Raw genomic sequence first — 57,671 nt, 5'->3', positions numbered from 1 at the left:
CACCGGCACAGACCTCGTCGTAGACGGCGGCTACACCGTCTGGTGACCGGCCAGGATGAGATCTCACGATCTCAACCCACGGGAATCCGATCATGCTCTACAGTGCCCCTTGCTCCGAGCGGTAATCAAGCGAGCACACTGCGCGATGGCACTGGGGGAATTCTGTGGGAGACAACCGGTCTGCGAACATCGTCCGGTTCTGGCGAAGCGTCGAGATGCTCAGTCCGCAGGACGTGCCGAAGACCAAGCCCTACCGACGACGGTCCCCCGAGCAGGTCTTCGATCTGGACGCGGGGAAACTCGCCCCGTGGGAGATGGGACATCCGCTCCTCTCCGAGCCGCTCCCCGACAAGCGCACGTGGCAGTTCACCGTCTACGGCGGTCTGTACTCGCGGTCGGCGGTGAGCGACGCCCTGGTGAGGGCGTTCGGCCAGGACACGAGGGAAGAACGCCCGAGCGACGGGCACACCGCCCTGTTCGCCCTCACGATCGACGCCGACGGGTGCCTGGTCGAGAACGGCGCGACCTTGTCGGCCTGCGCTTGGACCTTGGGGAAGCTGACCTCCTCCAGGCTGGATCCCGACGACCTCGACGGTTTCGCCGACGAGGAGCGGGCGTTCGCCGAGGCGATGGACCGGCTTGTGCCCCCGGATCGGAGGACCTTCACCGACGAGGAGCACGACGACAGGAAGACGTCCGGCCCGTTCGATCGGGTCGTGCGCGCCTTCGGTGGTCGCCTGAAGTCCGCGGGTATCGACGCGTGGAGCGCCGGAGCCGAAGCCGCTGGCACAGCGGTCAAAACAGCGACTGAAACCGCGGTCCCCGTTCTCGGCGGCATCGCCGGGGCTGCCGCCGGCGCGTTCACCGAGAGCGTGTTCGGCCCGGATGATGCGGACGCTGACGGTGACGAACCCGAGAGCACCGCCGAACAACCCAGCGAACCTCGTCTTCTCGTCACCGCTGCCGCACTGCACGAGCTCGTCGCCGAGATGGCCGCGGCGCTGGGCGTTCACGATTCCCTCGACGTCGCCGGGGTTCGCGTCCGGTGCAGTCAGATCCGCGTGCGCGACGACTCAGCCGACCAGGACTTCCTCAACAGCCACATCGCCGGAGACCTCAACCACGTCGCGGACGCGGTGGCCAAGGACGACGTGGGAACCGCGCTGCGGAACTACTTGACCGACGAGCAGGAGCTCGACACCCGGCGCAGGATCGACGTGCGAACGCACCCGGACGCGGTGATCGCCGGAGTCGAACCGCGGCACATCCCGGCCGCGCGGTGGCCGGGTGACCCCGCCAAGCCGCTCGTCCTGAGCCAGCAGTTCGCGGTCAACCGCATCGTCGCCGAGCTCCGCGACAACGCGGGCCTGTTCTCGGTCAACGGTCCGCCAGGCACCGGCAAGACGACGTTGCTGCGCGACGTTCTCGCCGCGATCGTCCTGGAGCGCGCGAACCGCCTCGCGGAGCTCGGATCCCCGGCCGAGGGCTTCACCGAGCTGGTCGAACTCGTTCCAGTGGGACCGAAGAAGATCCGGACGCGGGTGCACGGGGTCTCCAGCGCGGTGAGCGGTTTCGAGATCGTCCTGGCGACCGCGACCAACGACGCGGCGCAGAACGTCTCCGCCGAGGTTCCCGGGCTCGAGGCCGTGCGCGGATACGCCGACGAGGCAGTCGGCGCCGACTACTTCACCGATCTGGCCTCGCACGTCCTCGACGACGAGGCGTGGGGGTTGGTTTCGGCGACCCTCGGCAGCATGAAGTACCGCAACACCTTCGCCAAGCGCTTCTGGTGGGCCGACTACGGGAACTCCCAGAACCAGGAGGCCTCCGAGGATGACGTCACCGGCATGTACCAGCTACTCAAGGAGGCCGGCGACGATCCCGACGCACTGGACGACTGGGACACCGCGGTCGCCGACTTCCGACGAGCCCGCGAGGAGGTCGAACGCCTCGCCGAGACGCGGCAGCGCGCCGCCGACGCGATCACCGCGGAGGCGCATTGCCATCAGCGCTGGGAGGAGGCCAAGGCGGCGTTCGCCGACGCCGACGCCCTGTGCGGTCTGGTGAGGAAGGATCTCGCGACCACCGACGCCGAGGTGAAGCAAGCGGACCGGGTGTTCCGCGACGCCGACGACGATTACGAGAGCCACCTCCGGCACCGGCCCGGATTATGGGTCACTCTGGCCACGTGGTTCCGGGCACCGCGGGAGTGGCAGGCCAAGCACGAACACCTCGAAGAGGCCCGGGATCAGGCCAAGAAAGCGCTCCGCGGCATCGAAGAGACGCGAGACCAGCTCCAGCAACGACTGAGCGCGAAGCTGACCCAGCGGCAGAAGGCGGAGGAGGCACGCGCCGCGGCCTCCTACGAGCTCGACCTGGCTCAGGACGAGGTGACTCGGGCACGCGACAGTTGGCCCGGCCGCGTCCCGCTTCCCGGTGACTTCGCCGCCGACGACGAGTTCCAGAAGTGCGCGCCGTGGGCAGACGAGGAGTACGTCACGGCCCGAAACCGGTTGTTCCTGCGGGCGTTGCGACTGCACCGCGCCTTCATCCTGCGCTCCGGGGACCGGCTCCGGAACAACCTCAGGGTCATGACCGAACTGCTGCAGGGAAACGTCAAGCCGTCTCCTGCAGCGACGTTGGCGGCATGGCAGTCGTTGTTCCTGGTCGTGCCGATGATCTCGACGACGTTCGCCTCGCTGCCCCGGCTCTTCACCGGCCTTGGCCGCGAAAACCTGGGCTGGCTGCTCGTCGACGAGGCGGGGCAAGCCACCCCGCAGCAGGTGGTCGGTGGGTTGTGGCGCTGTCAGCGGGCGGTCGTCGTGGGAGACCCGCAGCAGCTGGAACCTATCGTGTCGCTGCCGGCCCCGGCCCAGGACGCGCTGCGTCGCCACCACCAGGTCGACGAGCAGTGGAGCCCGGAAACGACGTCGGCTCAGGGCGTGGCAGACAGACTCACCCGCCACGGGACCGCGCTGCCCGTCCTGGACAGCGACGAGCAGGTCTGGGTGGGCGCTCCGCTGCGCGTGCACCGGCGGTGTGACCGCCCGATGTTCGAGGTCTCCAACGACATCGCCTACGGCGGAACGCTCATGGTCTACGGGACCCGGCACGACGGTGAGTTCCCGGGCGAGAACTGCTGGATCGACGTGCAGAGCTCGGTCTCCGCAGGTCACTGGATTGACGACGAGGGCGATGCGCTCACCGATCTGTTCGACCAGCTGGCGGCTCAGCGGGTCGACCTCGCTGATGTCCGGGTGATCAGCCCGTTCCGCGACGTCGTGAGAGAAGCTAAGAGTCGGCTCGGTACGCACGTCAGCCCGGAGTTCGCGAATCGCAATGTCGGAACCGTGCACACCGTGCAGGGCAAGGAATCCGACGTCATCGTCCTCGTGCTGGGCAGCAACCCGAAGCGTCCCGGCGCGCGGCAGTGGGCGGCCGAGCGCCCGAACCTGCTCAACGTGGCGGTGTCCCGGGCCAAACGACGCTTCTACGTCATCGGCAACCGGGAGCTTTGGAAGGACCTCCGCTACTTCGACCGGCTCGCCGGGTCGTTCACCGTTCACGAGTGGCAATGACAACCGGTCCGTCCCACCAGGGAGCGGTTGGGCCGATCACGGCGGTAGTGGTGTTTGTCCGGAACTGCGGGGGGGTGTCTGACGCGAGCAACTCGGCAGGGGACAGTTTTAGCCATAATTACCCATGATCAATGCCCGAAATGTCGGGACAATTATGGCTAAAACTATCTCCCTCGTGATCACGAAGGGGACGGAGTTCTAGGCGCTGCGCGGGTTTTGGGCCAGCGGGCGGGTCGGGCGGACCAGGTCGGCGGTGGCCGGGTGCTGCGGTGATTCGAGGACGTCGGTGGTGGGGCCGTGCTCGACGGCGCGGCCTTCGTGCACGACCAGGGTCCGGTGGGTGAGGGCCGCCACCGCGCGGATGTCATGGGTGATCATCAGCAGCGCGCAGCCGGTGTTCGCCTGCAGCTCGGTGAGCACGCGCAGCAGGTCTTCGCGGTGGCGGGCGTCGAGCCCGGAGGTGATCTCGTCGCAGATCAGCACGTCCGGTTCGGCCATCGTCGCGCGCACCAGGGCGGCGCGCTGCAGCTCACCGCCCGACAGGCCCGAGGGCAGGCGTCGGGCGGTTGATTCGGGCAGGCCGAGCGCGGCGAGTTCGGCGGTCGCGCGGGCTCGGGCCCCGCCGCGGTCGGTGCCGCGGAGGCGTTCGGCGGTGCGGGCGACCTGGTGCAGGACCGGGGTGAACTCGTCGAACGAGGCGCGGGCGTCCTGGAAGACGTACTGGACGCGGGCCAGCTGCTCCCGGGTCCGGCGGCGCAGCACGGGTGGGAGCGGCTGGTCGTCGAGCAGGACCTCGCCGCGGAATCGGTGGAGCCCCGCGAGGCAGCGGGCCAGGGTCGTCTTGCCGCTGCCGGAGCGGCCCAGCACCGCCACCCGCTCCCCCGCCGCGACGTCCAGGTCGATGCCGTGCAGGACGTCGGCGCGTCCGTGCGCGGCGCGCAGGCCGCGCACCCGCAGGATCGGCTCGTTCGAGTTCTCCTGCGGTGTCGGCGACCCCTGCGGCAGGAGGTCCACTTCGGACTCGGTCAGGTGGCCGTCGGCGAGGGTCAGGATGCGGTCGGCGATCTCGCGCACCAGCTCCAGGTCGTGGGTGAGCAGCAGGATCGCGATGCCCTGCTCGGCCGTCGCGCGCAGCTCGGCCGCCAGCTGGGCGCGGATCACCGGGTCCTGGCCGGTCGTGGGCTCGTCGGCGATGAGCACCCGGGGCCGTCCGATGAGCGCCTGGGCCAGCACCACGCGCTGCTGCTGGCCGCCGGAGAGCTGGTGCGGGTAGCGGCGCAGGTACCGGTGCCCGTCGGGCATCTGCGCCTGCCGCAACGCCTCCAGAACCCGCTCGCGGACCTGCGGTTTCGGCACGTGCAGGCGGGCGATCTCGGCGAGCACCGAACCCACCCGGCGCACCGGGTTGAGGGCGGCGGAGGGCTGCTGCGGGATGTGGCCGACGGCGCCCGGCTCGGACGGGATGCCCTCGACCTCACCGGACACCCCGACGCCCGCCGGGGTGTCGCCGAGCAGGACGCGGGCCAGGGTCGTCTTCCCGCTGCCGGATTCGCCGACCAGCGCGGTGATCCGCCCGGCGGGCAGGGTGAACGACGCGCCCGCGAGCAACGTCCGCTCCCCTGCCGAGATCGTGATGTCGTGTGCGGCGACAGCGGTCACCGTGCCTCCAAGAAGTTCACGTCGCGGTGGCGGAGCCAGCGGTCGAACAGCAGGTTCACCCCGACCGACAGCGCCACGATCAGCAGCGCGGGCACGACCACCGCCCACGGTTGCAAGAACAGGCCGACGCGGTTCCGGTCGACCATCGCCGCCCAGTCGCTCACACCGGGGGCCACGCCGACGCCGAGGAAGCTCGCCGAGGCCGCCAAGTAGACCGCGCCGGTCAGCCGGGTGCCCAGGTCGGCGGCCAGGGTGCGACGCATCTCCCGGGCCACGTAGCGGATCGCGATGCGGGCGCGGTGCTCGCCCTGCAGGCGCATCGCCTCCACGGCGGGCCGGGTCGACAGCGACAGGGCGGCGGCGCGGCTGATGCGCACCACGTCGGGCAGGTTGATCAGCACCACGACGCCGACCAGCACCCACGTGTTGCCCGGGGCCAGCGCGGCCAGGAGCAGCAGCATCAGCATCGACGGCAGCGCCAGCAGCACGTCCAGCGGCCGCATGAGGATCTCGTCGAGGACGCGGCTGCGGGTCATGCCCGCGATCAGGCCCACCGGCACGGCCAGCAGGTAGGTGCAGGCCGTGGCGGTCAGTGCCGTGACGACCAGGGTGCGGCCGCCGCGCAGCACCTCGTCGGTGACGTCGCGGCCGAGGAAGTCGGTGCCCAGCAGGTGCCCGCCGCCGAGCAGGAACGCCACGTCCTTGGTGGTGTCCTCGGAGGCGAACAGCGGTCCGAGCAGCGCCAGCAGCACCGGCACCGCCACCAGCACGCCCGGGAGCAGGTACTTGGTCATCGGCCCACCTCCGAGGTCGGTGACAGGGCGCGGGCGGTGATGTCCGCGCCGAGGTTGACCAGCACCGTCGTGCAGGAGAACACCAGCGCCAGTCCCTGCACGACCGGCAGGTCGCGGGCCGAGACGGCGTCGAGCAGCGCGGTTCCCAGGCCGGGCACCACGAAGATCGCCTCGACCACGATCACCCCGCCCAGCAGCCAGTCGGCGGTGCGGGCCAGCTGCTGCACCGCGGGGGCGGCCGCGTTGGGCAGCACGTGGAACACGCGGATCCGCGTCGGCGAGAGACCGAGGCGCCGGACGTGCTCCACGTGGGGGGCGCGCTGGGCGTCGATCGCGCCCGCCCGGACGAGCCTGCTCAGCGAGCAGATCGGGCGCAGCAGCAGGACCAGCACCGGCAGCACCAGCAGCGCCGGGTTCGCGGTGAGCGAGCCGCCGACGGCCGTGGGCGGGAACCAGCCCAGCTGGACGGCGAACACGGTGACCAGCAGGACCGCCATCGCGAACTCCGGTGCGGCGTAGAGGCCGAGGGTGGTGCTGGTGATCACCCGGTCCAGGCGCCCGCCCTCGCGGCGCGCGGCCAGCATCCCGAGACCGGTGGCCAGCGGGATCAGCAGCGCCAGGGCCAGGACCGCCAGCAGCAGGCTCGGGCCGAAGGCCGAACCGATGACCTCCGACACCGGGCGCGGCCCCACCAGGGACGTGCCGAGGTCGCCGTGGGCGGCGGCCGCCAGCCACTCCGCGAAGCGCTCCCCGACCGGCCGGTTCAGGCCGAGCTGCTCGCGCAGCTCGGCGATGACGGCCGGGTCGGGGTTGTCACCCGCGATGGTGACCGCCGCGTCCCCCGGCAGCGCCTCGGTCAGCGCGAACACCCCGGCCGCGACCAGCAGGACCTGCACCACGCCGAGCAGCAGCCGGCGGGCGATGTAACCGATCACGCCAGCCACACCTTGTCGAACCGCGCCCAGTGCAGCGTGTTCGCCGGTGAGCGCTCGTCGATGCCGCCCACGTTGGGCGCCGAGCCGACGATCCAGTCGGAAACACCCCACCAGAGGAAGCCGCCCTCGTCGAACAGCTGTCGCTGCATCCGGGTGTAGAGCTCGGCGCGCCGGGCTTCGTCCGCTGTGGACTGGGCGGTGTCGTACAGCTCGTCGAACTCCGGCCGCCGCCACGCGGTGTTGTTGGTGGTGGAGCCGCTGAGCAGGCGCTGCGAGAAGTGCGAGTCCAGCGGCATCCCACCGGACCGGTAGCTGGCCAGCACGCCGCTCTTGTTGATGTCGGACCAGTAGGTGTCCTTGTTGCCCAGCTTGACGTTCAGGTTCAGGCCGATCTCGCGGGCCTGGTCGCTGATGGCCAGCGCCGCCTCCTTCAACCCGGTGGAGGCGTCGGAGGTGTCGAAGTCGATGGTCATGCCCTCGGCGCCTGCCCGGCGCACCAGGTCGCGGGCGCGGTCGAGATCCTGCCTGCGCTGCGGGAACTCGGCGTAGTAGCGGTATCCCTGGCCGTAGACGTCGTTGCTCACCTGGCCGGAGCCCTGCAGCACCGACCGCACCAGCTCCTCGCGGTCGACGAGGTGGAACATCGCCTGCCGCAGCTCCGGCCGGTCGAACGGCGGTCGGTCGACCTTCATCGCCAGGCCCTGGAAGTTGCTCAGCGGCAGCCGCAGCACCCGGATCTGACCGCCGGCCTCGTAGGTGCGGGCGCTGGTGAGGGTGAGGTCGTTGGCGTAGTCGACCTGCTTGCCCAGCAGCGCGTTGACGCGGGCGGCTTCGTCGTTGGTGACCACGATCTGCAGCTCGTCGAGCAGCGGCGCGCCGTCGAAGTAGTCCGGGTTGCGCGCGCCCAGGAACGACCGGCCGGGCTCGAAGGAGGTGAAGCGGAACGGTCCCGACCCGATCGGGCGGGAGAAGTCCGTGGTGCCCTCGGGGATGATGTAGGCGCCGAGGGTGGCCAGCGCGTTCGGGAACTCCGCGTAGGGGCGCTTGAGGCGGAACTCGACGGTGCGGTCGTCGATCGCGCGGCTGTTGGGCAGGTCGATCACCGACAGGCTCGACTTGGCGCGCCTGCTGCTGCCGGGTTCGGTGATGCGCGTGTAGCTGGCGAGCACGTCGGCCGCACGCACCGGCCGACCGTCGTGGAAGGTGGCCTGGCGCAACGTGATCCGCCAGGTCTGCAGGTCGGCGGAGGGCTCCCAGCGCTCCGCCAGGCGCGGTTGCGGTGACATGTCGTTGCCGTAGTCGGCGAGCTTGTCGTACAGGGCCTTCGCGCGGGCGATCTCGACGTAGAGGTCGCTGTCGTGCGGGTCGAGGACCTCGGCGGAACCGCCACCGGCGAAGGCCGCGCGTAACCGGCCGCCGGGCCGGGGCGCGCCCGCCCGGGGACCTCCGCTCGGGCCGCAGCCCGCGAGCAGGGCGCCGGTGGTGGCGGCTCCGGCCAGGCCGAGGAAGCGTCGTCGGTCGAAGGTGAACATCACAGGTCTCCTGCTTCGTCGGGGGTGTGCGTCAGATGCGGCGGGCGACCAGGTGCAGCCGGTCGCCGGACATGCGCTCGGACAGCTCGGCGTCGGCCGTCCACGGGGTGTCGGTGCGCGGGCCGGGTTCGTCGAACAGCGCGAGTACCTCGAAACCGGTGCGGGCGGCGAAGTAGCGCAGCTCCTGCGGGAACAGCAGCCGCCAGGCCGAGCGCTGTTCGAACTCGTCGCCGTCGGGCAACCGCCAATGGCGTTCGCGGCGCAGCAGCTGCGCGGCGTGGTCGATCCACAGCCGCGTGCGGGAGCTGTAGGACCGCCCGTCGTGGTGCAGGGTTCGTTCGGCGACGCCGTCGAGGAGTTCGGTGCTGCCGAGGAAGAACGCGCCGTTGCGGGCTTCGGCGACGAGCAGCCCGCCGGGTCGCAGGTGGTCGTGGCAGCGCCGGAGGAACTCCTCCAGCTCGGCGTTGGCGTGGCAGTACAGCAGCGCGCTGTCCAGGCAGGTGATCACGTCGAACTCGCCGGGCAGCGAGAACTCGCGCATGTCGGCGACGACGAACTCCGCGTCAGGGCAGTGCCGCGCGGCGTGGGCGATCATCTCCGGCGAGTTGTCAAGCCCGGTCACCCGGTAGCCCCGGCGGATCCAGAACCGGGCGTCGCGGCCGGTTCCGCAGCCCACGTCGAGCAGGTCGGTGCCGCCGCCGAAGCGGCGCGCGACGTCGTCGGCGAAGCGCGCCGCGACGTGCTCAGGATCGGGGAACCATGCCTCGTAGACGGCCGGGTTGTCGGTCAGGAAGTTCGGCACGAGGTCTCCTCGTTCGTGGTGGGGCGCGGGCCGATGCCGCTGCGCCGGTGCAGCGCCAGCACGGCCGCGGCCGAGGCGAGGCCGATGGCCAGGCACAGCGCCGAGGGCAGCCACGGCACCTCGGCCCCGGCCAGGTCGGTGGCCCAGCCGATGAGGGCGTTGCCGCCCGCGGCGGTCAGCCCGGAGGCCAGGTAGAACACGCCGAAGTAGGTGCCGGAGAGCTCGTCGCGGCCGTAGGCGGGGATGAGCTCGTAGGCGAAGGGCTGCGCGAGCATCACCCCGACCGACAGCGCGAACGCGGTGACCAGCACCGGGCTCAACCGCAGCACCAGCTCTCCCGTCGAGCTCGCCGGCTGCGCCGGGATGGCGGTCGCGGCGATCGCGGTGACCGCGAAACCGCCGCCCATCACGGCCAACCCGGTGGCGATCGCCCTCCCCCGGCTCCAGCGGCCGTCGCACCAGCGGGTGATGCGCACCTGCAGCGCGAGACCGGCGACGGTGGTCACCAGGAAGATCACCGACACCGACACGGCCGTGCCGGTGAAGCGCGAAGCGAGCATCGGCAGCACCAGGTACAGCTGGTTCTGCAGCGCGAACAGCCCGGTCATCGCGCAGGTGAACAGCACGAACCGCCGGTCGGTGAGCACCTCGCGCCAGTCCGCCAGCAGCGTCGTGCGCGGCGTGGGCACCTCGCGGGCCGGCAGCACCAGGACCTGGGCGACGGTGAGGACCGCGAAGATCAGCGCGGCGCAGATCGCCGAGACCTGGAAGTCCACCAGCAGCAGGGCGCTGCCCAGCAGCGGGCCGATCAGCATGCCGGTGTTGGCGAAGACGTTGAACATCGAGAACATCTCCGCGCGCCGCTCACCGGCCTCGTGGCTGAGGTAGGAGCGCACGGCCGGGTTGAACAGCGCGCCCGCCAGCCCGGACAGCACCGAGGCCGCCAGCAGCACCGGCAGCGACGTGCCGAACGCGAACAGCCCGAACCCCACCGCCCGCAGGGCGCACCCGGCGATGATGACGCCGCGCGCCCCGAGCCGGTCGGACGCCGACCCGCCGAGCAGGAACAGGCCCTGCTGGCTGAGGTTGCGCACCCCCAGGATCACGCCGATGACCGCGGCCGATAACCCCAGGTCGTGCCCGAGATACCCGGCCAGGTAGGGAATCAGCAGGTAGAAGGCGGTGTTCACGCCGAGCTGGTTGATCAGCAGCACCTGGACGGCCAGCGGGTAGCCGCGGAACAGTCGCAGCGCGCTCACGCCGGACGCACCCCGAGACCGACGAGTCCGGCGATGCGCAACGTCCCGCTCTCCCCGCCGAGCCCGGTCCACGGGTCGCGGGCCAGCAGCAGGTGCCCGTCGAGGTCGACCCAGCGGGCCGCGCCCGCCAGGTGCACGGCGGGCGCGATCCCCAGCGAACTGGCGACCTGGCAACCCAGCATCACGTCGAGACCCAAACCCCTTGCGGTATCGATGATTTCGAGCGCCGCGCGCGGGCCACCGCACTCCGGGAGCTTGATGTTGACGCCGTGCACCCGCGAACCCAGGCGCCGGACATCTCCGGGGGTGCGGGCGTCCTCGTCGGCGATCACCGGGACCGGCGAGTCCGCGGCGACCTCGGCGAGCAGGTCCGGGGTGCCCGAGGCGATGGGCTGCTCCACCGCCTCCACCTCGAACTCCGTTGCGGCGCGCAGCATCCGACGGGCCTCGTCGGGCTGCCACGCCCCGTTGGGGTCGAGCAGCAGGCGGGCGTTCGGGGCGGCGTCGCGGATCGCCGCCACCCGGGCGAGCTCGTCGGCACCGGTGCCGAGCTTGACCTTGAGCACCTCGAACCCCTGCCCGACCAGCCCGGTCGCCTCGGCCACGGCCCGCTCGGCGGAGGTGATGCCGATCGTGCGCGCGGTCGGCACCGCACCCGGTGCTGCGACCCCGAGGAGTTCGTGGACGGCGATGCCGCGGCGGCGCGCGACGAGGTCGTGCAGCGCCGCGTCGAGCGCGGCCCGCACCCCCGGCGAGACCTGCGGCAGGTCGGTGACCAGCGCTTCCTCCGAGGTGAGCTCGGCCAGCTCCGCGCGCGCCCCGGTCAGCTCGGCGTCGATGCGCGCCACGTCGAGCTCGTGGTGGACGCTGGTGACGACCTCGCCGTGGCCGAGCTCGCCGTCGTCGTCGAGGATCACGGTCACCGCGTCGCGCTCGGCCATCACCGACCGCGAGATCCGCAGCGGCTCGCGCAACGCCAGGCCGCTCGCCCGCCAGTCGAGTCTCACGCGGGCACCTCCATCGTCATCAGCGGGTCGAAGACCGTCCGGCAGCGGGTCCAGCCCGTCGCCTCCACCTCCGGGCGCGCCACCTCGATCGGGCGGGTGGCGACCGGGGCGTCCAGCAGTCCCCGCGCGCGGCAGTAGTCGTCGTCGAACACCGTGCCCAGGTAGCGGTGCGGGCCGTCGGGGAACACCGTCACCACGTTCGCGCCCGGATCCACCCGCGCCGCCCACGCGGACACCAGAGCCACCGCGCCGGTGCTCCAGCCGCCGGTGACGAAGGCATTGCGCGCCAGCTCCCGGCAGGTCGTTACCGCCTCACCGGCGCCGACCCAGTGCACCTCGTCGAACTGCGGGTAGTCGACGTTGCGCGGGTGGATGCTGCTGCCCAGCCCGCGCATCACCCTCGGGCGGTTCGGCTGCCCGAAGATCGTCGAACCCACGGTGTCCACGCCGATCAGCCGCACCTGCGGCCACCGGCGGCGCACCGTGCGGATCATCCCGGCGCTGTGCCCGCCCGAGCCGACGCTGCACACCAGGACGTCGACCCGGTCGAGCTGGCGGCAGATCTCCGCGCCCATCTCCACGTACCCGGCCGGGTTGTCCGGGTTGTTGTACTGATCCGGCCAGTACGCGCCGGGCAGCTCCCGGCAGATCTCGCGCACCCGGTCCAGGCGCGCCTGCTGCCAACCGCCCTCGGGATGCGGCCGGTCGACGATCTCCAGGCGCGCGCCGTGGGCGCGCAGCAGCGCCCGCATCCCGGGTTCGAGCTCCTCGTCGACCACCAGCACGATCGGATGGCCGAGCGCGTTGCCCGCGAAAGCCAGTCCCACGCCCAGGGTTCCGCTGGTCGACTCCACCACCGGTGCACCGGGTCGCAGCTCACCGCGAAGACGGGCGCCGCGCAGCATCGACAGCGCGGCGCGGGCCTTCATCCCGCCCGCGCTCAAGCATTCCAGCTTCGCCCAGAAACCCGGGTGGGCCCGGGGAAGCGGCGCCGAGACCCGAGCGAGCGGCGTATCGCAGACCAGATCGAGCAGGTCCGGATTCATGCGGGTTTCTCCTCCGAGTAGCGGTAGAGCAGGCTCGGGCCGCCGTCGAGCCAGAAGAACGGGTACGGCTCGGCCGACACGGCGGTGACCCCGGATCCCAGGAAGCGCGGCAGCACGCCGCTGCCGGTCTGGGCGAACAGCACCAGGGGTTGTCCGGTGTCGCGGGCGTGGGTCAGCAGCCGGTCGAAACTGCCGTTGCCCAGCACCATCCCGGACGCCAGCACGGCGTCGCACTCGCCCAGCACCGCCTCGGCGTCCGCGTGCACCGGCTCGCCCCACTCGGTCCGGCCGCCCTTGTAGTCGCAGGCCAGGTAGTCGACGCCGCGTTCGCGCAGGTGGTGCAGCAGCGAGTTGACCACGCCGATCACCAGCACCCGCCGCACCGGCGGCAGCAGATCGACCACGATTTTCGCCCGGTGCAAGGACTTCTGCAGCGAACCGCCACGCCCGATCACCACCTCCTCGGCGTGCCGGTGGTGCGGGCGCACCGACTGGAGGTAGCCGTCGAGCGCCGCCACGCGCACCGCCGTCGACGGGTGGCGCAGCAGCTCGGCGACGGGCGCGCCGACGCAGTCGAGCACGACGTCCTCGGTGAGCTCACCGGGTTCCACCGCGCACGAGCCGACGGCGTCGCCGACGCGCAGGCTCAGCACGTGGTTGCGGTAGGAGGTGTTGCGGGAGGCGTGCCGCACGCCCTGCTGGGTCAGGAAACCCACGCTCACCTCGGCTTCGCCGATCTCCTCGCCGTGCTGTCCCCCGTGGACTTCGTCGATCAGGGCTGCCAGCGACAGGTTCACGCGGCGTCCTCGTAGCGCACGTCGAGACCGGAGACCAGCAGCTCGGCGTGCGGGCGCGCCGCACCCGGCCGGTCGCTGGTCACCATCACGTGCCCCAGGTAGTTGTTGTTGCTGGTCGCGGCTCCGGCGTGGTGCCCGGCGGGCTTGATCCGGTAGTCCACCACCGCCGGGTCCTGCAGCGCGTCCGCACCACCGATCTCGGCGATCGGGCCGGTCTTGGGCGGCAGCAGGAACGAGATGGCCGCGCTGGCCGCGCCGGTGTCCACCGGGGTCAGGTCGGGCTTCTCCCCTAGCGCCACCTGCGCGTGGACGGCGGCGAGGTCGATGCCGGTGACCCGGCGGATCAGCTCGGTGATCTGGTTCCCGGCGGGCCTCGGGTTGACCTCGACGATCTTCGGGCCGTCGCCGGTCAGCTTGATCTCGGTGTGGCACACGGTGTTGTCCAGCCCCAGCGCCTCGATCGCGGCCACCGCCGTCGCGGAGACGGCTTCGCGGGTGTCGTCATCGAGGGCGGCCGGGAACATGTGGCCGGTCTCGACGAACCACGGTGCGCCGGCGACGCTCTTGTCGGTGACGCCGACGACCGTGGTCCGCCCGCCGAAGGTGACCGTCTCCACGCTCACCTCGGCACCGGTCAACAACTCCTCCAGCAGCACCACGGGACTGCGCTGCTGGCCGCGAGCGTTGACCGGAAACCCTTGCAGCGCCTCGAACGCCTCGCGCAGCTCGGCCTCGGATTCGACCTTCCGCACGAACATCCCCGCGCACAGGTCCACCGGCTTGAGCACCAGCGGGAAGCCCATCGCCGCGGCGGCCTCCTCCAGCCCGCGCAGCGTCTCGGCCAGCGCGAACGCCGGGCCGGGCGCACCGGCCTCGCGCAGCGCGCGCCGGGTGCGGTCCTTCGAGCAGGCGGCTTCGACCGATTCCGGCGCGGGGCCGGGAAGTCCGAGCCGCTGCGCGATCCGCGCCGCGGTGGGCAGGTAGTAGTCGCACGAGGTCGTGACGCCGTCGAAGCCCAGCACGGGATGCAGGCGCTCCAGGTGCGGCAGCAGCACGTCGAGGTCGTTGGTCTCGCAGGTGAGCACGTTGTCCGCGCCGAGCAGCGGGTGCGGCCCCGGTCCGGGCGCGGATCGCAAGTAGTGCTGCAGATCCCGGGTGACGAAGCTGAACCGGTGTCCCTCCTCGTGAATCGCCCTGGGGAGCAACGTGCTCATCGCCCCGACCCAGCTCTCCACCAACAGCAGGTGACTCACCAACGACTCCCATCCCGACGATTGCACTGCAACAGTCGGTGATGATAATCGTTTTCAAAAGGGGGATCAACCTCCATTTAGTGCGAATGGATGTGACTCGACGTGACGAAGAAAACGGCAGCCGCCGCAGCCCTGGTGCTCGCCGTTCCCCTGCTCGGCGCCGCGCCCGCGGAGGCGAAACCGCTGGCCTTCGGCCCGTGCCCGTTCGAAGGCGCCGAGTGCGCCGAACTCGCGGTACCGCTGGACGAGCGGCATCCCGAGCACGAGATCATGATCTCGATCTCACGCGTTCGGGCCACCGGCACTCCCGAGGAGTACCGAGGGGCACTGCTGGTCAACCCGGGCGGACCGGGCGGTTCCGGCCTGGAGTACGCGGTGAGCAAGGGGGCCAAGCTCCCCGAACAGGTGCGCCGCGCCTACGACATCGTCGGCTTCGACCCGCGCGGCGTCGGCCGCAGCGCCCCGCTGGACTGCGGCGACCTCGGCGGCCTGTTCCAGCACCCCTCGCCGGAACCGGTCCCCGTCGGCCCCGACCAGGAACGCGCGCACCTCGACCGATTATCCGCCCAGGCGCGAGACTGCCTGCGGCACAACCCGAACGCGGCCGCGATGAACACCACCAGCACCGCCCGCGACATGGACCGCATCCGCGACGCCCTCGGCGAGGAGGAGCTGAACTTCCTCGGCGTCTCCTACGGCACCTACCTGGGTGCCGCCTACGCCCACGAGTTCCCCGAGAACGTGGGCCGGATGGTCCTCGACAGCGTCGTCAGCCCCGACCGCTGGCACGACTTCGACGTCCTCCAAGCCCACGCCATGCTCCACCAGCGCGACGTCCTGTTCGACTGGATCGCCGCCCGCCCCGACCTGGGCCTGGGCACCACCCGCGAGGAGGTCCGCGACACCTACACCCGCGCCCGCGCGAGCCTTTCCTCCGCTGACGACGATTTCGGCGCGGGTGCTCGAAACGCCTTCGGCGCGGGTGAGTTCGACAACCTCGTCTACAAGACCCTCTCGCGCACCGAGCGCTGGCGCCCCTTCGCCGAAGCCCTGCGCACCTACGTCGGCTCGGGAAGCACCGAATCCCTGGAACCCGCGCTGCCCGAACCCGACCCGGAATCCCGCAACTACGAAGCCGCCCTCCGCACGGTCAAGTGCAACGACAGCGCACGCCCGACCCCGGAGGAGGTGCCGGCCGACATCCGCGCGCTCCGCGCCGCGGACCCCCACCCGATCCTCACCGGCCTGGAGGCGACCACCTGCGCCTTCTGGCCGAACCCGGCCGAACCCGCGCGGCTCGGTCACCCCGACATGCCCCCGGTGCTGCTCACCCAAGCCGACCACGACCCCACCACTCCCCTGCCGGGAGCCCGCCGAATGCAGGCGCTCCTCCCGGGCTCCCGCATGATCACAGCCCGCAACACCTACTCCCACGGAGTCGTTGCCAGCCAGAACCTCCCCTGCGTCGACGACCCCACCGCCACCTACCTCCTCACCGGCCAACTCCCCGACCGCAACACCACCTGCCCAGGCCCAGGCCTCCCCACCTGACCCGGCTCGGTCGACCCGATTTCAATGGAACTCGGACTCCTGATTTCCATTGAGATCGGGAACCCCGCCGCCTCCGCGGGTCGTGACCCGAATCAATTTCAGTTATTACTGAACCCATCGCGGTGGCAAACAGATCCCCTCGCCTAGCGCGCCTGATCGCGTGGTGGGGTGTCGCGGACGTCAGACTGTCGGGATGGCTCAAGCTCCGCTGCTGCTCGCGCTGGACCTGACCGGGACGTTCGCGTTCGGGCTCAACGGGGCGCTCACCGCCGTGCGCGTCGTGCGCCTGGACCTGGTCGGCGTGATCACGCTGGGCATGATGACCGCGCTCGGCGGCGGCATCCTCCGCGACATCCTGATCGGCGCGCTGCCGCCGGCGACCTTCAACGACGCGGTCTACCTCGGGGTGGCGGCGGCCGGGGCGCTGGTGGCGTTCTTCATCAGCGTCGAACTGGAGCGCTTCACCCGGCTCATCACGCTCTTCGACGCGGTCGGGCTGGGCGTGTTCTGCGTGACCGGGGCCAGCAAAGCGCTCGACTACGGGCTGGGCGGCACGCAGGCCGTGCTGCTCGGGGCGCTGACCGCCGTGGGCGGCGGGACGCTGCGCGACGTGGCGATCAAGCACGTCCCCTCGGTCCTGACCAGCGACTTCTACGCGGTCCCCGCCCTGGTGGGCGCGGTGCTGACGGTGGTGGCGGTGCGCTGGGAGGTCTACGGCATCGCGACGGCGCTGGCCGCCGCGGCGGTGTGCTTCGCGATCCGCATGCTCGGTGTCCGCTACCGGCTGCGCGTGCCCAGCACTCCCCGCCGGAAGGTCTCCGACGAGAAACCGGCGCTCGACGCCCGGCTGTCCTGGCAGGAGGAATTCCTCCGGAACGCGGGCCCACGAGCCGAAGAACGGTTGCGCGAGTTCGGTTTCCAGGTGTCCGACGGCGTCGGCGTGCTGGAGAACGGCGCCGGGCCCGCGGTCCTGCTCCGGGCCGCCTCCGGCGAATCCGCCGACGTGGCGTGCGTTCTCGGCGCGGCACAACTGCTGTCCGAGGACACCGACCGCTGGCGCGGCACCCTTCTCGTGCAGCTCCACGGCGAGCCCGACGCACGTCCCGACGTCGTCCTCGCCCACCACGTACCCGACCCGACCCGCGCGGCGCTGAGCACCGGCACCGAATCCCTCGTCACCGCCGCCCTCTCCTGGCTCTGAGCTACTCCGCTTCCGGAGGGACCTCCTCCCGCAGCAGCTGGAGGAAGGCCTCGGTCGCGGGCGAGGTTCCGGAGGTCGGCCAGAGCACCTGCACCGTGCGCGGCGGGACGCCGGTGGTGGGAACGCTGCGCACACCCGACATCCGGGCGGCGGTCGGGGCGGAGACGAGCCCGACTCCGAGGCCCCGGGCGACGAGCTGTTCCAGCAGGGCCATGCTGTCGGCCTCGAACGCGACCGTGCGGGTCACACCCGCCGCGTCGAACGCCGCGTCGTTGTGCGGGCGGATGCCCGAACCGCTCTGCATGTCGACCATGTCCTCCTCCGCCAGCTGCGCGGGGGAGAGCCGCGGCGCGTCGGCCAGCGGGTGCCCGTGCGGGACGATCGCGACCAGTTCGTCCTGGCGGAGCACGCGCCCGGCCAGCCCGCGCGGGAGCTCGCCCGGGCGCGCGTCGACGAACGCGACGTGGCACGCGTGCTCGCGGACCTGCTGCAGCAGGTCTCGCACGAGCCTGGTGCGGAGGGTGATCCGCACGGCCGGATGCCGGTCCCGGTAGGTCGCCAGCACCCCGGGCAGGTCCACCGCCGTGAGCGGGGTGATCGTGCCGATCACCAGGTTGCCGCGCACCTCGCCGCCGCACGCCACGGCGTTGCCCGCGGCCCGCTCCGCGGCGGCCAGCGCCTCGCGGGCGGGACCGAGGAACGCCTCACCGGCCGACGTGATCCGGACGCGACGGCTGGTCCGCTCGAAGAGCTTGGTGCCCAGCTCCTTCTCGAGCCGCGCGATCTGCTCGCTGAGCGCGGACTGAACGACGAAGCAGCGGTGCGCGGCCCGGGTGAAGCTGCCGGACTCGGCGACGGCGACGACGTAGGTCAGCTGGCGGAGCTCCATGACATCCATCGTGAAGACCGATCGCTGCGATGACAAGAACCTGTTGGACCGATCGACGGCGGTCGGAGAGCATCGAGGTACCGGCACGAGGCCGGAAACGCGAACTCCAGGAAGGCAGGGAACAGACGTGGCCCCCTCACCGACCGAGCACACCGCTCCGCCCGCGAACGCGACCCGTCACGGAGCCCGGCGCCGGATCATCTCCGCACGCATGACCTGCTGGTTCGCCGGCGGAGTGCTCGGGGTGATCCTCATCGGCCTGGTCTACCCGCAGCGCGGGTGGACCGGCGTGGGCGTGCTCTGCGCCGCGCTGGCGCTCGCGCTGTGCCTGGTGTGGCTGGGCAGCAGCGGCATCGGGGCTCGACGCCCCGATCCTCGACCGCTGCCGTCGATCGCGGTCGCGCTGGTGCTGGGCGGCGGTTGGTTTGCGGTGATCGCAGCGGTGCTGCGCCTGACGCTCTGACCCGGGGCTCGGCCGCGTTCTTCGGGATTGCGACGTTGTTTCGCTTCGTCGCGTTCATCCGGTGGTCGTCTGCGATCGCGAGGCTGATGCGCTGTTCCCGATCTCGATCACCAGGAGTTCCCGATGGACCTCTCTCGCAGGCAGTTCGTCCACCGCTCGCTGCTCGGCGGCATCGGAATCGCGCTCGTCGGCAACGTCGGCGCGGTCACCGCCGCGGCCCCGGCCGTCGCCGAGGGTGGCGCGATCCCCGGTTACGGGCCGCTGATCGCCGATCCCGCCGGGAAGCTCTCGCTGCCCGAGGGATTCAGCTACAAGATCGTCACCGAGGCGGGCAAGACGACGCTGGAGTCCGGTGAGCCGACCCCGCAGAAGCACGACGGCATGGCCACCTTCGTCCGTCCCGACGGCGGCAGCGTGATCGTCTACAACCACGAGATCAAGGTCAGCCACAACGCCGAGTTCCCGGTCCCCCGCGTCGAGGGGCTCACCTACGACCCGGTCGCGCCGGGCGGCTGCACCGTCGTCGAGGTCGACGCCGACGGTAACCGGGTCACCGAGTACGTCGCGCTGGCCGGCACCTCCACCAACTGCGCCGGTGGCCGCACCCCGTGGAACACATGGCTGAGCTGCGAGGAGACCGAGGCCAAGGCCGGCGAGGACGGCCACGAGCACGACCACGGCTTCACCTTCGAGGTCGACCCCTACGACCGCGAGGCCAACCGGGACCCGAAGCCGATCAAGGCGCTCGGCCGGTTCTCCCACGAGGCCGCGGTGGTCGACCCCAACACCGGGCACCTCTACCAGACCGAGGACGCCTCCGGCCCCAACGGCCTGTTCTACCGCTTCACCCCGCCGGCCTCCGCGCTGCCGCTCGGGCCCGGCAAGCTGCGGGCGCTCGGCGACACCGACGGCGTCCTGGAGGCCATGAAGGCCGCGGACGCGTCCGGCCAGCACGTCGACGACCTGTCCCGGGCGACCGAGGTCGGCACCACCTACGCGATCACCTGGGTCGCGGTTCCGGACCGGTTGGCGGCGAAGAAGTCGATCCGCGAGCAGTTCGGCGACCGCGACATCACCCGGGGCCGCAAGCTCGAAGGCGCGTGGTGGGGCGACGGCGGTGCCTACTTCGTGTGCAGCTACGCGCGCATCGAGGACAGCCCGGGCGAGCCGCACGACGGTCAGGTGTGGTTCTTCAACCCGCGCAACCAGACCATCGAGCTCAAGCTGCGCTTCGAGTACGACCAGGACGACGCGGCCGCGTTCGACGGCCCCGACAACATCACCGTCTCCTCGCGCGGCAACGGGCTGATCCTCGCCGAGGACGGCGACGGCCAGCAGCACCTGTTCGGCGCCACGATGGAGGGCCAGACCTACCCGCTGGCCCGCAACGAGATCAACACCGGCACCGACGTCGAGCCGGAGTTCAGCGAGTTCTGCGGCCCGGTCTACTCCCCCGACGGCAACACCCTGTTCGCCAACGTCCAGAACCCCGGCGTCCTCTACGCCATCACCGGCCCCTGGGACACCCTCCGCGCCTGACCCAAACCCCGGAACACGGCCGCAATCGGACACCCGATTACGGCCGTGTTCCGGTACCCGCCTACGGCCGTACTCCGATACCCGACTACGGCCGTACTCCCGTCCCGATTACGGCCGTATTCCCGTACCCAACTACGGGCGTATTCCCGGTTTCCGGGTGTGCGGGGGTACCAGTGGACAGTTTTAGCCAGAATCGCCCGGGGTTTCACCCCCGAAATCCCGGGCGATTCTGGCTAAAACTGTCCCCTCCGCCGCGCCACCGCCCTCCGCCACGCCACCACACTCCGCAGTCCACCGCGCGCCGCAGTCCACCGCGCGCCGCGGTCCACCGCGCTCCGCGGTCCACCACCCTCCGCGGTTCACCGCCGTGAGCGGGGTTAGAGGCGGGTGTAGATGTCTATGTCCCGTTCGAACTCGGTGATGGCTTCGGCGGACAGTGTCGGGCGGGCGTCGGCGATGGCGCGGAGGTAGTCCTCCGTCGTCGCCGGTTCGCCGCTCTGGTGCAGGACGTCGCGTTCGAAGGCGGCCTGGGCGCCCTGGCGGGCGGCGAACTCGATGTCGGCCGGGGTGAAGAACTCCGAGCGCTCCACCAGCTGGTCCACGTCGACGTGCTCGCGGGCCGGGCCGAGGTAGCGGGACCACACCGCGCGGCGCGCGGGCGGGTCCGGCGGGCCGACCGGGATGAGGTAGTCGAACCGCCCGGGCCGCAGGAACGCCGGGTCCAGCGAGTGCACCGCGTTGGTGGCGCACACCAGCAGCCGGTGGTCGTGCTCGCGGAAGCCCGGGATGAGCTTCAGCAGCTCGTTGGTCACGCCGTGCGCCGGGCCCGCCGACGGTGACGAGCGGGTTCCGGCGATCTCCTCGACCTCGTCGATGAACAGCACCACGTCGTCGAGCTCCTCCAGCTGGGCGAAGCTCTCCCGCAGCGATGCCGCCAGCCCGTCCGGCGAGTCCGCCGCCAGCCGCGACGGGAACAGCTCGACGAACGGCCAGTGCAACCGGGACGCGACGGCCTTGGCGAAGCTCGTCTTGCCGGTACCGGGCGGGCCGAACAGCACGATCGCCTTCGGCGGCAGGACGCCGTGCCGCTCGGCCTGCTCGCTGTGGGTGATCGGCAGGACGACGCGGCGTTCGATGATGTCCTTCTCCCGCTGCATGCCCGCCAGCTCGTCCCACCGGCCGGCCGGGATGAGGCTGCCGCCGAGGTGTTCGAGCATGTCGACGTCAGCCGGATCGAGTTCCTCCACCTTCTCGAAGTAGGTGAGGTCGGTGCGCGGGCGGTAGCCCGAGTTGGACATCGCCTTCGCACCCGAGGCGCCCTCGGGCACGAGGCTGGCGATGCGGTGCACGCCCTGGGTGCGCAGCTTCTTCTCCAGCTCGCCGAGCAGGGCGCTGCCGATACCGCGGTTGCGCCACCGCTCGTCGAGGGCGAACAGCGCCAGCCACGCGCGTTCGCCCTCGACCTTGGCCGCGGCCATGCCGACGACGTCGTCCTGCACGACCGCGACCATCGCGGGGTGCCCGGCCTGGGCCATGCCCACGACCTCGGCGGCGGAGAAGACCGGTTCCACGCCTTCCCGGCTCTGGTCCCAGATGCGAATCGCCTGGTCCAGGTCGTCGCTGTGGAAATCGCGCACCCGCCACACCGGCACGGCACACCTCCTGCGGTCTCGGTCCGGCCTCCAGTTGGCCTGGAGTACAGCACCCGACCACCGGCCGCGCCAGCACGCCGCATCGATGTACCGATAAGGGAGTCCTATCGCTGCGGCACGGGCTCCTCCTCCGGCGTCTCCGGCTCGGCCGACACCGATCGGGGTGCTGACAGCCCGTGGTCCTCGCGCAACGCCTTGTGGAAGGCGAAGCAGATGCCGACGAGGATGATCGCGAACGGCGTCCCGGTCAGCACCGAGGCCTTCTGCAGCCCGTCGAGCCCGCCGGAGACCAGCAGCACCGCCGCGACCCCGGCCAGCAGCAAGCCCCACAGCAGCCGCACCCACGTCTTGGGGTCGGGCCTGCCGCCGGTGGACAGCTCGCCGAGCACGACGGTGCCCGCGTCGGCACCGGCCACGAAGAACACCCACAGCACGATCAGCGTGATCACCGACAGCAACCCGGCCAGCGGGTACTGCTGGATGAACACGAACATGCCGGCCGCCGGGCTCTCGCTCACGGTCCGGGCGATGTCACCGGCCAGGCCGCTGCGGGCCAGGTGCAGCGCGGCACCGCCGAACACCGCGATCCAGATCACGCTGACCAGGCTGGGCACCAGGACGGTGGCGGCGACGAACTCGCGGATCGTGCGGCCCTTCGAGATGCGCGCCATGAACAGGCCCACGTACGGCGCCCAGGCGATCCACCAGGACCAGTAGAAGACGGTCCAGCTGCCCATCCACGAGTTGTTCGGGTCGAAGGCGTCGAGCCGGAAGCTCATCGGCACGATGTCGCCGAGGTAGTTCCCGAGCCCTTCGGTGAAGGCGTTGATCTGGGTGATGCTCGGGCCGACGACGAAGTAGAAGATCAGCAGGATCGGGGCGATGAGCATGCTGATGTTCGACAGCCACTTGATGCCGTGCTCGATCCGCGTGGTCGCCGACCCCATGAACGCGGCCGTGGTCAGCGCGAGCACGACCAGCTGCACGCCGATTCCGGTTGACATGCCGAAGGTTTCGCCGAGCCCGGCGGTCATCTGCAGGCCCGCCTGGCCCAGCGCGACGGCGATGCCGAAGACGACGGCGAGCACGGCGAGGATGTCGATGAGCTTGCCGATCGGTCCGTCGACCCGATCTCCCAGCAGCGGGCGGAAGATCGCGCTGAGCAGGCCGCGTTCACCCCTGCGGTGCGTGAAGTAGGCGACGGCCAGCCCCGCGACGGCGTAGATCGCCCACGGGTGCAGTCCCCAGTGGAAGAACGAGTACTCCATCGCCACACCGGCCGCAGCGTCGGTTTCCGGTGGCGCGAGTCCGAAGGGGACATCCACGTAGTGCGAGAGCGGTTCGGCCAGGCCCCAGAAGATGATGGCCGGACCCATCCCGGCCTGGAACATCATGGCGAACCAGGAGAACCGGCCGAACTCCGGTTTCTCGTCGTCGGCGCCGAGCTTGATCCGGCCGTAGCCGCTGAGCGCCAGGTAGATCGCGAACACCAGCAGGATGTTCGCCGCCAGCAGGAAGAACCAGCTCATGTCCGACACGACGTGGTCGAAGAGCCGCGTCGTCACGTTTCCGAAGCCGGTGGGGTCGACAGCTCCCCACAGGACCACCAGAGCGGACACGGCGATCGACACCGCGAAGACGGCGTGATTGGCCGCACCGCTGCTGTTCTGTTTCGTTGTCATGGTGAAAACCCTGTTGTGTCGAGAAATTCGGCACGAGCGAGCCGCATCGCCGCTTTCTCGTTGCGCCGCAAGCGATGTCGCATCCCGCACCCGGACGGGCAGGACCTCTTTCGTTGTGTGCTCGAAGTTGAGGCTCTCAGCTGGACGGCGCTCGATCAAACAGTTCTAGGGATTCGTCCATACTCATCCTGAAAGGGAGCGATAGAAAGCGTCTATCTGCACAGCCTGCCGGTGCCGTCGCGGCGAACCCCGGCGAAGCGGACGTGGCGCGTTCCAGCTCGACGCGACACCCGGCTCGTGGGCGGACCCCGCCTTCCGCTTCGCCCGATCCGTCTCAAAGTGAGACAGCCGAGCCCTGCCCGCTGCGCGTCCGCCTCCCTAGCGTCAACGGGCGGTTCCAGCGAACACCACGAAGAAGTGGAGAAACCCATGGCTGCTCAGGACAAGTCGCGCGTCGTGCTGGTCACCGGCGCCGCCCGCGGGATCGGCAAGGGCATCGCGCTGCGGCTCGCCGCCGACGGTCACGACGTCGCCGTCAACGACATCGAGGCCAACGGCGACCAGCTCAAGGCCGTCTCCGACGAGATCACCGCGATGGGCAGGCGCTCGGCGGTCGCGCTGGCCGACGTGTCCGACGCGGACGCCGTGCAGGGCATGGTCGACGGCGTGGCGAGCGAGCTCGGCAGGCTCGACGTGATGATCGCCAACGCCGGGATCGCCCACGTCAAGCCGCTCCTGGAGGTGACGCCGGAGGAGTTCGACGAGCTCATGTCGATCAACCTGCGCGGCGTGCACCTCTGCTACAACGCCGCCGCCAAGCAGATGATCAAGCAGGGCGACGGTGGCAAGATCATCGGCGCGGCCTCGATCGTCGGCTACCGGCCGTTCCCGCTGCTGGCGCACTACTCCGCGTCGAAGTGGGCGGTCCGCGGCCTGACCCAGGCAGCGGCGATGGAGTGGGCGCAGTACGGCATCACGGTCAACGCCTACTGCCCCGGCATCGTGGGAACGGCGATGTGGGACCACATCGACGAGAAGCTCGCCGAGCACGAGGGCCTGCGCAAGGGCGCGGCCATCGACAAGTACTCGGAGCTCATCCACCTCGGCCGCGTCTCGGTCCCCGAGGACGTGGCGTCGTTCGTCTCCTACCTCGCCTCGTCCGACTCGGACTACATGACCGGCCAGTCGGTCATGATCGACGGCGGAATCCAGTTCTCCTGAGGGGGACGTCCCCGCCGGGCCGGTGGCTCCGGTCCGGCGGGTCACTCCGCCGGGAGGACGGCGACCGGGCAGGGGGCTTGGTTGAGGACGGCGTGGCTGACCGAGCCGAGGAAGGCGCGGCGGACCGCTCCCCTGCCGTGGCTGCCGACGACCAGCAGGGTCGCGCCGTCGGACTCGCCGAGCAGCATCTGGGCGGGCTGTTCCGGGCCGACGACGTGGCGCACCGGCACGTCCGGGTACTGCTCGGCCCACCCGACCATCGACTCGCTGAGGACCTCCCGCGCCCGGTCGCGGAACTCGCTGCGGTCGGCGTCCCACTCGTCGACGATGTCGAACGGGTTGAAGGCCGTCTCACCCCACGAGTGCACGCCCACCAGGGGACGGCCGAGCCGCCCGGCGGTCTCGTAGGCGAAGGCGATGGCGCGCTCGCTCACGGTCGAACCGTCGACGCCGACGACCACCGGCGCGTCGGCTTTCGCGCCGGCCTCGCCGCGCACCACCACGATCGGGGCGGCGGCTCGGCGGGCGACCACCTCGGCGGCGGTCACGCCCAGGCGGTCGGTGCGCGAACCCACCAGCGGCCCGCCCAGCACGACCAGCTCGACGTCGCCGGCCAGCTCGACCAGGACCTCGGCGGCGTCGCCGATCGGCATGTCCTTGCTGATCTCCAGGTCCGGGTCGATCTTGCGGCACTCGTCCTCGAGCGCTTCGAGCTCCCGCAGCACGGCGCTGCTCAGCTTCTCCATCACGTCCTGCTCGTCGGGGATCCGCATTGGCAGCGAGTGCTGGAACGGCCGCGCCAGCACGTGCACCAGCGTCAACGGCCGCTTCCGGCTCGACGCCTCCCGCGCGGCCCAGCGCACCGCCTCCCGCGATGCCTCCGACCCGTCGAACCCCGCGAGCACCGGCAACCGACCCTCGGCCATGCGACCCACCTCCACTCGACTCCCGCCCCACCCGCGTACCCGCTCACCCCCACCCCCAACCACCACGACCGGGCGATCCCACCGGGGACGCCCAGCCGTCCCGGACCGCCGTGCGTCACCAGGGGGCAGTTTTAGCCAGAATCGCCCGGGATCTCGGGGGTGAAATCCCGGGCGATTCTGGCTAAAACTGTCCCCGCCGCCGCGCCACCACTTTCCGAACACGGCGACGGCGCTGTTGGGGCGGGCCCGATCAGGCCGGTTCGTACTGGTGTTCCGGGCGGCCGCTGGCTCCGTAGCGGAGGGTCATGGTGGCGGTGCCCTCCTGGGTGAGGGCTGCGAGGTAGCGCTGGGCCGTGGCGCGGGAGATGCCCAGCTCGTCGGCGATCTCGGCCGCGGAGCGGGGGTGCGGGGCGTTGCGGAGGGCGTCGCGGACGAGCTGGGTCGTGAGGGTGGAGCGGCCCTTGGGGGTGGCGGGGCGGTCCCCTTCGCGGAGCAGGCGCAGGGCGCGGTCGATCTCCTCCTGGTCCACCGCCCCGCCCGTGACCGGAAGCCGGGCGTGGAAGCGGGCGTACGCCCGCAGGCGTTCCGCGAGCTGCTCGGCGGTGAACGGCTTGACCAGGTAGTTCAGGGCTCCTGCGGAGAGCGCCGCGCGGACGGTGGCCGGGTCGGTGGCGGCGGTGAGCAGGATCGCGTCGGTTTCGAGCTCGGCCAGCAGGGCGACGCCGTCGGCATCGGGCAGGTAGTTGTCCAGCAGCACCAGGTCGGGGCTGCGGGCGTCGATGAGCTCGCGGGCCTGAGCCGCGGTGTGGGCGATGCCCAGCACCCGGAATCCCGGGACCTGCTCGGTGAACTCGGCGTGCACCTGGGCCACGCGGAAGTCGTCGTCCACCACGACCACACCGATCACGCTCGTGCCTCCTCGCTCGCGGGGGTTTCGAGGGCTCGCGGCAGCTTCGCCACGAACGACGAGTCCGGGCCGGTCACCCACACGTCGCCGCCCAGACCTCGTGCCGCCTGGCGGCTCAGGGCCAGGCCGAGGCCGTTGCCGTCGGGTTTGGAGGAGACCGCTTCGGCGAAGATCTCCTCGCGCCGATCCTCGGCGACGCCGTCGCCGGTGTCCACAACGGACACGTGCAGCGTCGTGCCGTCGGCCAGCAGGTCCACCTCGACGCGCGCGGGCCGCGTCGCGCCCACCCGGGCGGCGTCGATGGCGTTGTCGACGAGGTTGCCCACCACCGTGATCACCTCGACCGGGGCGGCCAGCGCCGTCGGAACCCAGCTGGTCCCGGCGAGTTCCAGCGCCACGTCCTTCTCGGCCGCCACCGACTTCTTCGCCGACAGGAACGCCACCAGGTACGGGTCGCGGACGGCGTCGCCCGCCGGGCCGAGCCCGGTGATCTCACCGCGGGTCAGCGCCTGCACGTAGTCGACGGCCTCCTGCTGCCGTCCGGTCTGCAGCAGCCCGGAGAGGGTGTGCAGGCGGTTGGTGAACTCGTGGCGCTGCGCGCGCAGCGTGTCGGCGGTGCTGCGGACCTTGTCCAGCTCGCGGTTCAGCGACTCCAGGTCGGTGCGGTCGCGCAGGGTCAGGACGCTGCCCAGCGCCACCTCGCCCCTGGTCACCGGTCGGTGGCCGACGACCAGGACGCGTTCGCCGGTGAGGGTGATGAGGTTGTCGACCTGCCCGCCTTCGAGCAGCAGCTCCCGCAGCCGGGGCGGCAGGTCCAGGTCGGCGACCGGTGCGCCGACCTCCAGCGGGACGCCGAGCAGCCGCTCCGCCTCCCGGTTGCGGACCGACACCAGCCCCGCGGCGTCGACGGCGAGCACGCCCTCGCCGATGCCGTAGAGCACGGCTTCGCGCTGGCGCACCAGCTCGGCGAGCTCCTGCGGTTCCAGGCCCAGCGTGCGGCGTTTGAGCATCCGCGTCAGCCACGCCGCCCCGGCGACGCCGACGAGCAGCGCTCCCCCGGTGAACGCGGCGGTCGTGCCGATCAGCCGCAGCAGCGCGGTGGTGATGTCCTCGGCGTCGAACCCGATGCTGACCTGCCCGATCACCGCACCGTCGGGACCGCGCAGCGGGACCTTGCCGCGGGCGGAGTAGCCGAGCGTGCCGCGCTGGACGGCCACGACCTCCTTGCCCGCCAACACCTCTCGCGGATCGGTGCTGACGCGCTCGCCGATCTCGGCGGGGTTCGGGTGCGACAGGCGGATCCCGGTGCGGTCGGTGATGACGACGAACAGCGCGCCGGAGGCCGCGCGGGCCCGCTCCGCCTGCGCGCGCACCGCCGGTTGGTCGCCGCGCGCGACCTGGTCGGCCAGGTCGGTGTCGGTGGCGATCACGCGGGCGGCGGTCAGCGCGCGCTGCGAGTACTGGTCGACGAGGTGTCGATCGAGCAGGGACGCGACGAGCACGAACCCGATCGCGGTGACCAGCGTGATCAAGCCGACCTGCAGCACCAGGGCCTGCCGCGCGAACCGCATCGGGCGGTGGGGCATGCCCCGACGATACGTGGTGAGCAGAACGCGCAGAACGCCGCGAACGCGGGATACGCGGACAACATCGACAACTCTCGTCTCGATGACCGAGGTCACCTACGGTTCCCCGGAACGCAACGCCGCTGCAATGAGGACCACTGCCGGTCCACGGGAGGAGGACGCGTTGATCGCGCTGCTCGGCTTAGGCATGGTGACCGTTTTCCTCTACCTGGTGATGAGCAAACGGCTGTCCCCGATGGTCTCGCTCATCGCCGTTCCGGCGGTGTTCGCGCTGGTCGGAGGCTTCGCGCCGGACCTCGGCGACATGATCACCGACGGCATCACCTCGGTCGCGCCGACGGCGGCGATGCTGCTGTTCGCCATCCTCTACTTCGGGATCATGATCGACGCCGGGTTGTTCGACCCGATCGCGCGCGGCGTGGTCCGGCTCACCCGCAACGACCCGCTGCGGCTGATCGTGGGCACGGTCGCTCTGGTGGCCCTGGTGTCGCTGGACGGCGACGGGACGACCACGTTCATGATCACGGTCTCGGCGCTGCTGCCGATCTACCGCAGGCTGGGCGTGAGCCCGGTGATCATGACCGGTCTGGCGTGCCTGACCAACGCGATCCTCAACGTCGTGCCCTGGGGCGGTCCCGCCGCGCGGGCCGCCAGCGCGCTGCGGCTGGACCCGCAGCAGCTGTTCGTGCCGATGATCCCGGCGCTGCTCGCCGGCCTGGCCACCGTGTTCGTCCTCGCCTACGTGCTGGGCCAGCGCGAGCGCATCCGGCTGCGGACCGCCGCTCCCGCGCTGGTCGGAGCCGGTGGCTCCGACGACGTCGCGCCCACCTCCTACAGCGGGTCGGCCGACTTCGACGTGCTGGCTCCCGACCGGGAGTCGTTGCGCCCCAAGCTGTACTGGTTCAACGCCGGACTCACGATCGCGCTGCTGACCGCGCTCATCATCGGCGTGCTGCCGATCTCGGTGCTGTTCATGATCGGCTGCGCGCTGGCGCTGATCGTCAACTACCCGCGGCTGGAGCAGCAGCGCGATCGGATCGCCTCGCACGCCGACAGCGTCGTGGCGGTGGTCGCGATGGTCTTCGCCGCCGCGGTGTTCACCGGCGTGCTCTCGGGCACCGGGATGATCGAGCAGATGGCGCAGTACCTGCTCACGGCGATGCCGGACGCGCTGTTCCCGTTCTTCAGCGTGATCGTGGCGGTGCTGAGCGTCCCGTTCACCTTCTTCATGAGCAACGACGCGTTCTACTTCGGCGTGATGCCGATCCTCGCCGAGGCCGGTGCGCAGCACGGCATCAGCGCGATGGAGATCGCCCGCGCCTCGCTGCTCGGCCAGCCGATCCACATGCTCAGCCCGCTGGTGCCGGCGATGTACGTGCTGATCGGGCTGGCGAAGGTCGACCTCGGCGATCACCACCGGTTCGCGATCAAGTGGGCGCTGCTGGTGTGCGCGGTGGTCATCGGCTCGGGCCTGGCGCTGGGCCTGATCTCGATCCACTGACCACGACCAGTAGTCACTCCGCGACGCTTTCTTAGGCCGAACGAGTGGCACCTTGAAAGGCCAACTACCTTCCGTTACCTTCGTGGGGACATCACGGTTCGGTCACGGCCGTGTCCCCGATCGGAAGGCGCGGTGCTCGATGACCAGCCCAGCGAGGACCGCGACGCAGTCCACCGCCGTCACCGCCACCGACGGGGTGCGGCTGCACGTGGAGGTCGAGGGCGATCTGGACTCCCCGGTGACCGTGGTGCTCTGCCACGGCTACCTGGCCGACGGCGCCATGTGGCTGTTCCAGCGCTCCTCGCTGGCCCGCCGCGCCCGCGTGGTCTGCTACGACCAGCGCGGGCACGGCCGCTCCGAGCTCGGCGACCTCGACCGGCTCACCCTCGACCAGCTCGGCGACGACCTCGCCGCCGTGCTCGACCAGGCCGCCCCGACCGGCCCGGTCGTGCTGGTGGGGCACTCGATGGGCGGCATGGGGATCATGGCCTTCGCCGAGCGCCACCCCGAGCTCTTCGCCGACCGCGTCATCGGCGCCGGGCTGGTGACCACGGCTGCCGCGCCGGTCAACGGCCGGGCCGTGCTGCCACCCCAGGCGGCGAACCTCGTGCTCGCCGCCATCGACCGGCTGCGCCTCACGCGGGTGTCCTGCCAGGCGATGCGGCGCACCGCGCTGATGGTGGCGCGCAGCTTCGCGTTCGCCTCCCGGGTGCCGCCGGCGCTGGTCGACTTCGTGCTCCAGCTGACCCGGTCGAACCCGGTGCACGCGCTGATCGCGCTGGTCCCGCAGTTCCTGACCCTCGACCGGCGCGCGGCCCTGCCGTCCTTCGCCGGGGTCGAGACGCTGGTCATCGGCGCCGAGCAGGACCGGACCATCCCGCCCGAGCGCAGCAGCGCGATCGCCGACGCGGTCCCGGGATCGCGGCTCGCGATGATCCCGCGCTCCGGCCACATGGTGACCCTGGAGCACCCGGAGCTCGTCGACGAGCTCCTGCACGGCCTCGTCTCGCGGGCCGCCGCCCGCTGAGGACGGGACTTCCCGAAGATCGACCCACCCGCTAGTCTCACTGTTACTAGCGAGCGGGAGGCAGTCTTGTCGCAGTACGCACCGACCGGCGTCGTGGTCCGCGAAGGAGACCGGGTGCTGTGCCACCTGTGCGGTGAGTGGTTCCGGTCCATCCCGGCCCACCTGTCCGCGCACGGCTGGACCCACCTCGCCTACCGCGAGGCGTTCGGATTGGAGCGCAACCAGTCGCTGGAGGGCGACGGCACGCGTCAGCGGCGCGCGGTGGCGATGCGGACCCGGCGCCTGCGGGACCCGCACGTGCGCGCGGGATGCGAGCAGGGCGAGGTCTGGCTGCGCAGCGGCGAGCTCACCAAGGCCGCCGCCCGCGCCTCGCGCGGACGCAGGCAACCCGAGCAGCGGCGCGCCAAGACGCTGCGCACGCTGGCCGCGATCTCCCCGGCCGCGCGAGCCGAGGGAACCCGGCGGCAGAAGCTCGCCAAGCTCCGCGAGACCGCCCAGAACGCCGCCACCGCACTGGGTTTCGCCGACATCGGCGCGCTGGTGCGCGATCGCGTCGCCGCCGGGAACAGCCTGGCTGCCATCAGCCGGGAAGCGGGACTGCACAAGGACTGGCTGTGCCGCCACCTGTCCAACGTGGACCCGGAAGCGGCCCGCGAGATCGACGGGATCGCCGCGCGGCGCCGGTTCGACGCGCCGTGGCTGCCCCGGATCGGCGAGTGGGGCTTCACCGACGTCGCCGCCTACCTGCACGACCGGCACGTGCTGCAGCGCCGGTCGATCCGGGCGATCGCCCACGAGGTCGGGTTCGGCCGCGGTGCCGTCGAGACGGCGCTGGCGCGCCACGGCATCACCAAGACCGCGCACGCCACCAACCGGCAGCGCTGCGCCGAGCGCGCGGCCCGGGTGGCCGCCGAGTTCGGCTTCGCCGCCATCACCGACTACCTCGACGACCGGCGCGCCGCCGGGATGACGTGGCGCGAGATCGCCGCCGAGTGCGGTCAGCCGCCCTCGTGGGTCCGCCGCCGCGCCGGGCTGCCCTGAGGTCCCGGGCCGCCCTGGGACCCGGGACCGCCCTGGGACTCCAGCTCGGCGACGAACCGCAGCGCGGCGTCGGCGCTGGTGTAGCGCCAGGTCATGAGCACTTCGGTGAAGCCGTCGCCGTCCGCGCGCTCCTGGTCGAGGGCGGTGACGATCGGCTCCAGCACCTCCCGCTGCCGCCGCAGCAGCACGTCGTGGCCGAGTTCCCGGCGCTGCAGCAGCGCCAGCTTCATCAGCAGCGTCGAGCGGATCTCGCGCACGTGCTCGACCGGCCGGTGCAGCCACTCCTCCACCGCGTCGCGGCCGGAGTCGGTCAGCGCGAACACCGTCCTGGACGGACCGCGATCGGACTCCACACCGGACGGTGCGATGAGCTCGGCCTTGGCCAGCCGGTCCAGCGCCCGGTAGATCATGGGTTTCGGGACGTGCCAGACGCGGCCCAGCTCGCCCTGCCGCGCGGTGAGCCCGGCGAGGGCGAAGCCGTGCCGGGATTCCTCCCGCAGCAGCGCGAGCACGGTCCACTCGGGCAGCGCCAAATCCACCCCGCCAGGCTAGGGCAGATCAACGCCGCCGGGCTAGACGGCCTCGGTGAGCTCCTGGAAGAACAGGCGGACCTGGTCCGGCTCGGTGAAGTTGCCGAGGTCGGCGGTGCCGGCCTGACCTTCCGGGGACTGCAGCGCCGCCATCGCGTCGTCCTTGCTCGCCCAGTCCAGCGTGGCGACCACGAAGTGCGGCGGCGCGCTGCCGTCGGGCATCTCGCACACGCCCCACTCGTAGGACTGGAGCCGGGGCATCTTGCTCGCCAGCACCGCGTGCACGTCGCGGTAGTGCCGCAGGAACGCGTCGGGATCCGCGGGGTGGTCGTAGATCACGGTGAGTCGGTACATCGCCTCTCCTCCGTCGCCAATCATCCGGCCGCCGACGAGCATGCCCTACCGAACACCGTCCAGCGCCGCGCGGAACGCCGAGACCAGGTCGTCGATCAGCGCCGCCCCGCTGGGCGTGGCGCCGAGCGTCCAGGCGAATCCGTGCAGCATCCCGGCGTACCGCTTCGCGGTGACCGGTACCCCGGCGGAGCGCAGCTCGTCGGCGTAGGCCTCGCCCTCGTCGCGCAGCGGGTCGAACTCGGCGGTGGCCACGAACGCCGGTGGCAGTCCGGCGAGGTCGTCGGCGCGGGCCGGGCACGCGCACGGGTCCTTGCCCAGGTCCTGGGCTCCCAGGTAGTGGGCCCAGAACCACTGCATCGACCCCTTGGTGAGCAGGTAGCCCTCGCCGTTCTCGATGTAGGAGTCGGTGGTGAAGTCGAAGTCGGTGACCGGGTAGATGAGCAGCTGCGCGACCAGGTCCGGGCCCTGCCGGTCGCGGGCGGCGAGGGCCACCGCGGCGGCGAGGTTGCCGCCCGCGCTGTCCCCGGCGGTCGCGACCAGGCGCGGGTCGCCGCCGAGCTCGGCGGCGTGCGCGGCGACCCAGGCCGTGGCCGCGTAGCAGTCGTCGAAGGCCGCCGGGTAGACGTGCTCGGGCGCCAGCCGGTAGTCGACGGAGACGACGACGGCACCGCTGCGGTTGGCGATCTGGCGGACCGGCCGGTCGCAGATCTCGACGTCGCCGACCACCCACCCGCCACCGTGGAAGTACACGATCACCGGTGCGGGGCCCTCGCCTGCCGGTGTGTAGATCCGCACCGGGATCGACCCGGCGGGACCCGGGATCGTGCGGTCCTCGGTGGCGATGTCCTCGGGTGGTCCTTGCAGGTCGATGAACCCGTTCGTGGCGGCGCGCGCCTGCGGGACGGTCATGTGCTCGAACGGCGGCATTCCGGCCTCGCCGAGCGCGGCCAGCAGCTGCTGGGCTTCGGGATGCGGTGGCATGGTGGCTCCTCAGGAGGCCTCGGCGGCCAGTTCGTCGAAGGTGGCGCGGGCGACCCCGGCGAACCCGCCGGTCGTGCGGCCCGCCGAGCCGGTGGTGAACCCGTCGTAGCCGCGCGCGGCGACCCGGTCGCAGATGACGCGGTAGACGTCGAGCCCGCCCACGTACGGGTAGAGGCTGCGCGGTTTGCCGGGGATGTTGGCCCCGACCCACCACGAGTTCGCCCGCGGCAGCAACGTCGTCGCGGTGACCTCGTCGTGGTGGTCGACCCAGTCCCGCTCGGCCTCCGGCAGGGGCTCGATCAGGTCCGCTCCCCGCTCGCGCAGGTACCGCAGGCAGTCGGTGATCCAGTCCACGTGCTGCTCGATGGCCACCGGCATGTTCGTCAGCACCGACGGGCTCTGCGGACCGGTGATCATGAACAGGTTCGGGAACCCCGAGGTCGTGACGCCGAGGTAGCTGGTGGGTCCCTTCGCCCACTTCTCCCGCAGGTCGAGGCCGTCGCGGCCCCGGATGCCGATCTTGAACAGGGTGCCGGTCATCGCGTCGAAACCGGTGGCGTAGACCAGGGTGTCGACCTCGTACTCGCCGTCGGCGGTGCGCACGCCGCGCTCGGTGATCTCCCGGATCGGCGCGTCGCGCACGTTCACCAGGGTCACGTTGTCCCGGTTGAAGGTGTCGTAGTAGCCGTTCTCCAGCGGTGGCCGCTTGGTGAAGAACGGGTGATCGCGGGGGCTGAGCAGTTCGGCGACCTCCGGGTCGCGCACGCGTTCGCGGATGCGAGCGCGCAGGAACTCGGCGGCGGTCTCGTTGGCGTCCTCGTCCACCAGCAGGTCGTTGAACGTGGTGCCGAGCCGGAAACCACCTCGCTGCCAGGCTTCTTCGTAGATCTGCCGCCGTTCGTCGTCGGACACCGACAGAGCCGTGCGCTCCGGCGTGCGGTACGGGAAGCCGAAACCGGTTTCGCGCGTGGTCTGCCAGATCTCCCGGTAGTTGTCCTTGATCGCGCGGCCGTCCTCCTCGGTCATCGGCCGGTTCCCGCCCGCGATGTCGTAGTTCGGCGTGCGCTGCAGGACGTAGACGTGCTCGGCCTCCTTCGCGATCTCCGGGATGGCCTGCACGCCGGTCGCGCCGGTGCCGATGACCGCCACCCGCTTCCCGGTGAAGTCCACGCCCTCGTGCGGCCACAGCCCGGTGTGGTACCAGTCGCCGCGGAAGGAGTCCCGGCCGGGGAACTCGGCAGGTTCGTCGTCGACAGGCATCCGACGGCGGTGATGAGGTAGGTGGCCGTCGCGCGCTCACCGGCGTCGGTGCGCACCGACCAGCGGCCGGAGGTCTCGTCGTACTCGGCGGCCACGACGCGGGTGCCGAACCGGATGTCGCGGTAGAGGTCGAACCGCTCGGCGACGTGCTGGAGGTAGCCGAGGATCTCGGGTTGCCCGGCGAATCGCTCGGTCCAGGTCCACTCCTCCAGCAGTTCTTCGGAAAGCCGGTCGGAGAAGCTGTAGAAGTAGCTCTCGGAGTCGCAGCGGGCGCCGGGATAGCGGTTCCAGTACCAGGTTCCGCCGACGTCATCGGCCGCCTCGAAGACCCTCGCGGTGAGCCCCAGGGTGTCGCGCAGCCGGTGGAGCATGTACAGGCCGGAGAAACCGGCCCCGATGACGACGGCGTCGAAGTCGTTGTCGGACGGGCGCACAACCTCCCACCTCCTCGTGGAAAGTCACTGTTCTGTCCTGAACGTGCGGTTCTCGACGCTACGAGGTCATCGCGGGTTCAACTATCCGATTAACGCGGGCGATCACCGGTTCCGCGCAGAACCGTCCGCGCGCAGCGTCCGGGACGGGGCGACGCCGTACTTGCGCTGGTAGGCGGCCGCGAACCGGCCCAGGTGCGTGAACCCCCAGCGGCAGGCGACGTCGGTGACCGTGGTCGTCTCCGGCGAGGCCTGGCTCAGGCAGCGGTGGGCGCCGACGAGCCGCACGTCGCGGAGGTAGGCCATCGGCGAAACCCCGACGTGCGCCCGGAACCCTTCCTGCAGCGACCGCACGCTCACCCCGACGGCCTCGGCGACGTCGGTGACCGACAGCGGCTCACCTGCCCGAGCCTCGATGATCTCCACGGCCCGCCGCACGGTGCTCGGCCCCGGCTGCGGATGCGGTTCGGCCAGCGCGGCGGAGTGGTCGTGGCGCGCGCTCAGCAGCAGCCCGGTGATCAGGATGCGCTCCAGGTGGCCTGCGGTGCGCGGGTCCAGCAGGACGCTGCGCGAGCGGTCGATCTCCGCGACGGCCAGTCGCACGGCCGAGAACCAGCTCTGCACCGCCGATTCCGCGAGATCCATGCCGAGGTCGAAGCGGATCGGCCCGCTGATCGGCCGCCCCAGCAGCCGCGCGAGCTCGTCGTCGAGGGCGGCGCGGGTGATGTTGACGGCCAGCTGCGTGCACCCGAGCGTCCACTGCCCGACGTAGCGAGCCCCGGGCACCATCACCGCCGGGCGTCGCGGGCCGGCGATGATGGTGTCGCGACCGTCGCTGATCTTCATCGCGCCGGTGACCGGGATGTTGATCTGGTACGTGTCGCTCATGTCGGCGACGGTGATCCGCACCGGCGGCCCGTAGCGGACGTAACCGATGGTCACGTCCTGGATTCCGACGGCGTTGACCAGCGCGTCCAGCGCACCGGCCCGGTCGGACAGCTCCAGCCGGTGCGGGGCGAACAGCCGCTCCCCCAGCTCCTGCACCTCGTCGAGGTCCCGACTGCGCAGGACGGGGTGGTTCCGCAGCGGCTCCGCACCTGCCCCGGTCAGCACCATCCCCGACCTCCTCGTCAGCGACGCCTACGAGGATCAGCCGACCCGGCGAACCGTGTCAACGCCCCGAACGGGACGAAACCGGAGGACGTCGTTCCTGATCAGAGGGGGTTCTTGGTGCGGGCGTTCCAGGCCGAGAAGCCTGCGGCTTCGGCGTCGGCGGCGGAGCGGAACCAGACGCCGGCCTTGGTGCGCTCGTAGTAGGGGGACTGCATCGTGTGGTACCGCTTGGAGCGGGTGTTGCCCTTGACTCGGTAGTCGCCGCGCGGGGACCGGCCGTTGGGCTTCGCCTTCACCGAGCCCGGGTACGGACTCGAATCCTGTTCTTCCGCAACGGTTTCGGGCTCCCCGACCTGCTGGGTCGGGATGGCGGTCTCGACGACGTAGGCGGCGCCGAGGTCGGCGAAGCCGACTCCGGCGAGCTCGCCGCCGGACTGGTCCGAGCCGTCGTTCCCGGAGACCAGGACCGTCACCTCCAGGTCGTCGGAGGAGGCGAACGCCGGGGTCTCGTCGGTGCGCGGCGCGGTGCTGGGCCGCTCGGGTGCGGGCGGGGACTGCGAAGCGGGCAGGGATTTGGGGCGTTCCGCCGCGGGCGCCTGCTCGATGGCCTCGGGTTCGCGGACCGCCGAGAAGACCAGGTGCCCGTCCTGGCGCAGCGGCCGGGACAGCAGCATCGAACCGGCCATCGACCCGGTAGCGAAGCACAGCAGGAGCAGCACGAAGGTCCAGGCGACGGGCATCGCCCCGCCGATCGGGGCGACGACGGCGAACGCGGCGGCGGCCACCAGGGCCGCTACCGCCCAGACGATCCACTGTCGCAGGCAGGCGGTGGGAGCGCGGTGTCTTGACTTCGGCACGAAACCCTCCTGGGTCTCCTCGAGTGACAAGATCGGCTGCGCAACGTTCTAACCAGACCAGTCGCGCTCAGCCACCGGAGATCACCCGTTCGGGGACTTCACAGGGATGGTTCACCCTCTCGTGCCATGAACATGAACACGCTTCAGCGCGGAGCGGGGGCCACGGTTCCGCTGACGTTGAGCTGCTGGACGCAGCGGGCCGCCGTAGGGCCGTAGGGCGGTGTGCCCGGGCGGGCGCACCGCACCGTCGCCTCGATCGCGGCCTCGCTCGGGACCTTGATCGGCGTCACCCAGTGGTAGTCCTGGTTGCGGAAGGTCTCCAGCGCGATGGTGGTGATCGTCCGCCCGTCGAACTCGATGGTGAGCAGCCCCTCGTCGCCCTGGTAGTTGGCCAGCACCAGGTCCGTGACGTAGAAGTCCTGGCCCTCCGGAACCGCGTAGGAGCGCGCCCCCGCGCCGCCGGGCCGGGTGCTGACCTCGATGGTGGCCGAGTGCTGCTGACCGGTGGCCGCCGGGTTCGCGGGCGGAGGCGGTTCGCCACCACCGGGTTCGCCGGGTGGCGGTTCCTCGGCCGGTGGCTGCGGCGGGGCGAGCTCGCCGTCGGCCACCATCTGCTCGGTCTGGCGCCGCGCGGCCTCCTGCGCGGCGCTCGTCAGCTCGGGCAGCACCAGCGCGTACCAGAGCAGCAGCAGCGCCAGCAGCAGCCCGAGCAGGGCCAGCAGCCATCGCGGCAGCAGCGGGAGCTGGACGAGCTCGCCGTCGAGCTCCTCCGCCTCCGCTTCCTCGGTGCTGCCGGACGCGGTGACGTGGAAGGGTTTCGACGCGGGTTTGCCGAACCAGATGAGCCCCCCGGCGCGCACCCGAAGGCGGACCTCGGTGCGGTCGCCGGGGTTGAGCGCGAGCCGCTCGGAGTCGAAGGAGAACGCCAGCTCCTCGGCCGGATCGGTGGCCGCGAGCGGAACCGCGATGGGGGTGTTGCCCTGGTCGTGCACCGACACCACGAACCGGCCGCTGCGCCACGCGCGCCGCCGCTGCGGGGTGAGCGCGCCGCGGAACCGGTGGAACGGGGCGATGACGACGGTCGTCTCCGGCACGGCCACCAGGTCGGGCTGCTCGACCGGCACGACCCGCACGGCCAGCGGGACCTCCCCGGCCGGCACCTCGGAGGACTGCGGCGGGCGCAGGACGAGCGTGACGGTGCCCTGCTCGCCCGGGTAGACCGGGAGGCGTTCGGGGATCACCGCGGTCCAGTCCGCGCATTCGCCGACGACTTCGAACTCGTACGCCTCGACGATGTCGGTGTTGTTGCGCACGGTGAAAATCGCTGTTGCCTCACCGCCGGGCGCGACTTCCACCCGCTCGCCGTCGAATTCGGCTTGAGTCGTCACGGGAGGAGAAACTAGGCGCCGCGCGGCCGCGCGAGTCAGAGCGGCGAGGGCAGCGCGGAGGCAGCGGGAGTGCCCCCGGCGGGCATCGAGTTCTGCCCGACGCTGCGTGGAATATGCCGAAAACGTCCGGAACATCGCTCGCATGAGCGGAAAACCGGCCTGTCATGGCCCATTCCACAGTTTCCTTCCCCGAATGGCCGTCCCGCGGCGCTCGGAATTGGCGTAACACTGGAAAGGGGGCAGGTTCTTAGGGAGGAGAGCCGATGACGAGAGTTCCGGTCGCGATATGCGCGGCCGACCCCATCCTGGAGAGCGGTGTCAGCCACCAGCTGCGCCCGCGCCCCGAGGTGGAGGTGCTCAGACCCAGCGAGGAGGACCGCGCGGAGGTGGCGCTGGTCGTGGTCGACCGGTTGGACGAGGAATCCGAGCAGCTGCTGCGCAGGTTGCAGCGCACGTCGACGGTCAGAACCGGGCTCATCATCGGCGAGTTCGGCCAGGACGCGCTGCAGACCAGCATCGAGTGCGGGGTGGCGGCGGTCCTGCGCCGCCGCGACGCCGACGCCGACCGGCTGGTGGGGCTGGTGACCGCGCTGATCCGCGGCGAGGGGGTGCTGCCCGGGGACATGCTCGGCAGGCTGCTGGATCACGTGGGCCGGTTGCAGCGCGGGGTTCCGAGCGCGTCCGGCGCGACGCTGTCGACGTTGTCGGCTCGCGAGGGCGAGGTGCTGCGCCTGATCTCCGACGGGTTCGACACCCGGGAGATCGCGACCAAGATGTCCTACTCCGAGCGGACCGTGAAGAACATCCTGCAGGAGGTCACCACCCGCCTGCAGCTGCGCAACCGCGCCCACGCCGTCGGCTTCGCGATGCGGCAGGGCTTGATCTAGCTCGCTTGCCCGAAAGTGCCTCCGCTCTTCCCGCCGCGGTGCCTCGCGGTTCCTGGGCACCGGGGCGGGAACCGGTGAAGCTGCGGGGAGGCGTCGAGCGGGCGGAGGGTGATCGTGGTCGGCAACGTGCCCGGTTTCCGACGTGGGAGGACCCGCTGGGGGATCGTCCTGCTCGGTGTGATCCTGCTGCTGTGCGGGCTGATCGGCGTCCCGACCACCCCGGCTCCGGCGGCCCCGGTTCCGGCTCCGGCGGCTGAGGTGGAGGCGAGCCGCATCTCCTACGCCGGGACCGCGCACCGCAGCTTGGGCGTCGCCGCGCCGGGGCTGTCCGACCAGGTGCCCACGCCGCCGCTGTTCGACGAGCCGAGGCAGCACTTCGACCAGGACGTCTCGTCCCGCGACGGGCTGCTGGTGTTCACCAGCCTCCGCGACGAGAGGACCCCGCAGGTCTACCTGCGGGACACCGACGGCACCGTCCGGCGGCTGACCCGGGGGATGGACGCGGCCAACCCGGAGCTGTCCCCGGATCTGCGGTGGGTGGCGTTCGATTCGGCCGGGTCGGACGGCGAGCGCGACCTCTGGCTGGCGCGCACCGACGGCAGCGGCGCGCACCGGGTCGCCGACACCGCGAACAACGAGACGCACCCGACGTTCTCACCGGACGGGACGCGGATCGCCTTCGCCTGCGACGCGGGCGGCCGCTGGCAGATCTACGACCAGCCCGCCTCCGGCGGTGCGCTGCGCCGGTTGACCGACGAACCGTCGGGCTCGGCCGGGGAACCGTCGTGGAACCCGGTCGACGCGGACCGCATCGCCTACACCCACTACGACGCCGACTCCCCGGACGACAACGCCGCGCACCAGGTGCGCGTCCTCGAACCCGGTTCCGAGCAGCCGCTGTTCGCCGACGACCCGGGCTGGCAGACCCGCCAACCGCGGTGGCTCCCGGACGGCAGGCGGCTGCTGTTCCTCAGCCCCACCTACCCGGACGCCGAGCCGCAGCCGAACAACGTCGGCGATCAGGTGTTCCGGGTCGACGCCACGGGAGCGCCGGTGTCGGCGACCGCTCAGCGCCTGCTCTCGGAGGACCGCCTGGTCGACTCGCCGACCTGGTTCACCGGCGGCGGGATCGGGCGCCTGGTGGTGGCGCGCACGACCGGGTCGTCGCGGAACGTGGTGCGGTTGCAGGACATCCGCTCCGACGGGGTCGATCCGCGCGATCTGGGTGTGGACGTGATGACCGAGGACCCGAACGCGTTCCAGGACTCCAGCCTGCTGTTCACGCCGACCGAGGGCTTCGACCCGTGGACGGAGCGGCAGGCCTACTCCCCCGACGGAAGCCGGATCGCGATCAGCCGGTTCGAGGACGTCGGCGGGCAACGCGTCCAGCGGATCTGGCTGGTCGACGCCGACGGCTCCAACCCCAGGCGGCTGCCCATCGCCGACCGGCAGGCCGACGACTGGGAGTCCGACGTCGCGTGGTCGCCGGACGGCGGGTCGCTCGCGGTGGCCCGCAGGTCGCCGGGCGCGCTGACCCCGGCCGACGAGCGCGGCCGAAGCCGCATCGTCGTCGTGGACGTCGACTCCGGCGAGGTGACCAAGCGGCTGGGTAACCCGGATCCGTCGCTGGACGACACCCAGCCCGCGTGGTCGCCGGACGGCACGCGGTTCTCGTTCAGCCGCGGCCGGGTCTCCGACGTGCCGGACGAGCAGCGGCGCAACCACATCTGGATCGCCCGCGCCGGTGATCTGGGCGGCCAGCAGGACCTCAGCGAGACGATCTGCCGGTGCGAGGTGGTGGACGACAGCCCGGTGTTCGCGCCGGACGGGCGCAGCATCGTGTTCAACCGCGAGCGCGACGGGCTGTACCGGATCTACCTGGACGGCAACCGGTGCGAGGTGCTGCTGCCCCGGAACCAGGAAAGCTGCGTGGACATCCCCGACCAGCCGGAGGGTTCCGGGACCTACCAGCCGCGCGACGCGACCTGGTCGCCGGACGGCGAGCGGCTCGTCCTGTCCCGGCGGCTGAGCAGCGACAACAACGCGCCGGAGCACCTGTCGATCCTCGATCCCGCCACGCGCGAGGTGACCTCGCTCAGCGACCGGCTGCCGGGACGGCAGAAGGAGCCGAGCTGGCGGGCGACGGTGGACCTGTCGATGACCGCGCCGGAGTCGGCGGAGCAGGTCCAGGTGGATAAGTCGGTGACGGTCACGGGCGTGGTGCGCAACAACGGCCTGGCGACCTCGCCGGGCACGGCGGCGACGCTGGACGTGCCGTCGGGAGTGGAGCTGACACGACTGCGCACCGAGCAGGGGTCGTGCGAGGGCGCGCGGTGTTCCCTCGGCGTGCTGGAACCCGGGCGGTCGGTGCGCGTCACGGCCGAGCTGGTCGGCGACGACCCCGGCGATCACCCGCTGACCTGGACCGCGACGGGCTCGGTGCGCGACAGCCGCCCCGGCGACAACACCTCCCGCACGGTGGTGCCGGTGCGCCCGGAACCTCCACCGCTGCAGGCCAACCCGGCTGTCGGACTGACGAGCTCACCCGATCCGTCCTATGTGGGCGGTGGCACCGAGGTGGTCTTCGCGGTCCGCAACACCGGCGAGGCGCGGGCGACCGGGCTGGAGCTGGACATGGCCCTGCCTCCGGGTGTCCCCGTGCGGAGCGCACCGCCGGACTGCACCGGAACCCGGTGCCCACTGCCCGATCTGGAGCCCGGTGGAGTCGTCGAGCGGCGGGTGGTGCTGGCGCCCAACGCGGCGCTGGAGGCCGACATCGGGGCTGCGGTGCGCACCGGCGGGTCCGACTCCGATCCCGGCGACAACCGCGCGACCAGGCCTTACCGCGTGCTGCAGCCCCGGATCGTCGCGGTGCCGGAGGTCGGTGAACCCGGTTTCGTGACCTCGGTGCGCGGGTTCGACTTCCCGCCGGGAACTCCGGTGCGGCTGGAGTGGTCGCCGGGGATCACGGCCTCGGCGGCACCGACCCTGCCGGGCCCGGACGGGCGGTTCGCGGCGCAGCTGCTGATCCTGCCGAAGGACGAGACCGGTCCGCGCACCATCACCGCCTCGGGTGCCGGGTTCAGCCCGGTGACCGCGCGATTCCTGGTGGTCGATCCGGCGATCGCGCCGCCCGGGATGGTGGGCCGGCGGTGATCCACGAGGTCGACGAGGCGCTGCGGCTGCTGCTGGCCGAGCACGACCTGCCGGGGTCGGGCGTGGAGCTGGGTTTCGAGGCGCCGACCACGGACTGGGCGGCCAAGCGCAACGCGCCGACGATCAGCGTGTTCCTCTACGACATCCGGGAGGAGCCGGGACTGCGGCAGGGCGGCCGGTTCGAGCGGCGCGACGACGCGGGCGCGGTGACGGGCTGGCAGGAGCCGCCGCACTGGTTCCACCTCGCCTACCTGGTGACGGTGTGGACGAACCGCCCGCAGGACGAGCACCGGCTGCTCGCGGAGGTGCTGCGCTGCCTCGTCCGCCACAACTCCCTGGCGCAGCGTTGGCTGACCGGCACGCTGGCCGAGCTCGGGTTGACGGTGGCCTTCGAGGCCGGCGGGTCGATGGCGGAGGGGCGTTCGGCGGCCGATGTGTGGTCGGCGCTGGGCGGGCAGCTCAAGCCGTCGATCAACCTGCGGGTCACGGCTCCGCTGTCCGGGGACCTGATCCCGGCCGGTCCGCCGGTCACCGAGGGCGTGGTGCTGCGCTCCGACGACGAGGCCCGGCGCCTGCGCTACGCCGGGTCCACCGCCGAGGGCGAGGCCTTCGCCCCGGCCCGCCCGCGCCCGGAACCGAAACGTCGACGCCGAGGACCGGTCTCGTGACGGCCGCCGACCTGCACCACCTATGGGCGCGCTTGGGCCGGGTCGAGCAGCGGGTCCGCTCGGCGGTCGCGGCCCGGCGCGCCACCGATCCGCACCCGGACGACCCGCACCGCGGCCTCTACCTGACCCCGGAGCACGTCGAGCGCATCCTGGCGACACCCGCGACAGCCTGGTCCGGCGACGGCCTGACCTCGGCCGTTCCCGGTCCGAGGTTGCTGGGGTTGAGCGAGGAATTCGGGCTCACCGAGCTCGACGTGGAGCTGCTGCTGGTGGCGCTGGCACCCGACGTCGACGTCCGCTTCGAACCGCTCTACGGCTACCTCAACGACGACGTGACGAGGCGCCGCGCGACCACCGGGCTCGCGCTGGAGCTGTGCGGGATGCCGTCGGCGGGAGACGGCAGGTTCCGGTTCACCTCCCGCGCTCCCCTGGTAGCGGGCGGACTGCTGGAGGTGCTGGAGCCCGAGCGCCCGGCGTTGTCGCGCACGTTGCGGGTGCCCGACCGCGTGGTGGCGCACCTGCTCGGCCACGACGAACCCGACATCGGACGCCTGGTGCACGGCGGCCCGCCGGGCGAGCTCGCCAAGCGGATCGGCGCGGCCCTGGACTCCGGGGTGCGGCTGGTGCACCTGCACGGCGCGGACGGGGCCGCGCGGGTCGCCCTGGATGCCCTTTCGGTCAGCGGCAGGGCAGCGCTCGTCATCGACGTCGCCGACCTCTCCCCGGATTCCGTTCCGGTGCTCGTCCGGGAAGCGGCGCTGAGCCGGGCCGGGATCGTGCTGGGACCGCTGGAGAAGCTCGGCCCGGAACGGGCTCGCCTGCTGCGGGATCTCGTGCGCACCTCTGAGCGCGTCCCGCTGCTGCTGCGCGGAACCGGGAGCTGGGACCCGGCCTGGTCCCAGCGGGCCCCGGTGTCGGTCCGCGTCGCACCTCCGAGCTCCGAGGAGCGCGCGCAGGAGTGGCGGCGAGCCCTGGCGGCCGTCTCGGCCGAGGTGCCGGAGGAGACGCTGGCCGAGGCCGTGGGCGGCTACCAACTCGACACCGAAGCGATCGGCCGCGCCGCATCGGTGGCGGTTCAGCTCGCCGCGTTCGACTCCCGCCCGGTCGGCACCGACGACCTGCGCGCGGGCGCCCGAGCCCAGAACGGCGCGGGCCTGGAACGGCTCGCCCGGCACATCACCCCGACCGTGACCTGGGACGACCTGGTGCTGCCCGAGCCGACGCAGCGCCAGCTCACCGAACTCGCGATGCGCGCCCGGCACCGCGACCGGGTCCTCGGCGACTGGCGGATGCGCCCCGGCGGCGGCCGAGGCCGCGGCGTCCTCGCCCTGTTCGCCGGAGAGTCGGGCACGGGCAAGACGATGTCGGCGGAGGTCGTGGCGGCCGACCTCGGCATGGACCTCTACGTGGTGGATCTGTCCACAGTGGTCGACAAGTACGTGGGCGAGACGGAGAAGAACCTCGAACGCATCTTCACCGAAGCCGCCGGTGTCAACGGGGTCCTCCTCTTCGACGAGGCCGACGCCCTCTTCGGCAAGCGCTCCGCCGTCCAGGACGCCCACGACCGCTACGCCAACGTCGAATCCGCCTACCTGCTGCAACGCATGGAAACCTTCGACGGCATCGCCATCCTCACCACCAACCTCCGAGCCAACCTCGACGAAGCCTTCACCCGCCGCCTCGACGTGATCGCCGACTTCCCCATGCCCGACCACGACCAACGCCGAGCATTGTGGGACCGCTGCCTCGGCCGGGACCTCCCCCGAGCCGAAGACCTCGACCTCGACTTCTGCGCGACCTTCGAACTCTCCGGCGGCTCAATCCGCTCCTGCACCATCACAGCCGCCTACCTGGCAGCGGAGGCGGGAAAGCCGGTCGGTGGAGAAGAGCTGATCACGGCAATTCGCCAGGAATACGGAAAATTGGGCCGCCTGATCTTGGACTCCGAGTTCCAGATATGAGCACCAGGGAGACGACCGTGTTCTCACATGAGAAGCCCGACGAGACGGCCGCTGGAAGTGTCCCGCCGAGCACGATCGCGACATCCGACAATGTCAGCGCAGCGGCGGTGGCACCGTCTCCCAACGCGACGTCGCCCTCCGACCTGTTGGCGCTGCAACGCCGGATCGGCAATGCCGCCGTTGCCCGCACGCTGGATGGCCAGCAGCCAGTCCAACGGTCAGCGGTGCACGACGTGCTTCGCAAGCCGGGACAGCCGCTGGATGCGTCGACCCGGACCGAGATGGAAGCAAGGCTCGGAGCGGATTTCTCCGACGTCCGACTGCACACCGACACATCGGCTCAAGATTCGGCTACCGAGATCGGAGCCCGCGCCTACACCTCCGGCAATCACGTGGTGATCGGTCCCGGCGGGGCTGACGCGCACACCTTGGCCCACGAGCTGACGCACGTCATCCAGCAACGCCGAGGCGCTGTGGACGGAACCGACAACGGCGCTGGTCTGCAACTCAGCGACCCCACGGACCGGTTCGAGCGCGAAGCCGAGGAGAACGCGTCCAGAGCACTCTCCGCGGGACCCCCGGTACATCCGCACACCGCGGTCGCCAGCGAGCAGGCGACCGGACAACCCCATGTTCAGCGCGTGATCATGCCGAAGAGCGACAACGGTGACAACGTTCTCGAACCGATGCCACCGGAGCAGGTCCCGAGGCTGCCGCAGGTAAGAGGTTCCTCCCCCGACCGAATCGAGCGCTTGAAGGCCCTGGCCATGTCGGAAGACGAGTTCCTCAGCATCGAGGAAGCGTTGGAGCAATCGCGGAACACCGTGGTCGGGGCGATCAGCGGCCCGCATCCCAACGAGGGTGATTTCTTGGCGAACGTCCAGGACTGGCGGAAGCAGGGGTTCTCCGCCTACGACCCATCGATGATGGAGAAGCCCCTGCGCGACCGGCTTGAAAAGCGGGGTGTTCCCGCAGATGTCAGTATCCTCCGGCAGGCGTCGATCACCGAGTTCGGCACGCACGTACCGCACACCGACGTCCTGGTCCCCCACCCGGGCCCGTGGATTCTCCAAGCCGCACCGAATGATCTCGCCAGCTGTCTGGAGAGGGTGCTGGGAAGCGACAGCCACGCCTACGTACTCACGGACAGCGAGCCCACAGCTTCGTACGCGGACACGCTCGAACAGCGGATCACAGCGATCAACGAAGCCAATGCAGGCGTGGACGGGTACCAGCGATTGACCGTCGCCGTCGAGGTAGTGCCGATCGGCAACCGCGGATCGACCCGACTCGGCGCCAATGCCGAGGGGCAAGCCGGCGCCACCTTCAAAACCAACCACCCAGGAGAATATCGCCTGGTCAAGATCAGCCGGAACTGAGTGCCGCGTTGCGCAGATCCTCGACCCGGTAGTACTACCGGAGCGGGATGTCGAGGCCGTGCTCGTCGGTGGGTCGCGGGCCGTGGATACGGCGCTCGGCCTCGGTGATGGGGACGTCGTTGATGCTCGCTTCGCGGCGTCGCATGAGGCCGTGCTCGTCGAACTCCCACAGCTCGTTGCCGTAGCTGCGCCACCACTGGCCGTCACGGTCGTGGCACTCGTACTGGAAGCGGACGGCGATCCGGTTCTCGTGAAAGCTCCAGAGGCTCTTGCGCAGCGCGTAGTCCAGTTCGCGCTCCCACTTCCGCGTCAGGAACGCGATGATCTCCTCGCGGCCGGTGAGGAACACGTCCCGGTTCCGCCAGCTCGAGTCCGGCGTGTACGCCAAGGCCACCCGCTGCGGATCCCGGGTGTTCCACGCGTCCTCCGCGGCCTGCACCTTCTGCAACGCCGTCTCCTCGGTGAACGGCGGGTACGGCGGACGACCTTCCGTCATGGCTACCTCCCCCACGTTGAGAACGTGCGCTTTCTACCAGAGAACACCTTGACTCGCAGCCGGCCCGCCAACGCGCGCCCTGCCCGCTCGACCGGAGCTGAAAGGCACGGTGGTGTGTTCGGGGAGGCAGTGGTGTTGCCCTCGTTGGGGTGCTGGTGGACATGTTCGCGGCGGAGGTGGGGCGCGAGGGTCGGGTGTGGCCGTGCCTTGAGCTGAAGGAGCGAACATGCCGTCGTACCTGTCTCCTGGCGTCTACGTCGAGGAGGTCCAGAACGGGTCCAGGCCCATCGAGGGGGTCGGGACCGCTGTGGCCGCCTTCGTCGGGTTCGCGTCGCAGGGACCGGTGCACGAACCGACGCTGGTGACGAACTGGAGCCAGTTCACCCGGACCTTCGGCGGGTTCGGTGACGGCTACCTCGCGCACTCGGTGTACGGGTACTTCGCCAACGGGGGTGGTTCCGCCTACGTCGTGCGGATCGGCGGACCGTCCGCGCCCGCCTCGCCCGCCGCGGCGACACCCGCTGAGCTGGGCGGGCTGCGGGTGTCGGCGCTGCCCGGGGCCGGGTCGGGGCTGACCGTGGAGGTCGCCGACGCCGAGGGCGAGAACCCGCCGGAGGACCGGTTCCGGCTGGTGGTCAACCAGAACGGGAAGGTCGCCGAGATCTTCGACGTGTCCGCCAAGAAGAACGTCAAGAGCTACGTGGTCACGCAAGTGCGCGAGCGGTCGCGGCTCATCGAGATCACCGAAGCCACCTCCGGGTCGCTGACCAGGCCCGACAACCAGACGGTCCCGGTCGCCGCGCCGCCCAGCGCGCCCGCACCCGCCACAGTGGACCCGCAGGAGTACGTCGGCGACCTCACCGCGCGGACCGGGTTCGGCGGGCTGGAGACCATCGACGAGATCACGATGGTGTGCGTCCCCGACCTGATGAGCGCGCACCAGCGCGGGTTGATCGACGCCGAGGGCGTGAAAACCGTGCAGCTGGCGGCGATCTCGCACTGCGAGCAGATGGGCGACCGGGTCGCGCTGCTCGATCCCCCGCCGGGGCTCAACGCGCAGCAGGTGCGGGCGTGGCGGATGGACGACGCCGGCTACGACTCCAAGTACGCGACGCTGTACTACCCGTGGATCAAGGTGTTCGACCCGTCCAGCGGGCGCAACGCGATGGTGCCGCCGAGCGGTCACGTCGCCGGCGTGTGGGCGCGCAGCGACACCGAGCGCGGCGTGCACAAGGCGCCCGCCAACGAGGTCATCCGCGGGGCCGTGGACCTGGAGACGAACCTGAGCAAGGGCGAGCAGGACCTGCTCAACCCGGTCGGCGTGAACTGCGTGCGCTCCTTCGCCGGGCGCGGCATCCGAATCTGGGGCGCGCGGACGCTGTCCTCCGACCCGGCGTGGCGCTACCTCAACGTGCGGCGGCTGTTCAACTACCTGGAAGAGTCGATCCTGGTCGGCACCCAGTGGGTGGTGTTCGAGCCGAACGACGACCGGTTGTGGTCGAGCATCCGCCGCAACATCGGCGCGTTCCTGCACCAGTCGTGGCGCGACGGGGCGCTGTTCGGGCGCACCGCCGACGAGGCGTTCTTCATCAAGTGCGACCGGGAGAACAACCCGCAGGAATCCATCGACCTCGGCCAGGTGGTGTGCGAGATCGGGGTGGCGCCCGTGAAACCCGCCGAGTTCGTGGTCTTCCGGCTCTCGCAGTTCTCCGACAGCACCAGCCTGGTCAGCGAGTAAGGGAGACGACATGGCACAAGGCGACACCCTCTCCACGCACCGGTTCGGCGTGGAACTCGGCAGCGTGACGGTGGAATCGGTCAAGGAGGTCTCCGGTCTCACCGTCGAGCAGGACGTGATCGAGACCCAGCAGGTGACCCCCACCGGCGAGCGCATCAACAAGAAGCAGCCCGGCGGGCAGAAGGGCGGCGAGGTCACCATCACCCGCGGCCTCGACAAGAGCACCGAGTTCACCGCCTGGATCAAGAAGACGCTGCTCGACGGCGACGTGGAGGGCGCGCGGGAGAACCTCACCATCGAGATCCAGGACTCGATGGGCGAATCGGTCCGCCGCATGCAGCTCTACGACTGCTGGGTCAGCAAGTGGGAGGGCCCGTCGTTCAGCGCGGGCGAGTCCAACCCGGCCACCGAGCAGGTCACCATCGTGTTCGAGCGGATCGAAGTCGAATGAGACGACGCATCACCTCGCTCAGCGACCTCGACGAGGTCGCGGGCAACCGCGCTCCCGAAGCACCGGAGACGTCGACCGGGCACGAGGAGTTCGAGTTCGAGCTGCCCCGGGGTTACGTGCACGGCGACGGGACGGTGCACCGGCACGGCCGGATGCGGCTGGCCACCGCCAAGGACGAGCTTCGGCCGCAGATCGACGTGCGGGTCAAGGAGAACCCGGCCTACCTCAGCGTCGTGCTGCTGGCGCAGGTCATCACGAGGCTCGGCGAGATCACCGACGTGCACGCGGGCGTCGTGGAGAACATGTACGCCACCGACGTGGCGTTCCTGCAGGACTTCTACCGGCGGATCAACAGCGAGGGCCACACCCGCGCCGGGGTCACCTGCCCGTCGTGCGCGGCCGCGTTCGAGGTCGACCTGGCGGGTGGTCGCCTGGGGGAATCGTGACGTACGCGCCGGAGCGGCTGCACGCGGAGGTCGCGTACGTCGCCTACCACTTCCACTGGACGCGCGAGGAGATCCTCGATCTCGACCACCACGAGCGCCGCCGGTGGGTGCGCGAGATCGCGCAGATCAACACGCGGATGAACGAGGGGGGATGAGCCGGTGGGCCTGCTCGACCTGTTCCGCCGACGACGCCCTGCCGGGAGCTCCTCCCCCGTTGCGGTTCCCGCCTGGGACGGGGGTTGGCGGCGCGCCGGCGGCGACCTCGGGGTGCTCCAGCGCTCCGGGATCGGGGTGGTCGAGAGCGGGTTCCGCGATTCGGTCGCGTCGTACCGGGAGCACGGGGTGATGACCGGGATGGGGCATCTCGTCGACCCGGCCGCCCCGTCCGGGCTGGTGCACGGGCTGTTGCGCCCGACCGCCGGGTTTTCAGTGCAGCGGTCATCGGGGGTTGAGCTGCCGGTGCGGACCGTGCAGCGGCAGGCGGAGCCGGTCGTGCGTACCGGTCGGGTTCCCGTCGCGAATCCGGTTCGAGGCAACGAGCCGTCGGGATCGGTCGCCGACTCGCCAGATCCGGATGGTTCGGCGGAATCGGTTGAGGGCCTCACGAGGCGAACGGTTGATGGTCCAACGAAACCGGCTGATGGTCTGACGAAACCCGTTGGTAGTTTGCCGAACCCGTCCGCTGCGCAGTCGATTGGCGCAGTGGAGAGCCCTTCCTCCCCGATTACCTTGCCCAACGTTCCCCTGGTTCAACCGCGCCGACCATCACCGCCGCTGACGGTCGCTCGCCGCGCTCGGACCCTCCCGCCGCGCCCGGTGCCCGCGATCCGGCCGACCCCTTCACCCGGGACCGCGACGGCTCCGCCACCCACGAAGGCCACCCAGCGGTCTTCGACCGGCACAACCCAACGCCGCTTCGCCCCGAGCAGCGGCCCCGGCGAACCTCTCCTGAGCCCGCCACCCACCGCAGCCACGGCCCCCACGAACGACCCCGAACGCAACACCCGTTCCGAGCCGCCGGCGTCGAACACCCGCTCCGCACCCGAAACCGAAGCCGCTCACGAGGACGTGACCACTCCACCGGTCCTCGACCGAACCCCCTCACCCCACGACAACGCGACACCCGCTCCGGAACGCACCAACGACCCACCGACGATCCAACGCACCCCGAGAACTCCCGACCCGCACTCCTCACCACCTCCCGAAAACCGCCCACGTCCGGGAATCGGACCCCCACTACCCCACCTCCCCCTCTCAGCACGACCTCTCCCCGGCTCCACCCCCACCTCACCCCCGTTGGGTGAGGGAAGTTTTCATGAAAACCTCCCCACCACCTCCAACCAACGAGGTGACAGTTTTCATGAAAACCTCCCTCCCTCACGAGACCACCTAACCGTGGAACATTCTCATGAAAAATTCCCCGTCACGGGCATCGACCGAGGCCAGGGACGTGATCAGGGGGATGTTCCCACCTCTCGTTCTCGACGGGGAGGGGGAGGTTTTCATGAAAACTTCGTCGTTCCAGGTGACGAAGGTGGGGACAGTTTTCATGAAAACCTCCCTCCCTCGGGAGGTGAGTTCGTTCAGCGGCGAACGTTGTCCGGTTCTGATCGCTCTCATTCAGGACTTCCGGTGGAGCGCATCGAGGAGGGCTCCGGGGAGCGGGTGGGGGTCGTTGAGGGCGCTGCGTCGGAGGTCGGGCCGGTTGTTCCGGGCGGGGTTGCGGGTGAGGTGGGAGTGATCGAGTCCGCGCGGGGTGTCGTTCCGTCGGATGAGGCTGCATCTGGGACGGTCGGATCGTTGGTCGCGGATTCTCCTTCTGTTCAGCGGATTTCGGTGGATGTTGCGAGTGGAGATGGCGGTGTTGGGCCTTCGGGTGAGGCGAGTGCGCCTTCCGATCCGCTTCCGGTGAACGCATCGGCGACAGCACGCGCATCAGGGGACTCGCGGAGCGGAACCACAGAACCTTCCGTTGATATTCCGTCTTTCTCGGGAACTTCCACCGACTCTGACGCGGATCTGACTGTCCAGCGGAGCCTGTCGCTGCGACCTCATTCGCCGAATCCCCCGAAGTCCGGCTCACCGACCCGGGCTCAGGTGCGGCCTGTGGTCTCCGCGCGTCCGCTGAGCGTCCGCACCGGGCGAGGCTTCGAAACCGCTCCTCAAACCCCCGAATCCGGCTCTCCCCCAAGGCCTTCGCCGGTCCGGTGGAAGCCGCCCGGCCCGACGATCCAACGCGCCCCGACGACTCGGCCGCACCCCACGACGTCACCGACGGGCACCACCGAGCTCGTCCCTCCCACGGCCCGACCGACCCCGACGACCGGCTCCCCCAGCACCAGCCCTCCCCCGGTCCAACGCACCCCCACCCCGCCGACGTCGATCCCCGGTGTCCCGGCCGGAGTTCCGGTCACCGTCGTCCAGCGCGAGGCGAAGCGAACCGATCCAGAACCCGTCCCGCAGCAGGAACCCGCCCGCCAGCAGGAGGACACCGAGGAGCTCGCGCGCAGGCTCGTCGAGCCGGTGAGCCGGTTGCTGCGGGCCGAGTTCCGGCACGGCCGGGAGCGCCTCGGCCGCCTGAACGATCGCCGCAGGTGAGGGAAGGAGTACGTCGATGTCGCAGAACATCTTCGCGTCCAGCGTGTTCTTCCAGTTGAAGATCGCCGGTGACGACCTGGGCCCGTTCCACACCTGCTCGGGCCTGGGCGCCCAGGTGGAGGTGGAGCAGTTCACCGAGGGCGGCAACAACGGGTTCACCTGGCAGCTGCCCACCCGCATCACCTGGTCGAACATCACGCTGACCAGGCCGGTCACCTCCGACACCACCAAGATCTCCCGCTGGATCTCGCGGATCATCCAGCGGGCCGACCGCAAGGACGGCGAGATCGTCGCGCTCAAACCCGACCGCACTCCCCTGGCCCGCTGGCAGGTGCTCGGCATCGTCCCGGTCAGCTGGCAGGGGCCGTCGTTCGACCCGGCCACCGCGCAGGCCGCGGTGGAGACGTTGGAGATCGCCCACGAGGGCCTGCGGGCGGGGTGAGGGGACGATGGCACGCAAGAACCTGGCCCGAGCCAAGTTGCTGATCATGGAGCCGCCCGCGAAGGTCGGCGCCGGGGCCGGTGCGCGGCTCAAGGAGGTCCGGTTCCAGTTCAACCCGAACCGGCTGAGCCTGACGAAGAGCACCGAGTGGCGCCGCAAACCCGCGCGGATGGCCGACGAGTCCGCCACGCCCGAGTTCGTCGGCAGCGGCCCGCGCTCGCTGTCGCTGGAGGTCTTCCTCGACGCCACCGACAAGCACGACGGTTCGGTGGAGAAGAAGGTCGAGGACCTGATGCTGGCCTGCGTGCCCACGCCGAAGAGCCTGGCGGCGAAGAAACCGGCGAGCCCGTGGGTGCGGTTCGAGTGGGGCACCGCCAAGACGACCTCGTTCGACGGCGTGCTGTCGAGCTTCTCCGTGGAGTACTCGCTGTTCGACGTCGACGGCACGCCGCTGCGCGCGACGTGCTCGCTGAGCATCGAGGAGGCCGGTGCCGACACGCCCGGCCAGAACCCCACGTCGGGCTCGGAGAACGCCCGGCGCACGCACCGGGTGGTGGCCGGGGACAGCTTGGCGCACCTCGCGTGGCAGGAGTACGGCGACGCGACCGCGTGGCGGCTGATCGCCGAGGCCAACGACATCGACGATCCCATGATCCTGGCACCGGGCGCGGAACTGCTGGTGCCCGCGCTCGACGACGAGAGGGAGCCTGACTGATGGGCAACGACTCCTCCGGCCGGTCGGTGGCCGCCGATCCCGTCGTGGGCATCCCGGCGGCGCTGCCCGCTGCCTGGCAGCAGCAGCTGACCAGCTGCGTCGTGGACGAGAACGTCACGTTGCCCGACGCCGCGACGCTGGTGTTCCGGGACCCGAACCACGAGCTGCTGTCCGCCACCGGGATCGGCATCGGCTCGGAGCTGACGGTGAAGGTGACGACCACCGCGAGCGCGACGGCCGAGGAGCTCTTCGCCGGCGAGGTCACGGCTCTGGAACTGGACTCGGACGGGACCGGGTCTTTCACGGTCGTGCGGGCGATGAGCAGGGCGCACCGGTTGATGCGGGGCCGGAAGGTAAAGGCGTTCCGGAACATGACGGCGGAGAGGATCGTGCGCGAGGTCGCCACCGGGGCGAAGTTGAAGCCGGGTCGGATCAAGGCCAAGCCGATCACCTACACCCAGTTGTCGCAGGCCAACGTCTCGGACTGGGAGTTCCTGCAGAACCTCGCCCGGGAGCACGGCGTCGCGGTGCGCGTCGACGGCGACGGCCGCCTCGACTTCGCCGAGCTCACCCCCGCCTCGAAGGCGCCATCCCCGTCGATCCCGGCGAACAAGAGCCCGTTCGTGCTGGAGTACGGGCGCAACCTGATGGCGCTGCGGGCGGTGCTGACCGCCGCCGACCAGGTCGACGCCGTCGAGGTCCGGGGCTGGAACGTCGACACCAAGAAGCCCCTCGTCGCCCGGGACACCTCCGCCGCCAGCGACGTCGTGCGACCGGGCCTGACGGCGGCGAGGGCGAGCTCGAAGTTCGGCAAGCCCGAGTTGCTGGTCACCGATATGCCCTACGGCACGCAGGCCGAGGCGCGGACGACCGCCAAGGCCCTGGCGGCGTCGATGCGCGCCGGGCTCGGGGAGGTCGAGGCCGTCGCCGAGGGCAACCCGAAGCTGCGGGCGGGAGTGCCGGTGGCGCTGGGCAACGTCGGCGAGGACTTCGCGGGCAAGTACACCGCGACCGCCGTGCACCACGTCCTCGAACCCGGCCAGGGCTACCGGACGACGGTGCTGGTCAGCGCCTCGCCGGACCGGTCGCTGGCCGGTCTGGTCGCCGGTGCCGGTGCGCCCGACCGGGGTCCGCGCATCCCGGGCGTGGCCACCGGGATCGTCACCGACATCAAGGAACCCGGGAAGTCCGAGCGCGGCTGGGTGAAGCTGAAGTTCCCGTGGCTGTCCGACGACTACGTCACCGACTGGGTCCGCACGGTGCAGCTCGGCGGGAACGGCGGTGGCGGGGTGTTCAGCCCGGACGTCGACGACGAGGTGCTGGTCGGCTTCGAGCAGGGCAGCCTCGACCACCCCTACGTGATCGGCGGGCTCTACAACGGGGTCGACTCACCGTCGGAGCACGACGGGCCGCTCGTCGACCGCACCAGCGGCAAGGTCAACCGGCGTTCCCTGGTCTCCCGCAAGGGACATCGGCTGGAGCTCATCGACTCCACGACCCGGTCGCCGGGCGTGCACGTGGCCAGCGGGAACAAGCGGCTCGACATCCGGATGGACGAGCAGGCGCAGACCGTCGACATCACCGTCCGCGCCCCGGGCGGGCGGCGGGTGCTGACCTCGATGTCGTTGTCCCCCACCGGGATCGAGTTGGACGCGGGCACCGGGGACATCACCCTGTCCGGCCGGTCGATCTCCCTCGACGCCACGACGTCGGTGTCGATCAAGGGCCGGACGAGCGTGGACATCGACGGCGGCGCGACCGCGGCGCTGCACGCCCCGACGGTTCGCATCAACTAGACGAGGAGTTCCGCGATGCCCCCAGCCGCTCGCATCGGCGACCCCACCAGCCACGGCGGCACCGTCGGCCCGCCGCGCGTCAACGCGCGAGCGGTCGCCGGCGTGTTCATCGGCGGGAAACCCGCCGCGGTGGTGGGGAGTCAGCACGTGTGCCCGGTCCCGCCGCACGCCGTGATCAGCGGCGGCAACGTGATCACGCCCAGCCCGCCGGGCACCTCGGTGGTGCTCATCGGCGGCCTGCCCACGGCCTGCGTCGGTGACAAGACCACCTGCGGCGCCCAGGTCGCGATGGGGGCGCTGAACGTGCTGATCGGGGGTCCGCTGTGAGCGATCGGTTCATCGGCCGCGGTTGGAGTTTCCCGCTGCGGGTGGGCCCGACGGGCGGGATCGGCATGGTCGAGCGGGAGCGGGAGATCGAGGAGGCGATCCGGCTGGTGCTGGGCACCGCGCCGGGTGAGCGCCCGATGCGCCCGGAGTTCGGCTGCGGCATCCACGACCACGTCTTCGCCCCCGGTGACGGCGCGACGGCCGGCCGCATCGCCCACGAGGTGCGGGTGGCGCTGCGTCGGTGGGAACCGCGGATCGAGGTCGCCGACGTGGTCATCGCCTTCGACGCCGTCGACGACGGGGTGCTCTACATCGACGTGCACTACGCGGTGCGGGCCACCAACGACCGCCGCAACCTCGTCTTCCCCTTCTACACGATCCCGCGCAGCGACGGAGACGCCGAGTGATGGCACTGCCCACGCCGAACCTGGACGACCGCCGGTTCCAGCAGCTGGTCGACGAGGCCAAGCGCTTCGTGCAGCAGCGCGCGCCGGAGTGGACCGATCACAACGTCTCCGATCCGGGCGTGACGCTCATCGAGACGTTCGCGCAGATGGTGGACCAGCTGGTCTACCGGCTCAACCGGGTGCCGGAGAAGAACCACCTCGCGTTCCTGGACCTGCTGGGCGTGCGGCTGTTCCCGCCCGCGGCGGCGCGCGCGGACGTGACGTTCTGGTTGTCGGCGGCGCAGGCGGAGACGGTGCTGCTGCCGCGCGGCACGGAGGTGGCCACCGCGCGGTCGGAATCGGGCGAGGCGGTCGTGTTCGGCACGACCGAGGAGCTGCCGATCGTGCCGTGCGAGCTGAAGTCGCTGGTGACGATCTCGGCGTCCGGTGAGCAGGCGAACCGGACGAAGGACCTGGACGTGGCCAAGGACGTGCCCTGCTTCCAGCCGGAACCGGCCGTGGGCGACGCGATGCTGTTCGGACTGTCCGAGGCGGTGCCGCGCTGCGTGGTGGCGGTGCGGCTGGACAGCCAGGTCGAGGGCATCGGCGTCGACCCGCGGCAGCCGCCGCTGGTGTGGGAGTCGTGGGACGGGATGCGCTGGAGCGAGTGCGCGGTGTTCGGCGACGCCACCGGAGGTCTCAACCGGCCAGGTGAGGTGCTGCTGCACGTTCCCGCCGGGCACAGCACGTCGGTGGTGGCCGGGGTGCAGGCGGGCTGGTTGCGCTGCCGGGTCGTGGCCCCGGCCGAGGATCAGCCGTTCTACTCGGAATCGCCGACGGTGCGGGTGGCCGAGGCGTTCACGGTCGGCGGCATCACGGCCGTGGAGCACGCGGAGACGATCACCGACGCGCCGCTGGGCGTGTCGGCGGGCGTGCCGGGTCAGCGGTTCCGGCTGGACCGGGCTCCGGTGCTCACCGACGGGGAGCCGGTGGTGGTGCAGGTGTCGGCCGGTGAGGGCTGGCAGGACTGGCGAGTGGTGGAGCACTTCGGCCAGTCGGGACCCGCCGACCTGCACGTCACGCTGGACGCCACGACCGGGGAGTTCGGGTTCCCGCCCGCGGTCCGCGCTGCCGACGGCTCGTTGACGTCGTTCGGCGCGGTGCCGCCGAAGGGCGCGCACATCCGGGTGCCGTCCTACCGCACCGGCGGTGGCCGGGCGGGCAACGTGGCGCGCGGGGCGATCTCGGTGCTGCGCAGCTCGGTGCCCTACGTCTCCGGTGTCGAGAACCGCGAGGCCGCCACCGGCGGTGTCGACGGCGAGACGGTGGAGGAGGCGAAAGTCCGCGCGCCGCACCAGATCCGGGTGCAGGAGCGGGCGGTGACCGCCGACGACCACGAGCGGATCGCGCGGCAGGCGGCCCCGTCGGCGGCGCGCGTCCGCTGCCTGCCCGCCGGGCAGGAG

General features: G+C 71.0%; 50 protein-coding genes and 1 pseudogene (2 of these 51 cut by a window edge). 26 read left to right on the top strand and 25 right to left on the bottom strand.

The annotated features are described in order from the left end of the window. Window positions 1-46: the end of an SDR family NAD(P)-dependent oxidoreductase gene (locus REH65_RS30310; protein ID WP_281458263.1), read on the top strand. It extends 707 nt beyond the left edge of the window; 46 of the gene's 753 nt are visible here — the last part of the coding sequence; its start codon lies beyond the left edge, outside the window; its stop codon occupies window positions 44-46. A gap of 169 nt (window positions 47-215) precedes the next feature. Continuing rightward, window positions 216-3,578 carry a DEAD/DEAH box helicase gene (locus REH65_RS30305; RefSeq protein ID WP_406690156.1) on the top strand — a complete coding sequence of 1,121 codons (3,363 nt, stop codon included), beginning with the start codon at window positions 216-218 and terminating at the stop codon, window positions 3,576-3,578. Between the two features lie 198 nt (window positions 3,579-3,776). On the opposite strand, the gene REH65_RS30300 is transcribed toward REH65_RS30305, so the two are convergent. Genes REH65_RS30300 through REH65_RS30255 form a run of 10 tightly spaced genes read right to left on the bottom strand, consistent with a single transcriptional unit; the run spans window position 3,777 to window position 14,662 of the window. Further along, complete coding sequence (locus tag REH65_RS30300) at window positions 3,777-5,237, bottom strand: ABC transporter ATP-binding protein (RefSeq protein WP_406690155.1); 1,461 nt, start codon at window positions 5,235-5,237, stop codon at window positions 3,777-3,779. Next, on the bottom strand, window positions 5,234-6,031 hold the full coding sequence (locus REH65_RS30295) for an ABC transporter permease (RefSeq protein ID WP_406690154.1): 798 nt from the start codon (window positions 6,029-6,031) through the stop codon (window positions 5,234-5,236). The genes REH65_RS30300 and REH65_RS30295 overlap by 4 nt, the downstream gene beginning before the upstream one ends. Further along, a complete protein-coding gene (locus REH65_RS30290; protein ID WP_406690153.1) occupies window positions 6,028-6,966 on the bottom strand; it encodes an ABC transporter permease in 939 nt (312 codons plus the stop codon). Before REH65_RS30290 ends, REH65_RS30295 begins: the two co-directional genes overlap by 4 nt. Continuing rightward, the gene (locus REH65_RS30285; protein WP_406690152.1) at window positions 6,963-8,498 is read right to left on the bottom strand and encodes an ABC transporter substrate-binding protein; all 1,536 of its coding nucleotides are present in this window, start codon (window positions 8,496-8,498) and stop codon (window positions 6,963-6,965) included. Before REH65_RS30285 ends, REH65_RS30290 begins: the two co-directional genes overlap by 4 nt. 31 nt (window positions 8,499-8,529) lie before the next feature. Continuing rightward, window positions 8,530-9,300 carry a class I SAM-dependent methyltransferase gene (locus REH65_RS30280; RefSeq protein WP_406690151.1) on the bottom strand — a complete coding sequence of 257 codons (771 nt, stop codon included), beginning with the start codon at window positions 9,298-9,300 and terminating at the stop codon, window positions 8,530-8,532. Next, the gene (locus REH65_RS30275) at window positions 9,285-10,559 is read right to left on the bottom strand and encodes an MFS transporter (RefSeq protein ID WP_281458257.1); all 1,275 of its coding nucleotides are present in this window, start codon (window positions 10,557-10,559) and stop codon (window positions 9,285-9,287) included. Before REH65_RS30275 ends, REH65_RS30280 begins: the two co-directional genes overlap by 16 nt. Then, window positions 10,556-11,566 carry a dipeptide epimerase gene (locus REH65_RS30270; RefSeq protein ID WP_406690150.1) on the bottom strand — a complete coding sequence of 337 codons (1,011 nt, stop codon included), beginning with the start codon at window positions 11,564-11,566 and terminating at the stop codon, window positions 10,556-10,558. The genes REH65_RS30275 and REH65_RS30270 overlap by 4 nt, the downstream gene beginning before the upstream one ends. Continuing rightward, window positions 11,563-12,612, bottom strand: coding sequence for a PLP-dependent cysteine synthase family protein (locus REH65_RS30265; RefSeq protein WP_406690149.1), 1,050 nt, complete (start codon window positions 12,610-12,612; stop codon window positions 11,563-11,565). Before REH65_RS30265 ends, REH65_RS30270 begins: the two co-directional genes overlap by 4 nt. Then, window positions 12,609-13,409 (bottom strand): Rossmann-like domain-containing protein, encoded by an 801-nt coding sequence (locus REH65_RS30260; RefSeq protein WP_406690148.1) that lies wholly within the window; start codon window positions 13,407-13,409, stop codon window positions 12,609-12,611. Before REH65_RS30260 ends, REH65_RS30265 begins: the two co-directional genes overlap by 4 nt. Further along, window positions 13,406-14,662, bottom strand: a complete 1,257-nt coding sequence (locus REH65_RS30255) for an ATP-grasp domain-containing protein (RefSeq protein WP_406690147.1) — start codon at window positions 14,660-14,662, stop codon at window positions 13,406-13,408. The genes REH65_RS30260 and REH65_RS30255 overlap by 4 nt, the downstream gene beginning before the upstream one ends. A 102-nt stretch (window positions 14,663-14,764) precedes the next feature. Between REH65_RS30255 and REH65_RS30250 the strand changes: the two genes are divergently transcribed. Continuing rightward, a complete protein-coding gene (locus REH65_RS30250) occupies window positions 14,765-16,213 on the top strand; it encodes an alpha/beta hydrolase (protein WP_406690146.1) in 1,449 nt (482 codons plus the stop codon). Between the two features lie 193 nt (window positions 16,214-16,406). Continuing rightward, window positions 16,407-17,414, top strand: a complete 1,008-nt coding sequence (locus REH65_RS30245) for a TRIC cation channel family protein (protein ID WP_406690145.1) — start codon at window positions 16,407-16,409, stop codon at window positions 17,412-17,414. A gap of 1 nt (window position 17,415) precedes the next feature. Here REH65_RS30245 and REH65_RS30240 read toward each other — a convergent pair whose 3' ends face one another. Continuing rightward, window positions 17,416-18,303, bottom strand: a complete 888-nt coding sequence (locus tag REH65_RS30240; RefSeq protein ID WP_406690144.1) for a LysR family transcriptional regulator — start codon at window positions 18,301-18,303, stop codon at window positions 17,416-17,418. Between the two features lie 127 nt (window positions 18,304-18,430). Here REH65_RS30240 and REH65_RS30235 point away from each other — a divergent pair, with 127 nt between their 5' ends. Together REH65_RS30235 and REH65_RS30230 are read left to right on the top strand one after the other, a co-directional pair. Then, window positions 18,431-18,766, top strand: coding sequence for a hypothetical protein (locus tag REH65_RS30235; protein ID WP_406690143.1), 336 nt, complete (start codon window positions 18,431-18,433; stop codon window positions 18,764-18,766). A 123-nt stretch (window positions 18,767-18,889) separates the two neighbouring features. Continuing rightward, the gene (locus REH65_RS30230) at window positions 18,890-20,305 is read left to right on the top strand and encodes an alkaline phosphatase PhoX (RefSeq protein ID WP_406690142.1); all 1,416 of its coding nucleotides are present in this window, start codon (window positions 18,890-18,892) and stop codon (window positions 20,303-20,305) included. A gap of 377 nt (window positions 20,306-20,682) precedes the next feature. Here the strand turns inward: REH65_RS30230 and REH65_RS30225 are convergent, their stop codons facing one another. Together REH65_RS30225 and REH65_RS30220 are read right to left on the bottom strand one after the other, a co-directional pair. Beyond that, a complete protein-coding gene (locus REH65_RS30225) occupies window positions 20,683-21,957 on the bottom strand; it encodes an ATP-binding protein (RefSeq protein ID WP_281458248.1) in 1,275 nt (424 codons plus the stop codon). A 104-nt stretch (window positions 21,958-22,061) separates the two neighbouring features. Further along, window positions 22,062-23,639 carry a BCCT family transporter gene (locus REH65_RS30220; protein ID WP_406690141.1) on the bottom strand — a complete coding sequence of 526 codons (1,578 nt, stop codon included), beginning with the start codon at window positions 23,637-23,639 and terminating at the stop codon, window positions 22,062-22,064. A 429-nt stretch (window positions 23,640-24,068) separates the two neighbouring features. Between REH65_RS30220 and REH65_RS30215 the strand changes: the two genes are divergently transcribed. After that, a complete protein-coding gene (locus REH65_RS30215; protein ID WP_281458246.1) occupies window positions 24,069-24,860 on the top strand; it encodes an acetoin reductase in 792 nt (263 codons plus the stop codon). A 41-nt stretch (window positions 24,861-24,901) separates the two neighbouring features. Here the strand turns inward: REH65_RS30215 and REH65_RS30210 are convergent, their stop codons facing one another. The 3 genes from REH65_RS30210 to REH65_RS30200 form a co-directional block, all read right to left on the bottom strand. After that, window positions 24,902-25,786, bottom strand: coding sequence for a universal stress protein (locus REH65_RS30210; RefSeq protein WP_406690140.1), 885 nt, complete (start codon window positions 25,784-25,786; stop codon window positions 24,902-24,904). 250 nt (window positions 25,787-26,036) lie between these two features. After that, a complete protein-coding gene (locus REH65_RS30205) occupies window positions 26,037-26,693 on the bottom strand; it encodes a response regulator (RefSeq protein ID WP_406690139.1) in 657 nt (218 codons plus the stop codon). Next, entirely contained in the window at window positions 26,690-28,279 is a 1,590-nt protein-coding gene (locus tag REH65_RS30200; protein WP_406690138.1) for an ATP-binding protein, read from the bottom strand. Before REH65_RS30200 ends, REH65_RS30205 begins: the two co-directional genes overlap by 4 nt. Before the next feature lie 163 nt (window positions 28,280-28,442). Here REH65_RS30200 and REH65_RS30195 point away from each other — a divergent pair, with 163 nt between their 5' ends. From REH65_RS30195 to REH65_RS30185, 3 genes are all read left to right on the top strand, one after another. Next, window positions 28,443-29,780 (top strand): CitMHS family transporter, encoded by a 1,338-nt coding sequence (locus tag REH65_RS30195; protein WP_406690137.1) that lies wholly within the window; start codon window positions 28,443-28,445, stop codon window positions 29,778-29,780. A 139-nt stretch (window positions 29,781-29,919) separates the two neighbouring features. After that, the gene (locus tag REH65_RS30190; RefSeq protein WP_281458241.1) at window positions 29,920-30,807 is read left to right on the top strand and encodes an alpha/beta hydrolase; all 888 of its coding nucleotides are present in this window, start codon (window positions 29,920-29,922) and stop codon (window positions 30,805-30,807) included. Window positions 30,808-30,873: 66 nt separating this feature from the next. Then, window positions 30,874-31,848, top strand: coding sequence for a MucR family transcriptional regulator (locus REH65_RS30185; RefSeq protein ID WP_406690136.1), 975 nt, complete (start codon window positions 30,874-30,876; stop codon window positions 31,846-31,848). Here REH65_RS30185 and REH65_RS30180 read toward each other — a convergent pair. The 8 genes and pseudogenes from REH65_RS30180 to REH65_RS30145 form a co-directional block, all read right to left on the bottom strand. Continuing rightward, on the bottom strand, window positions 31,806-32,387 hold the full coding sequence (locus REH65_RS30180; protein WP_406690135.1) for a PadR family transcriptional regulator: 582 nt from the start codon (window positions 32,385-32,387) through the stop codon (window positions 31,806-31,808). The genes REH65_RS30185 and REH65_RS30180 overlap by 43 nt on opposite strands. A gap of 33 nt (window positions 32,388-32,420) precedes the next feature. Beyond that, complete coding sequence (locus REH65_RS30175) at window positions 32,421-32,732, bottom strand: EthD family reductase (protein ID WP_281458238.1); 312 nt, start codon at window positions 32,730-32,732, stop codon at window positions 32,421-32,423. A gap of 45 nt (window positions 32,733-32,777) precedes the next feature. After that, a complete protein-coding gene (locus tag REH65_RS30170; protein WP_406690134.1) occupies window positions 32,778-33,713 on the bottom strand; it encodes an alpha/beta hydrolase in 936 nt (311 codons plus the stop codon). Between the two features lie 9 nt (window positions 33,714-33,722). Next, window positions 33,723-34,973: a flavin-containing monooxygenase gene (locus tag REH65_RS30165; protein ID WP_406690133.1), complete on the bottom strand. Its 1,251-nt coding sequence runs from the start codon at window positions 34,971-34,973 to the stop codon at window positions 33,723-33,725. A gap of 77 nt (window positions 34,974-35,050) precedes the next feature. Beyond that, window positions 35,051-35,344: pseudogene (locus REH65_RS30160) on the bottom strand (cyclohexanone monooxygenase); the annotation flags it as partial. A 165-nt stretch (window positions 35,345-35,509) separates the two neighbouring features. Next, complete coding sequence (locus REH65_RS30155; protein WP_406690132.1) at window positions 35,510-36,520, bottom strand: AraC family transcriptional regulator; 1,011 nt, start codon at window positions 36,518-36,520, stop codon at window positions 35,510-35,512. A 98-nt stretch (window positions 36,521-36,618) separates the two neighbouring features. Then, entirely contained in the window at window positions 36,619-37,374 is a 756-nt protein-coding gene (locus tag REH65_RS30150) for a hypothetical protein (protein ID WP_406690131.1), read from the bottom strand. A 143-nt stretch (window positions 37,375-37,517) separates the two neighbouring features. Continuing rightward, complete coding sequence (locus REH65_RS30145) at window positions 37,518-38,762, bottom strand: hydrolytic protein (protein WP_406690130.1); 1,245 nt, start codon at window positions 38,760-38,762, stop codon at window positions 37,518-37,520. Between the two features lie 263 nt (window positions 38,763-39,025). Here REH65_RS30145 and REH65_RS30140 point away from each other — a divergent pair, with 263 nt between their 5' ends. The 5 genes from REH65_RS30140 to REH65_RS30120 all read left to right on the top strand — a co-directional run bounded on the left by REH65_RS30140 (window position 39,026) and on the right by REH65_RS30120 (window position 46,813). After that, window positions 39,026-39,649, top strand: coding sequence for a response regulator transcription factor (locus REH65_RS30140; RefSeq protein ID WP_406690129.1), 624 nt, complete (start codon window positions 39,026-39,028; stop codon window positions 39,647-39,649). Window positions 39,650-39,763: 114 nt separating this feature from the next. Then, window positions 39,764-42,805 (top strand): hypothetical protein, encoded by a 3,042-nt coding sequence (locus tag REH65_RS30135; RefSeq protein ID WP_406690128.1) that lies wholly within the window; start codon window positions 39,764-39,766, stop codon window positions 42,803-42,805. Beyond that, complete coding sequence (locus REH65_RS30130; RefSeq protein ID WP_406690127.1) at window positions 42,802-43,473, top strand: DUF4255 domain-containing protein; 672 nt, start codon at window positions 42,802-42,804, stop codon at window positions 43,471-43,473. The genes REH65_RS30135 and REH65_RS30130 overlap by 4 nt, the downstream gene beginning before the upstream one ends. Next, the gene (locus tag REH65_RS30125) at window positions 43,470-45,434 is read left to right on the top strand and encodes an ATP-binding protein (RefSeq protein WP_406690126.1); all 1,965 of its coding nucleotides are present in this window, start codon (window positions 43,470-43,472) and stop codon (window positions 45,432-45,434) included. Before REH65_RS30130 ends, REH65_RS30125 begins: the two co-directional genes overlap by 4 nt. A gap of 17 nt (window positions 45,435-45,451) precedes the next feature. Continuing rightward, window positions 45,452-46,813, top strand: coding sequence for a DUF4157 domain-containing protein (locus REH65_RS30120; protein WP_406690125.1), 1,362 nt, complete (start codon window positions 45,452-45,454; stop codon window positions 46,811-46,813). Window positions 46,814-46,847: 34 nt separating this feature from the next. Here the strand turns inward: REH65_RS30120 and REH65_RS30115 are convergent, their stop codons facing one another. Then, entirely contained in the window at window positions 46,848-47,309 is a 462-nt protein-coding gene (locus tag REH65_RS30115) for a nuclear transport factor 2 family protein (RefSeq protein ID WP_406690124.1), read from the bottom strand. 226 nt (window positions 47,310-47,535) lie between these two features. On the opposite strand from REH65_RS30115, the gene REH65_RS30110 reads away from it, so the two are divergent. The 11 genes from REH65_RS30110 to REH65_RS30060 all read left to right on the top strand — a co-directional run. Next, window positions 47,536-49,047 (top strand): phage tail sheath family protein, encoded by a 1,512-nt coding sequence (locus tag REH65_RS30110; protein ID WP_406690123.1) that lies wholly within the window; start codon window positions 47,536-47,538, stop codon window positions 49,045-49,047. A 10-nt stretch (window positions 49,048-49,057) separates the two neighbouring features. After that, window positions 49,058-49,498: a phage tail protein gene (locus REH65_RS30105; RefSeq protein ID WP_281458221.1), complete on the top strand. Its 441-nt coding sequence runs from the start codon at window positions 49,058-49,060 to the stop codon at window positions 49,496-49,498. Continuing rightward, entirely contained in the window at window positions 49,495-49,944 is a 450-nt protein-coding gene (locus REH65_RS30100) for a hypothetical protein (protein ID WP_406690122.1), read from the top strand. The genes REH65_RS30105 and REH65_RS30100 overlap by 4 nt, the downstream gene beginning before the upstream one ends. Next, entirely contained in the window at window positions 49,941-50,099 is a 159-nt protein-coding gene (locus REH65_RS30095) for a DUF6760 family protein (RefSeq protein WP_281458219.1), read from the top strand. The genes REH65_RS30100 and REH65_RS30095 overlap by 4 nt, the downstream gene beginning before the upstream one ends. A gap of 1,951 nt (window positions 50,100-52,050) precedes the next feature. Beyond that, window positions 52,051-52,542, top strand: a complete 492-nt coding sequence (locus REH65_RS30090; RefSeq protein WP_406690121.1) for a hypothetical protein — start codon at window positions 52,051-52,053, stop codon at window positions 52,540-52,542. Between the two features lie 16 nt (window positions 52,543-52,558). Beyond that, complete coding sequence (locus REH65_RS30085) at window positions 52,559-52,984, top strand: phage tail protein (protein ID WP_281458217.1); 426 nt, start codon at window positions 52,559-52,561, stop codon at window positions 52,982-52,984. A 7-nt stretch (window positions 52,985-52,991) separates the two neighbouring features. Then, a complete protein-coding gene (locus tag REH65_RS30080; protein ID WP_281458216.1) occupies window positions 52,992-53,699 on the top strand; it encodes a LysM peptidoglycan-binding domain-containing protein in 708 nt (235 codons plus the stop codon). Then, entirely contained in the window at window positions 53,699-55,495 is a 1,797-nt protein-coding gene (locus REH65_RS30075; protein WP_406690120.1) for a VgrG-related protein, read from the top strand. The genes REH65_RS30080 and REH65_RS30075 overlap by 1 nt, the downstream gene beginning before the upstream one ends. Before the next feature lie 15 nt (window positions 55,496-55,510). After that, a complete protein-coding gene (locus REH65_RS30070; protein WP_406690119.1) occupies window positions 55,511-55,822 on the top strand; it encodes a PAAR domain-containing protein in 312 nt (103 codons plus the stop codon). Further along, a complete protein-coding gene (locus REH65_RS30065) occupies window positions 55,819-56,229 on the top strand; it encodes a GPW/gp25 family protein (RefSeq protein ID WP_406690118.1) in 411 nt (136 codons plus the stop codon). The genes REH65_RS30070 and REH65_RS30065 overlap by 4 nt, the downstream gene beginning before the upstream one ends. Further along, window positions 56,229-57,671, top strand: the 5' portion of a protein-coding gene (locus tag REH65_RS30060; protein ID WP_406690117.1) for a putative baseplate assembly protein. It continues 513 nt past the right edge of the window; only the first 1,443 of its 1,956 coding nucleotides appear in the window; its start codon is at window positions 56,229-56,231; its stop codon lies beyond the right edge, outside the window. The genes REH65_RS30065 and REH65_RS30060 overlap by 1 nt, the downstream gene beginning before the upstream one ends.

It is taken from the genome of Saccharopolyspora sp. ID03-671, from assembly GCF_045278815.1.
In the GTDB taxonomy this organism is placed as follows: domain Bacteria; phylum Actinomycetota; class Actinomycetes; order Mycobacteriales; family Pseudonocardiaceae; genus Saccharopolyspora; species Saccharopolyspora ipomoeae.
Note: the sequence above shows the minus strand (reverse complement) of the source record. Positions and strands in the feature narration are given on the sequence as shown.

Coding starts and splice junctions, on each gene's coding strand:
- REH65_RS30085 (WP_281458217.1), top strand. CDS start 52,559: ATGTCGCAGAACATCTTCGCGTCCAGCGTGTTCTTCCAGTTGAAGATC.
- REH65_RS30115 (WP_406690124.1), bottom strand. CDS start 47,309: ATGACGGAAGGTCGTCCGCCGTACCCGCCGTTCACCGAGGAGACGGCG.
- REH65_RS30140 (WP_406690129.1), top strand. CDS start 39,026: ATGACGAGAGTTCCGGTCGCGATATGCGCGGCCGACCCCATCCTGGAG.
- REH65_RS30075 (WP_406690120.1), top strand. CDS start 53,699: ATGGGCAACGACTCCTCCGGCCGGTCGGTGGCCGCCGATCCCGTCGTG.
- REH65_RS30105 (WP_281458221.1), top strand. CDS start 49,058: ATGGCACAAGGCGACACCCTCTCCACGCACCGGTTCGGCGTGGAACTC.
- REH65_RS30285 (WP_406690152.1), bottom strand. CDS start 8,498: ATGTTCACCTTCGACCGACGACGCTTCCTCGGCCTGGCCGGAGCCGCC.
- REH65_RS30230 (WP_406690142.1), top strand. CDS start 18,890: ATGGACCTCTCTCGCAGGCAGTTCGTCCACCGCTCGCTGCTCGGCGGC.
- REH65_RS30210 (WP_406690140.1), bottom strand. CDS start 25,786: ATGGCCGAGGGTCGGTTGCCGGTGCTCGCGGGGTTCGACGGGTCGGAG.
- REH65_RS30155 (WP_406690132.1), bottom strand. CDS start 36,520: ATGGTGCTGACCGGGGCAGGTGCGGAGCCGCTGCGGAACCACCCCGTC.
- REH65_RS30245 (WP_406690145.1), top strand. CDS start 16,407: ATGGCTCAAGCTCCGCTGCTGCTCGCGCTGGACCTGACCGGGACGTTC.
- REH65_RS30100 (WP_406690122.1), top strand. CDS start 49,495: ATGAGACGACGCATCACCTCGCTCAGCGACCTCGACGAGGTCGCGGGC.
- REH65_RS30170 (WP_406690134.1), bottom strand. CDS start 33,713: ATGCCACCGCATCCCGAAGCCCAGCAGCTGCTGGCCGCGCTCGGCGAG.
- REH65_RS30305 (WP_406690156.1), top strand. CDS start 216: ATGCTCAGTCCGCAGGACGTGCCGAAGACCAAGCCCTACCGACGACGG.
- REH65_RS30080 (WP_281458216.1), top strand. CDS start 52,992: ATGGCACGCAAGAACCTGGCCCGAGCCAAGTTGCTGATCATGGAGCCG.
- REH65_RS30215 (WP_281458246.1), top strand. CDS start 24,069: ATGGCTGCTCAGGACAAGTCGCGCGTCGTGCTGGTCACCGGCGCCGCC.
- REH65_RS30220 (WP_406690141.1), bottom strand. CDS start 23,639: ATGACAACGAAACAGAACAGCAGCGGTGCGGCCAATCACGCCGTCTTC.
- REH65_RS30265 (WP_406690149.1), bottom strand. CDS start 12,612: ATGAATCCGGACCTGCTCGATCTGGTCTGCGATACGCCGCTCGCTCGG.
- REH65_RS30190 (WP_281458241.1), top strand. CDS start 29,920: ATGACCAGCCCAGCGAGGACCGCGACGCAGTCCACCGCCGTCACCGCC.
- REH65_RS30070 (WP_406690119.1), top strand. CDS start 55,511: ATGCCCCCAGCCGCTCGCATCGGCGACCCCACCAGCCACGGCGGCACC.
- REH65_RS30200 (WP_406690138.1), bottom strand. CDS start 28,279: ATGCCCCACCGCCCGATGCGGTTCGCGCGGCAGGCCCTGGTGCTGCAG.
- REH65_RS30110 (WP_406690123.1), top strand. CDS start 47,536: ATGCCGTCGTACCTGTCTCCTGGCGTCTACGTCGAGGAGGTCCAGAAC.
- REH65_RS30295 (WP_406690154.1), bottom strand. CDS start 6,031: ATGACCAAGTACCTGCTCCCGGGCGTGCTGGTGGCGGTGCCGGTGCTG.
- REH65_RS30175 (WP_281458238.1), bottom strand. CDS start 32,732: ATGTACCGACTCACCGTGATCTACGACCACCCCGCGGATCCCGACGCG.
- REH65_RS30240 (WP_406690144.1), bottom strand. CDS start 18,303: ATGGAGCTCCGCCAGCTGACCTACGTCGTCGCCGTCGCCGAGTCCGGC.
- REH65_RS30165 (WP_406690133.1), bottom strand. CDS start 34,973: ATGCCTGTCGACGACGAACCTGCCGAGTTCCCCGGCCGGGACTCCTTC.